At 60.6% G+C, this 57,671-nt stretch carries 48 protein-coding genes and 1 tRNA gene (2 of these 49 only partly in view); 25 read left to right on the top strand and 24 right to left on the bottom strand.

Features of this window, described 5'->3' with window-relative positions; genetic code table 11:
- Window positions 1–312 carry the final stretch of a hybrid sensor histidine kinase/response regulator gene (locus BOP93_RS12310; RefSeq protein WP_104502838.1) on the top strand. The gene continues 2,091 nt to the left of window position 1, outside the view, so only the last 312 of its 2,403 coding nucleotides appear in the window; its start codon lies beyond the left edge, outside the window; the stop codon is at window positions 310–312.
- Window position 313: 1 nt separating this feature from the next.
- The gene (locus tag BOP93_RS12305) at window positions 314–2,665 is read left to right on the top strand and encodes a TonB-dependent receptor (RefSeq protein ID WP_104502837.1); all 2,352 of its coding nucleotides are present in this window, start codon (window positions 314–316) and stop codon (window positions 2,663–2,665) included.
- Window positions 2,666–3,167: 502 nt separating this feature from the next.
- On the opposite strand, the gene BOP93_RS12295 is transcribed toward BOP93_RS12305, so the two are convergent.
- The 3 genes from BOP93_RS12295 to BOP93_RS12285 all read right to left on the bottom strand — a co-directional run bounded on the left by BOP93_RS12295 (window position 3,168) and on the right by BOP93_RS12285 (window position 6,577).
- The gene (locus BOP93_RS12295; RefSeq protein WP_104502836.1) at window positions 3,168–4,250 is read right to left on the bottom strand and encodes a sensor domain-containing diguanylate cyclase; all 1,083 of its coding nucleotides are present in this window, start codon (window positions 4,248–4,250) and stop codon (window positions 3,168–3,170) included.
- A 165-nt stretch (window positions 4,251–4,415) separates the two neighbouring features.
- Entirely contained in the window at window positions 4,416–4,778 is a 363-nt protein-coding gene (locus BOP93_RS12290; RefSeq protein WP_104502835.1) for a response regulator, read from the bottom strand.
- A complete protein-coding gene (locus BOP93_RS12285; RefSeq protein ID WP_104502834.1) occupies window positions 4,775–6,577 on the bottom strand; it encodes a sensor histidine kinase in 1,803 nt (600 codons plus the stop codon). Before BOP93_RS12285 ends, BOP93_RS12290 begins: the two co-directional genes overlap by 4 nt.
- Before the next feature lie 326 nt (window positions 6,578–6,903).
- Between BOP93_RS12285 and BOP93_RS12280 the strand changes: the two genes are divergently transcribed.
- Window positions 6,904–8,196: an MFS transporter gene (locus BOP93_RS12280; protein ID WP_104502833.1), complete on the top strand. Its 1,293-nt coding sequence runs from the start codon at window positions 6,904–6,906 to the stop codon at window positions 8,194–8,196.
- Between the two features lie 56 nt (window positions 8,197–8,252).
- On the opposite strand, the gene BOP93_RS12275 is transcribed toward BOP93_RS12280, so the two are convergent.
- From BOP93_RS12275 to BOP93_RS12245, 7 genes are all read right to left on the bottom strand, one after another.
- The gene (locus BOP93_RS12275; protein WP_104502832.1) at window positions 8,253–9,743 is read right to left on the bottom strand and encodes an aldehyde dehydrogenase; all 1,491 of its coding nucleotides are present in this window, start codon (window positions 9,741–9,743) and stop codon (window positions 8,253–8,255) included.
- A 1-nt stretch (window position 9,744) separates the two neighbouring features.
- Window positions 9,745–10,647 carry a dihydrodipicolinate synthase family protein gene (locus BOP93_RS12270; protein ID WP_104502831.1) on the bottom strand — a complete coding sequence of 301 codons (903 nt, stop codon included), beginning with the start codon at window positions 10,645–10,647 and terminating at the stop codon, window positions 9,745–9,747.
- Window positions 10,648–10,703: 56 nt separating this feature from the next.
- Window positions 10,704–12,020 (bottom strand): NAD(P)/FAD-dependent oxidoreductase, encoded by a 1,317-nt coding sequence (locus BOP93_RS12265; RefSeq protein WP_104502830.1) that lies wholly within the window; start codon window positions 12,018–12,020, stop codon window positions 10,704–10,706.
- Window positions 12,021–12,103: 83 nt separating this feature from the next.
- Window positions 12,104–13,174: a GlxA family transcriptional regulator gene (locus BOP93_RS12260; RefSeq protein WP_104502829.1), complete on the bottom strand. Its 1,071-nt coding sequence runs from the start codon at window positions 13,172–13,174 to the stop codon at window positions 12,104–12,106.
- A 99-nt stretch (window positions 13,175–13,273) separates the two neighbouring features.
- Window positions 13,274–14,299, bottom strand: coding sequence for a glycine betaine/L-proline ABC transporter substrate-binding protein ProX (gene proX / locus BOP93_RS12255; protein ID WP_162303214.1), 1,026 nt, complete (start codon window positions 14,297–14,299; stop codon window positions 13,274–13,276).
- A gap of 41 nt (window positions 14,300–14,340) precedes the next feature.
- Window positions 14,341–15,294, bottom strand: a complete 954-nt coding sequence (gene proW / locus BOP93_RS12250) for a glycine betaine/L-proline ABC transporter permease ProW (RefSeq protein ID WP_104502828.1) — start codon at window positions 15,292–15,294, stop codon at window positions 14,341–14,343.
- Window positions 15,295–15,340: 46 nt separating this feature from the next.
- Window positions 15,341–16,375, bottom strand: coding sequence for a quaternary amine ABC transporter ATP-binding protein (locus BOP93_RS12245; protein WP_104502827.1), 1,035 nt, complete (start codon window positions 16,373–16,375; stop codon window positions 15,341–15,343).
- Between the two features lie 356 nt (window positions 16,376–16,731).
- On the opposite strand from BOP93_RS12245, the gene BOP93_RS12240 reads away from it, so the two are divergent.
- From BOP93_RS12240 to BOP93_RS12210, 7 genes are all read left to right on the top strand, one after another.
- Window positions 16,732–17,688 (top strand): LysR substrate-binding domain-containing protein, encoded by a 957-nt coding sequence (locus tag BOP93_RS12240; RefSeq protein WP_104502826.1) that lies wholly within the window; start codon window positions 16,732–16,734, stop codon window positions 17,686–17,688.
- A 130-nt stretch (window positions 17,689–17,818) separates the two neighbouring features.
- The gene (locus tag BOP93_RS12235) at window positions 17,819–19,180 is read left to right on the top strand and encodes an MmgE/PrpD family protein (RefSeq protein ID WP_104502825.1); all 1,362 of its coding nucleotides are present in this window, start codon (window positions 17,819–17,821) and stop codon (window positions 19,178–19,180) included.
- Between the two features lie 191 nt (window positions 19,181–19,371).
- Window positions 19,372–20,604: an aromatic ring-hydroxylating oxygenase subunit alpha gene (locus tag BOP93_RS12230; protein ID WP_104502824.1), complete on the top strand. Its 1,233-nt coding sequence runs from the start codon at window positions 19,372–19,374 to the stop codon at window positions 20,602–20,604.
- 246 nt (window positions 20,605–20,850) lie between these two features.
- Window positions 20,851–22,092: a multidrug efflux RND transporter periplasmic adaptor subunit MexE gene (mexE, locus tag BOP93_RS12225; RefSeq protein ID WP_104505275.1), complete on the top strand. Its 1,242-nt coding sequence runs from the start codon at window positions 20,851–20,853 to the stop codon at window positions 22,090–22,092.
- A 15-nt stretch (window positions 22,093–22,107) separates the two neighbouring features.
- Window positions 22,108–25,287: an efflux RND transporter permease subunit gene (locus BOP93_RS12220; protein ID WP_104502823.1), complete on the top strand. Its 3,180-nt coding sequence runs from the start codon at window positions 22,108–22,110 to the stop codon at window positions 25,285–25,287.
- Window positions 25,284–26,699 carry an efflux transporter outer membrane subunit gene (locus BOP93_RS12215; RefSeq protein WP_104502822.1) on the top strand — a complete coding sequence of 472 codons (1,416 nt, stop codon included), beginning with the start codon at window positions 25,284–25,286 and terminating at the stop codon, window positions 26,697–26,699. Before BOP93_RS12220 ends, BOP93_RS12215 begins: the two co-directional genes overlap by 4 nt.
- A 219-nt stretch (window positions 26,700–26,918) precedes the next feature.
- Window positions 26,919–27,443: a hypothetical protein gene (locus BOP93_RS12210; RefSeq protein WP_104502821.1), complete on the top strand. Its 525-nt coding sequence runs from the start codon at window positions 26,919–26,921 to the stop codon at window positions 27,441–27,443.
- A 61-nt stretch (window positions 27,444–27,504) separates the two neighbouring features.
- Here BOP93_RS12210 and BOP93_RS27420 read toward each other — a convergent pair whose 3' ends face one another.
- Window positions 27,505–27,888: a hypothetical protein gene (locus BOP93_RS27420; protein WP_157943496.1), complete on the bottom strand. Its 384-nt coding sequence runs from the start codon at window positions 27,886–27,888 to the stop codon at window positions 27,505–27,507.
- Window positions 27,889–28,160: 272 nt separating this feature from the next.
- Complete coding sequence (locus tag BOP93_RS12205; protein WP_104502820.1) at window positions 28,161–29,183, bottom strand: AraC family transcriptional regulator; 1,023 nt, start codon at window positions 29,181–29,183, stop codon at window positions 28,161–28,163.
- A 168-nt stretch (window positions 29,184–29,351) separates the two neighbouring features.
- Here BOP93_RS12205 and efeU point away from each other — a divergent pair, with 168 nt between their 5' ends.
- From efeU to efeO (BOP93_RS12185), 4 genes are read left to right on the top strand one after another with little or no spacing between them, the layout of a single operon-like run.
- Entirely contained in the window at window positions 29,352–30,197 is an 846-nt protein-coding gene (efeU, locus tag BOP93_RS12200) for an iron uptake transporter permease EfeU (RefSeq protein WP_104502819.1), read from the top strand.
- A 10-nt stretch (window positions 30,198–30,207) separates the two neighbouring features.
- Entirely contained in the window at window positions 30,208–31,410 is a 1,203-nt protein-coding gene (gene efeO, locus BOP93_RS12195; RefSeq protein WP_104502818.1) for an iron uptake system protein EfeO, read from the top strand.
- 13 nt (window positions 31,411–31,423) lie between these two features.
- Window positions 31,424–32,728 (top strand): iron uptake transporter deferrochelatase/peroxidase subunit, encoded by a 1,305-nt coding sequence (gene efeB / locus BOP93_RS12190; RefSeq protein ID WP_104502817.1) that lies wholly within the window; start codon window positions 31,424–31,426, stop codon window positions 32,726–32,728.
- 26 nt (window positions 32,729–32,754) lie between these two features.
- Window positions 32,755–33,573, top strand: coding sequence for an iron uptake system protein EfeO (efeO, locus tag BOP93_RS12185; RefSeq protein WP_065884616.1), 819 nt, complete (start codon window positions 32,755–32,757; stop codon window positions 33,571–33,573).
- An 83-nt stretch (window positions 33,574–33,656) separates the two neighbouring features.
- On the opposite strand, the gene pssA is transcribed toward efeO (BOP93_RS12185), so the two are convergent.
- A complete protein-coding gene (pssA, locus tag BOP93_RS12180; protein ID WP_104502816.1) occupies window positions 33,657–35,000 on the bottom strand; it encodes a CDP-diacylglycerol--serine O-phosphatidyltransferase in 1,344 nt (447 codons plus the stop codon).
- Window positions 35,001–35,124: 124 nt separating this feature from the next.
- Here pssA and BOP93_RS12175 point away from each other — a divergent pair, with 124 nt between their 5' ends.
- Together BOP93_RS12175 and BOP93_RS12170 are read left to right on the top strand one after the other, a co-directional pair.
- Window positions 35,125–35,688: a TetR/AcrR family transcriptional regulator gene (locus tag BOP93_RS12175; protein ID WP_104502815.1), complete on the top strand. Its 564-nt coding sequence runs from the start codon at window positions 35,125–35,127 to the stop codon at window positions 35,686–35,688.
- A 52-nt stretch (window positions 35,689–35,740) separates the two neighbouring features.
- Complete coding sequence (locus BOP93_RS12170) at window positions 35,741–36,220, top strand: DUF1348 family protein (protein ID WP_104502814.1); 480 nt, start codon at window positions 35,741–35,743, stop codon at window positions 36,218–36,220.
- Here the strand turns inward: BOP93_RS12170 and BOP93_RS12165 are convergent.
- The gene (locus tag BOP93_RS12165; RefSeq protein WP_104502813.1) at window positions 36,190–37,017 is read right to left on the bottom strand and encodes an AraC family transcriptional regulator; all 828 of its coding nucleotides are present in this window, start codon (window positions 37,015–37,017) and stop codon (window positions 36,190–36,192) included. The two genes, BOP93_RS12170 and BOP93_RS12165, sit on opposite strands and share 31 nt — an antisense overlap.
- Before the next feature lie 186 nt (window positions 37,018–37,203).
- Here BOP93_RS12165 and BOP93_RS12160 point away from each other — a divergent pair, with 186 nt between their 5' ends.
- The 5 genes from BOP93_RS12160 to BOP93_RS12140 all read left to right on the top strand — a co-directional run bounded on the left by BOP93_RS12160 (window position 37,204) and on the right by BOP93_RS12140 (window position 43,637).
- On the top strand, window positions 37,204–38,829 hold the full coding sequence (locus tag BOP93_RS12160) for an APC family permease (protein ID WP_104502812.1): 1,626 nt from the start codon (window positions 37,204–37,206) through the stop codon (window positions 38,827–38,829).
- 11 nt (window positions 38,830–38,840) lie between these two features.
- Window positions 38,841–39,767 carry a 4-hydroxyproline epimerase gene (locus tag BOP93_RS12155; protein ID WP_104502811.1) on the top strand — a complete coding sequence of 309 codons (927 nt, stop codon included), beginning with the start codon at window positions 38,841–38,843 and terminating at the stop codon, window positions 39,765–39,767.
- A gap of 36 nt (window positions 39,768–39,803) precedes the next feature.
- Window positions 39,804–40,751, top strand: coding sequence for a dihydrodipicolinate synthase family protein (locus BOP93_RS12150; protein WP_104502810.1), 948 nt, complete (start codon window positions 39,804–39,806; stop codon window positions 40,749–40,751).
- 63 nt (window positions 40,752–40,814) lie between these two features.
- Window positions 40,815–42,386: an aldehyde dehydrogenase (NADP(+)) gene (locus tag BOP93_RS12145; protein WP_104502809.1), complete on the top strand. Its 1,572-nt coding sequence runs from the start codon at window positions 40,815–40,817 to the stop codon at window positions 42,384–42,386.
- A 3-nt stretch (window positions 42,387–42,389) separates the two neighbouring features.
- Window positions 42,390–43,637, top strand: a complete 1,248-nt coding sequence (locus BOP93_RS12140) for an NAD(P)/FAD-dependent oxidoreductase (protein ID WP_104502808.1) — start codon at window positions 42,390–42,392, stop codon at window positions 43,635–43,637.
- A gap of 8 nt (window positions 43,638–43,645) precedes the next feature.
- Here BOP93_RS12140 and BOP93_RS12135 read toward each other — a convergent pair whose 3' ends face one another.
- From BOP93_RS12135 to BOP93_RS12125, 3 genes are all read right to left on the bottom strand, one after another.
- Complete coding sequence (locus BOP93_RS12135; protein WP_104502807.1) at window positions 43,646–44,563, bottom strand: ADP-ribosylglycohydrolase family protein; 918 nt, start codon at window positions 44,561–44,563, stop codon at window positions 43,646–43,648.
- A 34-nt stretch (window positions 44,564–44,597) separates the two neighbouring features.
- Complete coding sequence (locus BOP93_RS12130) at window positions 44,598–45,581, bottom strand: GlxA family transcriptional regulator (protein ID WP_104505274.1); 984 nt, start codon at window positions 45,579–45,581, stop codon at window positions 44,598–44,600.
- 360 nt (window positions 45,582–45,941) lie between these two features.
- Window positions 45,942–46,550 carry a LysE family translocator gene (locus BOP93_RS12125; protein WP_065885584.1) on the bottom strand — a complete coding sequence of 203 codons (609 nt, stop codon included), beginning with the start codon at window positions 46,548–46,550 and terminating at the stop codon, window positions 45,942–45,944.
- 234 nt (window positions 46,551–46,784) lie between these two features.
- On the opposite strand from BOP93_RS12125, the gene BOP93_RS12120 reads away from it, so the two are divergent.
- The gene (locus BOP93_RS12120; protein WP_104502806.1) at window positions 46,785–47,033 is read left to right on the top strand and encodes a hypothetical protein; all 249 of its coding nucleotides are present in this window, start codon (window positions 46,785–46,787) and stop codon (window positions 47,031–47,033) included.
- Between the two features lie 28 nt (window positions 47,034–47,061).
- On the opposite strand, the gene BOP93_RS27610 is transcribed toward BOP93_RS12120, so the two are convergent.
- The 4 genes from BOP93_RS27610 to BOP93_RS12105 all read right to left on the bottom strand — a co-directional run bounded on the left by BOP93_RS27610 (window position 47,062) and on the right by BOP93_RS12105 (window position 50,645).
- The gene (locus BOP93_RS27610) at window positions 47,062–47,229 is read right to left on the bottom strand and encodes a hypothetical protein (protein ID WP_164484898.1); all 168 of its coding nucleotides are present in this window, start codon (window positions 47,227–47,229) and stop codon (window positions 47,062–47,064) included.
- A 246-nt stretch (window positions 47,230–47,475) separates the two neighbouring features.
- Entirely contained in the window at window positions 47,476–47,673 is a 198-nt protein-coding gene (locus tag BOP93_RS12115) for a hypothetical protein (RefSeq protein WP_104502805.1), read from the bottom strand.
- Window positions 47,674–48,058: 385 nt separating this feature from the next.
- A tRNA-Cys gene (locus tag BOP93_RS12110) sits at window positions 48,059–48,132 on the bottom strand.
- 233 nt (window positions 48,133–48,365) lie between these two features.
- A complete protein-coding gene (locus BOP93_RS12105) occupies window positions 48,366–50,645 on the bottom strand; it encodes an acylase (RefSeq protein WP_104502804.1) in 2,280 nt (759 codons plus the stop codon).
- Window positions 50,646–50,882: 237 nt separating this feature from the next.
- Here BOP93_RS12105 and BOP93_RS12100 point away from each other — a divergent pair, with 237 nt between their 5' ends.
- Window positions 50,883–51,263, top strand: coding sequence for a fe2+ zn2+ uptake regulation protein (locus tag BOP93_RS12100; protein ID WP_104502803.1), 381 nt, complete (start codon window positions 50,883–50,885; stop codon window positions 51,261–51,263).
- A 10-nt stretch (window positions 51,264–51,273) separates the two neighbouring features.
- Here BOP93_RS12100 and BOP93_RS12095 read toward each other — a convergent pair whose 3' ends face one another.
- A complete protein-coding gene (locus BOP93_RS12095; RefSeq protein ID WP_104502802.1) occupies window positions 51,274–51,468 on the bottom strand; it encodes a hypothetical protein in 195 nt (64 codons plus the stop codon).
- 173 nt (window positions 51,469–51,641) lie between these two features.
- On the opposite strand from BOP93_RS12095, the gene BOP93_RS27975 reads away from it, so the two are divergent.
- Together BOP93_RS27975 and BOP93_RS12090 are read left to right on the top strand one after the other, a co-directional pair.
- Complete coding sequence (locus tag BOP93_RS27975; protein ID WP_257791311.1) at window positions 51,642–51,776, top strand: hypothetical protein; 135 nt, start codon at window positions 51,642–51,644, stop codon at window positions 51,774–51,776.
- Between the two features lie 292 nt (window positions 51,777–52,068).
- The gene (locus BOP93_RS12090) at window positions 52,069–56,589 is read left to right on the top strand and encodes a membrane-targeted effector domain-containing toxin (protein ID WP_237140413.1); all 4,521 of its coding nucleotides are present in this window, start codon (window positions 52,069–52,071) and stop codon (window positions 56,587–56,589) included.
- A 52-nt stretch (window positions 56,590–56,641) separates the two neighbouring features.
- On the opposite strand, the gene BOP93_RS12085 is transcribed toward BOP93_RS12090, so the two are convergent.
- Together BOP93_RS12085 and BOP93_RS12080 are read right to left on the bottom strand one after the other, a co-directional pair.
- A complete protein-coding gene (locus tag BOP93_RS12085) occupies window positions 56,642–57,412 on the bottom strand; it encodes an ABC transporter permease (protein ID WP_104502800.1) in 771 nt (256 codons plus the stop codon).
- Window positions 57,409–57,671 carry the 3' portion of an ABC transporter substrate-binding protein gene (locus BOP93_RS12080; RefSeq protein ID WP_104502799.1) on the bottom strand. The gene runs 937 nt beyond the window's last position, so the window shows 263 of its 1,200 coding nt (coding positions 938–1,200); its start codon lies off the right edge, out of view — the gene reads right to left on this strand; the stop codon is at window positions 57,409–57,411. The genes BOP93_RS12085 and BOP93_RS12080 overlap by 4 nt, the downstream gene beginning before the upstream one ends.

The following is a 57,671-nucleotide window of genomic DNA, read 5'->3' as shown; positions in this document are numbered from 1 at the left end:
GTGAGCATGGCGTCGAACGCCGAGCACGCTTTGGCGTGCCTGGCCGGACAATCGGTCGACCTGCTGATCAGCGACCAGATGATGCCCGGCATGGACGGCTGGGAGCTGCTGCGGCAGGTGCGCAATCGCTGGAGCCACCTTCCCGTGTTGCTGTATTCGGCGGTCCCGCCACGCAGGCCGCTGGATTATCCGGACGCTCTGGCCTTTGACGGGGCACTGCTCAAGCCCGCCGACAGCCGAGAGTTGCTGGCCTGGGTCAAGACGCTGGCCTGCCCGGACACGGTGCGTCGCGAGATGGCCCGGGAGGTTTAGCATGCCGGGTCCAGGTTATCGGCTGCTCTGGCTCGGCTGCCTTGTGACATTGCCTTGGGCGCCGGCCAATGCCGGACAAGAGGCACCCGGCCCTCTCACGCTCGATGAATCAACCGTCACCGCCCGGCGCCGCGAGGAAGCGGTGCAAGACGTACCGATCCCGATCAGCGTTCTCTACGGCGATCAATTGGACGAGGCCGGCCTGCATCGGCTTCAGGACATCCAACAGCGGGTACCCGGCCTGGTGGTGTCCGGTCATGACGCGCGCTTCGCCGGGTTCGGACTGCGCGGCCTGGGCGCGACCCCCTACAATGATGGCCTGGAAGGCAGCGTCGGCACTTACGTCGATGGCGTTTACCAGGCGCGCCAGGGCATGGCCTTCACCGAGTTGATGGACATCGAGCGCATCGAAGTCCTGCGCGGGCCGCAAGGCACCTTGTTCGGCAAGAACACCACCGCCGGCGCGCTGAGCATCATCACCCGCCCGCCAACCTTTGCACCCGAAGCCAACCTCGAAGCCAGCCACGGCGAGCACGGTCTGCGCGACTATCGCGGCGTGATTTCCGGGCCGCTGCAGGATGACGTACTGGCCGGGCGCCTGAACGTTTTCAACCGTTCGGTCGATGGCGCCGTGCGCAACCTGCAAGATGGTACCCGCCTCGGTGACGCCGACAGCCAGGGCCTGCGCGGGCAATTGCTGTGGACGCCCGACCCGGATTTCAGCGCGCGCCTGATCGCTGACCATGCCGAGCACAACGAAGCCGGCAATGTACTGTTGGCCAATCACTACAGCGCCCAGACTCGCCAGCGCGCCAGGTTCCTTGGCTATCCGCTGGCGGAACCTTCGCCTTACCGGCGCGAGACACGCATCGACGCACCGGGCCGTCCGCAGACCCTGCAGAATGGGGTCTCATTGGAGTTGAACCGGGACCTGGACGCGACCACGCGCTTTACCAGCATCACCGCCTACCGCGACTGGGACTACCGCGCCACCCGCGACGGCGACAGCACGGCGCTGGCGGTGGCCGAGTCCGCAACCGCGCTGAGACACCGCCAGTTCAGCCAGGAATGGCGTCTGTCCGGCACCGCCGGCTCGTCCATCGACTATGTCGTCGGGCTCTATTACCTGCGTCAGCAGCTCGACCGCAAGATCGACGTCGAATTCGGCAAGGACGCCGCGCCATGGTTCGTCGGCGACCAGCTGGCATCGCTGAAAAAAAACTATGGCATTACCTTCACCGCGCCAAACCAAGTGCCGTCCATGCTGCTGGAGGGCGCCCGGCAACGCTACGACGGCGAGCAGAAAAGCGAAAGCCGCGCCCTTTTCGGCCAGGTTTCCTGGCGTCCGATCGATCCGCTTGAACTCACCGGCGGCCTGCGCTACAGCCAGGAGCTCAAGAACGGCTGGGTCTCCCGCGACGTCAGTAACCTCGCCCCGCTGAATGGGTTACCGCCGGCTTTCCAGGCGGGCGCGCAATTGCTGCGTGGGATCGCACTGGGCGGTGGTTATTACCGCGACGATTCGATTGAAGAAAACAGCCTGTCCAGCCTGCTCAGCACCAGCTACCGCTTCAACGATGCGGTGATGGGCTATGCCAGCGTGTCGCGGGGCTACAAGGCCGGCGGGATCAACTTCGACGTGGTCGGCCCGTTCACTGCTCCCACGTTCGAGCCGGAGCGCGCCACGTCCCTTGAACTGGGGGTGAAGACGCGCTTCTGGGAGGACCGCGCCATGCTCGACCTCGCCGTCTACCAGACCGATGTCGACAACTACCAGGCGCTCACCTACAGCCCGCCGACCTCGCTGTTTGCGCCACCGCTGCGGGACAACCTGATCAACGTCGGCAAGGTCCGCCTGCGCGGCATCGAACTGGACTCGGCCTGGCAACTCGGCCCCCCGCTCACCGCACGCCTGGGCCTGGCCTGGAGCGATGCGCGCTATCGCAGCTTCCCCAACGCCCCGTGTCCGCCGGCCTCGGGCCAATGGACCTGCGACCTCAGCGGCGAGCGCCTCTACAACGCGCCGCAATGGAGCTTGAGCGGCGGCCTCGACTACACCCATCCGCTGGCGTATGGGCTGCAGGCCTACAGCGGTATCGACTACAGCTTCAGGAGCGGCTACTACGGCACCCTCGAAGGCGGCGAAGGCAGCTATCAACCCAGCTACGGGCTCACCGACCTGCGTCTTGGGTTGCGCAGCCAGGACCGTGCCTGGGAAGTGGAAGGCTGGGTGCGCAACGTGTTCGACCGCCAGTACATCACCGCCGTGTACTCGTTGCTCGGCGCCGGTGACTACGGCGTCATGACGGGCAGCGAACGCACCCTGGGCACCACCGTCAGGCTCCGCTACTGACCCATAGGTATCTACATAACGCTGTAGCGCCCAACGCTAACCACGATGCGCAGCGAGCCGCTCTTGATCTGGCTTTTGATCTTGATCTCAGGCGGCCCGTTAAACCACGCTGGCCGAACGCAGGCTTGAATCCGTGGGCAACCCGGCAGGACGCCGGGTTAGCCGCACTGGGCCATGGATGGCCCATTGCGGCGGCCCACGGATTCAAGCCTGCGTTCGGACACACCGAGCCTAGGCGAGGTGCCGAGTGGTGGGGCAAGAGCGTTTTGCTTACTTTTGCGCTTTTCAAAAGTGAGCCGCTGTAAAAGCGGAGCCCATAGCAGCCGTGACCGCAGAAACGGATATGTACTCAACCCAATCCAACATCCCGGCCAGCCCGGAGGCCGCCATCGGGGGCAAGCCCCCTCCCACATTTGGATTTGTGGGGTATCAGTAAGATAGTCATAGGCGGCCAGGCCCAACGGGGAGCAAGCTCGGCGTCACGCCAACGTTGTGTAGATACCTATGTCCCGATAGCCGAAACACACCGCACCGGACAAAACGCCAGACGATTACCACCGGCCTTTTTCGACAGGTACATCGCCTGGTCCGCCTTGCTGATCAGGCCATCGACCTGCGCCCCATGCTCCGGGTAAAACGCCACGCCGATACTCGCGGCAATCTCCACCGTCTGCGTGCCAATCAAAATCGGCGCGTTGGCCGCCTGCAGCATTCGCTGGAGCAAAGGCTCGCTGTCTTCCACCGCCTGCAACCCCACCAGCCCTGCCACAAACTCATCGCCACCGAGCCGCGCCAAGGTATCGCCTTCACGCAACGTCGCGTTGATCCGCGCCGCGACAATCTGCAACACCCGATCGCCCCAATCGTGGCCGTAACTGTCGTTAAGCGCCTTGAACCCATCAAGGTCAATGAACGCGATCGCCACTTTCTGCCGGTCAATGCGCGCCTTGCCCAGCGCCTGGCGCATCCGCTCGGCCAACAGCAACCGATTGGGCAGTTGCGTGAGCGCGTCATACCGGGCATCACGTTCCAGCAACCGCAGGCGCTGCTTCATCTGCGTCATATCGCTGAACAGCGCCACATAGTGCTGAACATTGCCGTGACGGTCATGCACCGCACTGATGCTGATGCGCGAGGTCATCTGCCGTCCATCCTTGTGGCTGCTCTGGATCTCACCGGACCAATGCCCGTGGAAATCCAGCGCGTTCTTCATCGGCGCATAAAACGTCGCCAACCGACGCACCATGGGATGGGCATTCAACGCTCGCCCCAGCACTTCGTCCCGCCCATAGCCGGTGAGCCGGCTGAAGGCCTCGTTCACGGCGATGACGCGGCCGAACGGGTCGACCAGGATGATGCCGTCGCGGGCATGGCTGAACACAGTGGCGGCCAACTCAGGGCACAAAGTGCTGATGCGACGGTCGAGTGCGGCTTCGTCACTGGTGATCGGACAGGATGTGGAGTCGAAGCCTCGTCGGGCCAGATGCGTGGCCAGAAAAGAGAGCGACTTATGCAGTCGGGTCAGTGCCTTCGCAGCGAGCGCGCAGTTAAGGCAGTGGCTACGGATGAAGGTGCGCAGGTTCATGGCGGGACGCGGTGCTCGTTGCTGCGGTGGGGTTGAGTGCAGGGATTATCAAGACGCAGGCCTGCCGGGGCCTTTGCCCGACCGGACACAAGCTTTGCGGGAGGGGATGCAGTGAAAAAAATTCCCGGGTTTCAGCCGGGACAGGCCGCCACAGGTTTTTACTGCCTAACGTTTGAGCGTCAGTGCAACCTTCAGTCGAAGATCCCTCTCGGCAAAGGGCTTACGCAGAACCGGACAGTCGGCGAACTCTTCGGGCAGTCCGCTGACGCCGTAGCCCGTACTGAACAAAAAGGGGATATTGCGTGAGCGCAGAATCCTGGCGGCCGGAAAAACGCGCTCTCCCGCCAGGTTCACGTCCAGGATCGCCACGTCTACGTCCACCACATCGGCCACTTGCAGCGCCTTCGCAAGGTGGGCCACGGAGGCGACCACCGTGCACCCCAGGTCTTCGAGCATTTCCTCGATCAGCATCGCAATGGCGCCTTCGTCTTCAACCAGAAGCACCCTGATTCCTGTGAACGAGGTCATGGCTTGTTCTCGGCAACCATGAAGGAGAGATGACAGTGAACGCCTTCACGGGCGAAGTTGAGTTTAAAAGAGCCGTTCAAATCGCGCTCGATGCAGCGCTTCATCAACCGCGAGCCCAGCCCTTCGCGCGCAGGCGTTGACACCGTGGGGCCGCCCTGTTCGCGCCAGTCCAGGATCAGCAGCGCTCCGTTCGGCTGGGGTTGCACGCTCCAGTCCACGCACAGGGCCCCCGTCTCGGTGGACATCGCGCCATATTTAAGGGCATTGATTGCCAATTCATTGAGCGTCATGGTGAGGCTCAAGGCAACGCGGGTGTCAACCTCGATGGCATCACCGGTGATCCTGATGCGGCCGGGCTCGGCGCCCAATACCGGCATTAACACCTCTTGGGCCAGCACGCCCAGCGGAGTCAGGCCCCAATGCCGCTTCGTCAGCAGGTCGTGGGCACGCGACAACGCAAGCAGCCGGCCTTCGAAGCGGGTATACCCGTCCTTGGCATCCAGCGCATTGCGCGCCGTCTGCGCCGCCAGGGACTGGACCGTGGCCAGGGTGTTCTTGACCCGATGGTTAAGCTCGTCAATCAGGTTTTTCTGCCGGTCTTCCGCCTGCTTTCGCTCGGTGATATCCACGAGCATGTTGATGGCGCCGATCAGGTTTCCGTTTCCATCGTGCAGCGGGGTCGGGTAAGGCGCAAAGGGCACGCGGGTGCCATCCGGACGCTCCGCAATCGCCTCGACCCCGCGTATGGAACGGTTTTCCTTGAGCGCCACGGCCATCGGGCATTGGTCGTGAGGAAGGTAGGTGCCATCGGTGTTGAACAGTTTCCAGGTTACGCACCACTGGTCGCCCAATTGCGGCGTGCGCCCCGACAACTCGACTGCCGCGCGATTGTAGAAGGTGATGCACCCCTCGGCGTCGGTGGTGTAGACGGCCGCCGGCAGCGCCTCCAGCAGATTGCGCATGTGCCGCTCGCTTTCCTGGCGCTCGGTTTCGGCGGCATGCACGCGGGTCACATCAATAGTGAAGCAACGGGTGTTGAAGAATTTGCCGTCTTCAAATCGCCCATTGGAGGTGATCGCGACGTGTTTGATGCTACCGTCCCTGGCCCGCAGACGCGCCGGGTAACTGTTGAGGCAATCACCGCTGCCGAGCTTGTTGAGGATGTCGTCGATGACCGGCTCATCCACATGAAATTCGTTGATGGGGCGACCGATGTACTCGTCTGCGCAATAGCCCAGCAGCGCCAACTCCGCTTTGTTGGCCCGCAGGATAATGCCCTCGCCGCTGACGATATGCAGGCCCACGGCGCTGTTTTCGAAAAAGTCTTCGAGATCGGAACTCTTGCGTCGCAATTCTTCGGCGATGGCGTGGTGCAGCGAGACGTCCTGAAAGCAATTGATCGCGCCCTGGATTTCTCCATGCCGGTCTCTGAGCGTGCGGATATTCATCAGCGCCACGAACCGCGAGCCATCCGGGCGCTCAATCATGACTTCCTGGTTACGCGCACACAGGCCCGCATTGAGCGTCGAAGCCATCGGGCATTCGTCAACGGCTAACGGCGTGCCGCCTGGGGTGTAGAGCCGATAAGAGCCGCAAAAACGGTCGCCCTGCTCACCCAGGGCCGGTGTTCTTCCCCACAGATTGACCGCCTCGCTGTTGAACCTGACGAGCCACCCTTCGCGATCGCAGAGATAAATGGCCCCCGGAATGGCGTTGAGCGCGTGGGTCTCCATGGCGATCAGGCTCTCGTACTCACTGGGTACCCCTGTGTCTTTGGGGACCCCCTCCACGTTCAACATACTTCGTCCTCTGTGCACCTGTGCTGATACGCGTCTGCCATCGACGTCTTCGCTGCCCCCTGAGTGTATGCCTGAGACTGCATTCCATCCTGGAAAATTTCAATTGAATGATCAATCGGCAAATTTTCAGCCCGTTCCTGGCTATCGCCAGCAACACGCCCAGACAGCGCCATAGACGAGGACGTTTTGTTATGTGATCAACCCCGCCACGCCCGCGGCATAACGTCGCAGCAGACAGCGCTTGGAAAATCCCGCACACGCCGTAGAATCCCGCGCTCGCTTTCAGGCGAGCGCCTGTTTCGCTGTTCGATTTTCTTGAGGTCTTTATGTCTGCGCGTTTGCTGGCCATGGCGCTGGCGCCCCTGTTGGGGCTGTTCATTGTTGCGCTGGGCAACGGCTTTCTTTCATCCCTGACGACCCTCCGACTCGACGCGGCTGGCGCATCGGCCACGATGATCGGGATCGTGTCATCGGCCTATTTCATCGGCCTGACGCTGGGCGCCGTCTTCAATGACCGGCTGATTCTGCGCATCGGGCATATCCGCGCCTACGGCAGCTTTGCCTCGCTGATCGCGGTGACCATCCTGCTGCAGGGCCTGTTCTACGACACCTGGGGCTGGTTCGCGCTGCGCCTCGTCAACGGCTGGGCCACGGTCGGGGTGTTTCTGGTGATCGAAAGCTGGCTGCTGCTGGCCGGCGACGCCAAGATTCGCGGGCGCTTGCTCGCGCTGTACATGATCGTGCTGTATGGCGCAGGCGTGCTGGGCCAGGCGGCGCTGGGCAGAATCGCCGGCCTGAGCGAGAGCGCACCGTTCATGGTGGCCGGCATGCTCGCGTCGTTGTCGGTATTGCCGATTGTGATCCTGCCCCGGGTATCGCCCCTGCTGGATCAGGTTGAACCGCTCAAACCACGGCAATTGCTGGGCGTGACGCCGACCGGGCTGGTCGGCTGTTTCGGCTCGGGGGTCAGCATCGCGGCGATCTACACCTTGCTGCCGCTGTACCTGCAGCGCGCCGGACTCAATGTGGGCGAAGTCGGCAGCATGATGGCCTGGACGATCCTCGGCGCCATGCTCCTGCAATACCCGGTCGGACGCTGGTCCGACCACAAGGATCGCTTGCAGGTGCTGACCATTCTGGCGGTGGCATGCAGCGCATTGTCCTTGCTGATCGTACTGCTGCCCCTCTCGTCGATGCTGCTGGCGGCGCTGCTGTTCCTGCTCGGCGGCGCGGTATTTGCGCTGTACCCGGTCGCCGTCAGCCATGCCGCCGACCGCGCGCCTGCCGACGCCTTGGTGCCGATGATCCAGGGGCTGTTGCTGATCAACTCGCTGGGCTCGGCCATCAGCCCGATGATGATTTCGCCGGTGATGAATTCGTTCGGCGCCAACGGCCTGTTCTGGGTATTTGCGCTGGTGAACCTGTGCATGGTCACCTTCTTCCTGTGGCGACGCGGCAAACGCCCCGTCCCGGCCAACCCCGCGCCGTTTGCGGCAGCGGCAACGTTCTCGCCGACGGGCGCCGAACTGCGGGTCACCGAGGATCTGCGCCAGGCGGTGCAGGAACACCCACCCATGATGGATGCATTGAGCGGTGAGCCCGCTCAGCCCCAGTCCTGATGTCCTCCGGTTGTCCCGGCCCGCGCGACCGGGACAATCCACGGCTTAAGCAGTGTTCAGGAAGCATCGATCCAGATGGTTTTCAGCTCCGTGTACTGGTCGTGCGCCCAGATGGACTTGTCCCGCCCACCGAAGCCTGACTCCTTGTAACCGCCGAAGGGCGTGGACGCGTCCCCCTCGCCGAAGCAGTTCACCGTCACAATGCCGGCTCGAATGCCCCGTGACAGCTTGAGTGCATTGCGCAGGTTGCCGGTATACGCGGACGCCGCCAAGCCATACGCCGTATCGTTGGCCAGTTCGATGGCTTCATCGAGGGTGTTGAAGGTGGTGACACTCAGCACCGGACCGAAAATTTCCTCCTGGAACAAACGACTGTTGCGCCCTACCCCATCCAGGATGGTCGGTTCCACGAAGATATCGTCGCAGGTATTGCCCCCCGCCAGGACCGTCAGGTGTTCGTCCCTGGCGTGCTCGATGTAGGAGCGTACCTTGTCAAAATGCGCTTTGCTGATCATCGAGCCCAGGCGATTGTCCGGGTCGAGCGGGTCACCCATCTTCCACTCCTTCAGGTGCACCTGAATGCGCTCGAGCAGCGCGTCCTTGATGTCGGCCTGTACGATCAGGCGCGAGGAGGCCGAGCAGTTTTCGCCCATGTTCCAGAAGGCGCCGTTCACCACGTGCTGCGCGACCTGATCAATGTCCTCGGCATCGTTCATCACCACCGCCGGGTTTTTGCCGCCGCACTCCAGCACGATGCGCTTGAGGTTGGATTCGCTGGAGTACTTGAGGAAAATCCGCCCGGTGTCGGTCGAACCGGTAAAACTGACCATGGCCACATCGCCATGGCGTCCCAATGGCTCACCGGCCTCCTGGCCGCCGCCGGGCACCACATTGAACACGCCTGCGGGAATGCCGGCCTGGTACGCCAGCTCCGCCACGCGCAGCGCACTCAAGGTGGTTTCCTTGGCCGGCTTGACCACGATCGAGCAGCCAGCTGCCAACGACGGGCCGATTTTCCAGGCGAGCATCAACAGCGGGAAATTCCATGGCAGCACCAGGCCCACCACACCGATAGGCTCACGCACGACCATTGTCACGGCACCGGACCCCACCGGCGCGGTGGCGTCGTAGATCTTGTCGATCAGTTCAGCATGCCAGCGCAACGTGTGGATCGTCTCCGGCACATCCACATTCTGGCACTCGCGGACAGGTTTGCCGCTCTCCAGGCTTTCGAGTACCGCCAGTTCATGGGCGTTGTCTTCCAGCAGTTGGGCAAAACGCAGCAGGATGCTTTTGCGCGCGGCCGGTGAAAGGCCTTGCCAGCGTGCGTCCTCGAATGCTGCCTTGGCCGCGGCCACAGCCGCGTCTACATCCTGGCTGTCGCACGCGGCGATCTCGGCCAGTACGTCGCCAGTGGCCGGATTGAGGGTGGTGAACGTGCGACCGGATTTCGCAGCGCGGAACTGGCCGTTGATAAATGCCTGGGTGCGAAATTCAAGCTTGCCCGCCAGTTCACGGTAGGCCTCCTTACTCAGCAAGTCGGCCATTTCAGGCACCTCCCACGATATGCGCAACGTTTTGCTTGAGCGTGTGGATCACGCCCTTGAGCTCATGTTTTTCGGATTCTTCCAACGCCTGCAACGGCGCACGTACCCCACCGGCGCGCAGGCCGCTCAGCTCACTGCCGTGTTTGATCGATTGCACAAACTTGCCGCCTTCGAGGAAGTCCATCAGCGGCAGCAAGGCCGCCATGATGCGGCGACCCTTGTCGAAATCCTTTTCGATCACACAGGCTTCATACAGCGCGACATGTTCGCGGGGAATGAAGTTGGAACCGGCGCACACCCAACTGCGCGCGCCCCAGGCGAAGAATTCCAGGGCCTGGTCATCCCAGCCGCACGAGATCTGCACCGCAGGATGGGCGCAAGCCAGGCGATGCAGCCGGCTCATTTCCCCGGAGCTTTCCTTGATCGCTGCGATATTGCTGCACTGCGCAATCGCTGCAAAGAACTCGTCCCCCATGGACACGCCCATGCGCGCCGGGTAGTTGTAGAGCATGATGGGCAGGCCAGCAGCCTCATCCACCGCCAGCACATGGGCGGCGATTTCCTTCTGGGTGGGCAACGCGTAAGGCGGCGACCCCACCAGGATCGCATCTGCCTTGAGCGCCCTGGCGTGTTCGGCGAAGTACACCGAATCTTCGGTTCTGATACCTCCCGTACCGACCACCAGCGGCAAACGCCCTTGCAGCACACCCTTGGCACGCTCAGCCACCGCCAGGCGTTCGGCAGGTGTATGGGCGTAATACTCACCCGTCGAACCGCCGATAATAATGCCGTGTACCTTGGACTCGACCAGGTATTCAAGCACTTCATCAAAGGCCGAATAGTCAACCTGGCCATCCGAAGACAGCGGGGTAATCGCGGGGGTAAAAATGCCGTCAAAGTTCATGATTCGTCTCCAGTGGTTTCAATGGTTGATACGGGGGCACTCCCCTTCACCTCGTCTCAGCTCTCTCGACCGGCGCGGTACTGCCCCCATTTAAGGTTTGCGTTCACACCGAAAGAGAGAAACGGCTCGGGTGGATTGATGTTGGGTCCGGGCGCGCTCAACAGAAAGTCAATGCGCTCATCACGCTGGCCGGCCAGCCAGTCCGCCAGCAGTTGTCCCGTCACGGTGCCGCGGGTCACGCCCAAACCGTTGCATCCGAGTGCGCCGTACACGTTGGGCGCCAACTCACCAAAAAAACCGTTGTGGTTTCGCGTCATGGCCAGTGCGCCACCCCAGGTGTATTCAAAATTGACGGCGGGCAGCATGGGGAAACGTTTATCGAACGACGCTTTATGACGCCTGACGAATCGCTCGTTATAGCGACTGTCACTGCGACCGTCCGGATTGAAGCTGAAGCTGTTTCTGATCAGTAGGCGGTTATCCGGTGTACGTCTTACCGTTGTGCCAAACGGGTCAGCCGGAATCGCGCCCCAGAACGGTTTACCGCCCAGTTGCACTTGTTCTTCATGGGTCAGTGGGCGGGTGATACTGCCGTAGGTATAGATAGGCAGCATGCGACCCTGGAGAAAACCGAAACGCATGCCGAACGAATTATTCGCCAGGATCAACTTGTCCGCGGTGATGCTGCCATTGGCATGTTTCAACACCGTTTTAGCCGCGTACTCGACTTCCAGAATCGGGGCGTGCTCATACAAGGTCACGTTAGCCGGCAAATGCTCGGCCAGGCCCTTGACCAGCGCCGATGGCTGAAGCAGGACGGCGCCCGGTGTGTACAGGGCCTTGCGGTAGAAGCACGTGCCCAGATGATCGGGCAGTTCATTCTGCTCGATCATCTGATAGGGCTGGTCCAGCTTGTCCAGCCCACGCCGATAGGCTTCGAGTACCGCGATACCCCGGTCCTCCACCGCCGCCTGGTACTTGCCGCAGGCTTTCATCTGGCAGTCGATGCCATGCTGATCGACCAGGTCGCGCAGGATGGATTGCCCTGCCAGATTCAGCTTCAGGCTGGCCCTGGCCAGGGCGATATCACCGATATAATCCTCGGCGCCAATATCATGTGGCAGATCAATGGCAAAGCCTGCGTTCCTGCCGGAGGGCCCCAGTCCCACTTCCTGAGCTTCAACCAGCACCACTTCATCATTGGGAAAATTCAACGCAAGTTGTCGCGCGGCGGCCAGCCCGGTAAACCCCGCGCCGATAACGACCCAGCGGGCGTTACGGTGCCCTCGATGGGCAGGTTTGGGCTCACGTGGTCGGCTCAGATGAAACCAACCACAACTATTATCATCGGCGGGCAGCGAGGTAACTTTCATAAGAGCGAGACCATAAAGTTTAACTTCTAGCCCGACACAAACAGCGCGCAGAGCGGCGTTAATTTGAAACCTTCAATACAGACTTAAAAACCGGCCGCAATGGCGTAGCGTTCCGAGCTGCCGACATCGCTTGAGTAATAGTTCTCCCTGAATGTCATCGGCGGCAGTCCGAACAAATCCTTGAAGCGTTTATAGAAGTGCGGGTAGCTGACAAAGCCGGTGGCCAGTGCCACGTCCGTCATGGAGCGATTGCTTTGAATAATCAGTTGCCTGGCGCGGGTAAGACGCAGCTCCAGGTAGTAGCGGTTGGGCGCCGCGTTCAAGTAGCGCGCAAACCTTCTTTCCAACTGCCGGCGGGATACCCCGACGTGGCTGGCGATCTCGTCAATTTCCATGGGCTCTTCAATGTGGTTTTCCATCAGCGAGACCGCAATGTTCAGCGGGCGCGGAACGGCCCTTGCCTGGCTGACGGCGCTGAGCGGCCTGTCGCTGAACGTCTGCTGCCTGGGTTGATGCACACGCTTGATTTCATCCGCCACAGCCATATCCCGCGCGCAGCCGAGCGTTTGCATGATTGCCAGGATCATATCCAGCGCAGATGAGGCGCCCGCGCACGTCGCGCGGCGCTGGGCAAAGGTGTAGTGCGCGTCGACCGTATTCACTTGGGGGAAATACTCATTGATCAATGCACAGCTGTCGGCGTGGCAGGCACATTCCTGGCCGTCGAGCAGGCCCGCATCGGCCAGATAAAACGCGCTGTTCCATATGCCGGCGACGATGGCTCTCGCGCCTGCCGCCTTTCTTAAAGTACGGCGAACGGTGGCGTTGGTGGACAGCCGCACGCGTTGCCCACCGACGACAATCACAGCCTCGTGGTTGATTTTCTCAACGCTCAATCGCTGCGAGGACAGCCGTACACCGATATCGCTCTCCACCCATCCGCCCGCAACCGAATACATCGATACTGTGTAGAGGGTATGACTGTTGATTAGATTGCCGGTGGCCAGCGCGTCCATCGCTGTCGAGAGTGCGGTCAACGAAAAGTGGTCGAGCAGGATGAACGCCACGCGCACGACTTTTTCATGACCTGCCACGTCGCTCGTTTGCCGAAATCCGATGTTCTGGAACTTCAACGCGCTTTGAAAGTTATCCATTATCTTCGCCACCTGATCACTGTATGACCTGAAACAAACGCAGCCGGTCCCGCCTACGGCCAGCTTGAATCCAGCTGACCGCAGTTTTCCCTGGTTTGGTTATTGCTTGGCTGCAGCGCGCGCGTCACTCAACCAGGCATCGTATTGCGCCTGGTGAGCCTTGATCCATTCGGCGGCATGTCGCTTGATATCCGCCAGTGACTTTTCACCCTTCTGCATGCGCAGGTTCTGCGCACTTTCGTCATCCGTGGTGATACTGACTTCTGACAGAAACTTGCGCGCCACCGGATTTTTTTCGGCAAACTCCTTGTTCATGACCGCGTTAACGGTGTCCACCGGGAAGCCAAGATTTTTGCCTTGATAAAAGGTGTCTTTATTGTCCTTGCCGTCGGGCAACGCGGTGAAAGGCACTGGCAACCACACCACATCGCGCCCTTCCACCAGCACGCTGGAAATCCATTGCGGCACCCAGGTGAAATACAACACGGGCTTGCCTTGCTGGAATCTTGCGATGGTGTCTGCCATCAATGCAAAGTAGGAACCGCGGTTGTCCACCACCGTTGCCCCCAGGCCATAGGCTTTCATGTGGTATTCAACCATTACCTCGCAGCCCCAGCCGGGGTTGCAGCCGGTCATGTCCGCTTTGCCATCGCCATTGGCGTCGAACAGTTTTGCGATTTCCGGTTTCTTCAAATCCGAGAGGTCCTTGATGTTGTAGGCCTCGGCGGTTTTCTTATCGATCATGTAGCCCTGCAACACGCCCTTCATGACCTGCCCGACTTTCGCCATCGTGTCGTCGCCACCGGCTTTCTGATAGAACGCCGCGTGCAGGTTTTCCCACTCGTGCACAGTGAAATCGGCGTCGCCATACGACAGCGCCAGGAACATCGCCGGATAATCGACTTCCTTGGGCGCCTTCACGTCATAACCAAGGTCCTTGAGCCCTGCAACGGCCACCTCACCGCGAAAACGCTCTTCGGCAATCGTTGGGAAAATAGGCGTAATGGAAACACCCTCACCCGGTTTGTTGGCATCAGCGGCGTACGCTGCCGAACAGGCCGTCGCGCCCAGCAAAGCAGCCATAACCGTCGCGACTACCGTGTGCTTGAAGTTTGCAAGTTTCATATTTCACCACGCTTGAATTTATAGTAGGTGAGCAGAGGGGCTTAGTGAGTCACTGGGTGCACTACGCTTTTTTTCTTCTTGAGTTTCATCAGCAGGCCAACCGGGCCGGTTTCATACCAGCGCTGGCCTGTCGCCAGATCGCTGCTGCGTTCACCCATCGCCTGGGTCAAGCGATCAAGAAAGACTGCCAGCAGTACCAGGCCCGCCCCGCCGACGCTGGCCAGCCCCATGTCCAGGCGGCCAATGCCGCTCAACACCATCAAGCCCAGGCCCCCCACGGAGATCATCGACGCAACGACTACCATGGACAGGGACAGCATCAACGTCTGGTTCAGCCCCGCCATCATGGTCGGTGCTGCGAGGGGCAACTGGACCTTCAGAAGCATCTGTGTGGCGGTGCAACCGAATGCGCGGGCGGCTTCGACCTTGTCGGCGGGAACCTGGCGAATGCCCAGGTTGGTCAGGCGCACCAAGGGCGCAACAGAGAAGATAATGGTGACAATGACCCCCGGCACGTTACCGATCCCGAACAACATCACCACCGGCACCAGATACACAAAGGCGGGCAATGTCTGCATCGCATCCAGCACCGGGCGAACGATGACTTCCATTCGGTCGCTACGGGCACAGAGGATGCCAAGGGGAATACCGATCACGGCGCAGAACAGCAGGGATGTCAGCACCAGGGCCAGAGTGACCATCGCATCGGCCCATACGCCGATCAGACCCAAACCGGTCAGCGTGGCGATACTGAAGATAGCGATTCGCTTGCCGCCAATCTGCCAGCTGATCAGGCCAGCGATAATAATGAATATTGTGGGCGGCACCGAAAGCAGGCCCCACTGAATACCGTCGAGTACCTGATCGACCGGCCATCTGATCGACCTGAACACTTCCCGAAAGTTATGCACCAGGTAAGTAAGTGCGGCTTCCACCCACGTGCCCAATGGAACAGTGAAACGTTGGAACGGATCCAGATAGTTAAAGTCCGACATGATGTTTCCTCACCCTCAGAACTTGAATCTGCTCTGATTATTCAAGTTAACTGTTATTCAGGCAGCTCAGCAGATGGCCTTGGGAAATCGAGCCTTTGTACAGGCCAATCTCATCCACCACCGGCATAGGCGTCGCCGACGCGGCGACGATATGCAGAATGTCTCGCAGCGACGCTTCGGCTTTCAGAGGGGTATGCCGACCGGGCTCGTAGACGATGCTGGCGTCCTGTTGAGCAATATCGCCGGCCTTGAGGATTCGACTGGTATCGAAGCCGTTGAAGAAATCACGCACGTACTGATTGATCGGATTGCACAGCAGCTCACGCGGAGTACCGATCTGTACCACGCGGCCGCCTTCCATGATTGCGATGCGATGCCCGATACGTACCGCTTCTTCGATGTCGTGGGAAATAAAGATGATGGTGCGGTTTTGCTCGGCCTGCAGCTTGATCAGCTCACCCTGCATCTCACTGCGGATCATCGGGTCGAGCGCGGAAAACGCCTCGTCCATCAGCAGGATCGCGGGGTCGTTGGCCAACGCCCTGGCGAGGCCGACACGTTGCTGCATGCCGCCGGACAGCTGATGGGGAAAGCTGAATTCCTGGCCCTCGAGACCGACCTGCGCCAACGCGCCCATGGCCCGGCAGTAGCGTTCCTTCTCGCTGACGCCGCTGATTTCCAGGCCGAAACTGACGTTATCAATGACGCTCATGTGCGGCATCAGTGCAAAGGATTGAAAGACCATACCCATGTCTTTCCTGCGCACTTGCAGAAGATCCTTGTCCGCCAGGCCGGTAATTTCCTTGCCGTTCAGAAAGATCGAACCACTGGTGGGTTCAATCAAGCGGTTGAACAAACGGACCATGGTTGATTTGCCGGAACCCGACAGACCCATAATCACAAAGATCTCGCCGCGGCGGACGGAGAAGTTCGCATCAAAGACGCCAATGGCTTGCCCGGTTCTCTTGAACACCTCCTCTTTGGAGGCGCCCTCGGCCAGCATCTTCATTGCCAGGTCCGGTTGAGTGCCAAAAACCTTATAAACATTTTTGACGCAAATAATTTCGTCGGAATCAGTCATACCTGCCCCCTTCGTGTTCAGCACTATTCGCATTAAGCGATGTACAAACGATCGAAAATAGTTTTAAACGGCAGCGGTAATGAAGAGAGAGTTTCACGACGGGTTTCCTTTTATTATTTTTGGCCCCTAAGGAAAGAGGGATGTTTCAAATCTAGTGGCAACCCCCCTTCAATTCCAACTACATTTACAGGGACGATTGGATAACGTCGGGTTATGGATCCCTCTCAGGGTCCGTTCGGATGGCGGGGCACGACGCGTTATGTCTCAAAAACGACCCGTAGCGCTCTGTTACGGTCTGGCTTCAGTTACTCTCGCGTCGCTTCGCCGGGGAGCGACTGCGTGAGGAGAGCGTAAAGATGTCAAAGCATGTCGAACCTGACAGCATTCTGCTGAAAATGCCGTCCTTGAGGGCTGTGAAAGCGTTTGTGGCGGCGGCCAAATACGAAAGTTTCACCCTCGGCGCTGAGGCGCTCTGTGTATCGCAGGCCGCTATCAGCCGGCAGATTCGGGAACTGGAAGACTACCTGGGCGCACAGTTGTTCACTCGGGTAGGACGCGCTGTCGAACTGACGTCCGCCGGCGCGTTGTTTTTTGATGCCGCCCAGCTGTCGTTCGTGAACATCGCGCAGGCGGCAGAGCGCATCCGCAGCAGCCAGTCCTGCAAGAAAATGCTTACGGTCTGCTGTTCCCCTGCCTTTTCCGCCCTGTGGTTGTCGGCCCATCTGCCGGAGTTCATCGAGAAGAACCCCGGCATCGAGCTGAACCTGATCACCACGCAAAACTTCCTGACCATGGAGCCAGGGGTCCAACCCGACGTTTTCATCACCAAGATGGCGCGCATCAGGGACGACTATAAAAGCTACCCGTTGTGCCATGACGTTATCTACCCCGTGTGCAGCCCACAGTTTCTCGAGCAACACCCGCAAATCGCCAGTATCGAAGGCCTGAGAAACTCGACCTTGCTGAACCTGAGCCCTTACGGCCGGTCCCAGGTGGCCGAGCACGTGGACTGGGGCGTCTGGTTTGCGTTCCAGTCGATTGACCTCGATGAGCGCCCGCCAGGCAGCCCGCAAATCTTCAATGCCAACGACTACAACCTGCTGATCAGCATGGTGCTGACCCACCAGGGCGTCGCCCTGGGGTGGAACCATCTGGTCGAGCGGCTGGTGGAGCGCGGCGTGCTGGTGCGACCGATCCCGCAGCAGGTTCAACTGCGCAACAGTTCGCACTACCTGAGCTGCGGGGAGAACGCCGACAACGAAGCTGAACTGCGCCTGTTTCGTGAGTGGATCCTGTCCAAGTTTCCCCGCTGACACTGCCTGCCCGGGCGGCCTGTGCGCCGTTTTTGTTATCGATTGCCCTGCGAAAATGTGACTGGAACGCCGAGCCCTTGGTGGGTCATCGTGCAGCACACGATCATAGTTTTTGTAAGGAATGCCGCGGATGCCACTGTTCGAATTTTGCCGTGATTTCGAGTTCCTGCAAGCGCCCGCCAACACCCAGACCATCCTGAAAAACAGTTTGCTGGATATCGTCGGGGTCATGGCCGGTGCAGCCTCCAATGACACCAGCAAGATGATGCGCGGCTATGCGTGCCTTCACTACCCGGGTGGCCCCTACACCAGTCGGCTGCTGTTCGATGGCCGGCGTATCAGTATGCTCGGCGCGGCCTGGGCTGGCGGTTTTTCCGCGGACAGCCTGGACGCCCACGAAGGCCATTTCAAATCCAAAGGGCACGCCGGCGCAACCGTGGTACCGGCATTACTGGCCCTGGCCGATGCGTTGCACCACAACGGCCAGCCCATCGATGGATACAAATTTTTGTCGGCGCTTTGCATTGGCTATGAAACCGCGCTGCGTGCCGGCACCGCATTGATGGCGACCTCCCCTACCTACCACGCCTCCGGCGGCTTTTCGGCCATCGGGGTAGTGTGTGCCGGTGCCCGGTTGCTGGGGCTTGATGAGCAGACCTTTCGGCATGCACTGGGCATTGCCGAATATTTCAGCGCACGCTGTCCAATGATGCGGGTGGTGCTGTCGCCTACGATGTTGCGTGATGCCCATGGTGCAGGCGCCTACGTCGGCTTGAATGCATTATTGTTGGCCCAGGCGGGAATGACCGGCGCCCCCGCTGAAACGGTGGAAGACCCAAGCGTCGCCGCGCACTGGGCCGACATAGGGCAACGCTGGGAAATCGATAGCCAGTACTTCAAGCCCTGGCCTGTGTGCCGATGGGCGCAACCGGCCTTGACGGCCATGCTTGAAATACAGCGCCAGCATCCAGGCTTGAGCGCCGGGGCCATTCAGAGGATGCGTGTGGAGACCTTCTACGAGTCAATGTGTTTGCAGGGGCATACCCCAGGCAACGCGGATCAAGCCCAGTACGCACTGGCGTTTCCACTCGCAGCACTGATTGTCAGAGGCAGGCTGGGGCCTGATGAAGTCACGGGCGACTCAATCACCGCACCCGATATTCTGTCACTGAGTTCGCGCATCGAAATCGTGGAAGCAGCAGATATCTCGGCACGATTCCCGGATGAAATTCTCTCCAGAATTACTCTTTCTCTAAACGATGGCACTGTTATCGTCAGCCCTGTGACAGCAGCAAAAGGTGATCCGCATACGGCAATGACAAGCGTGGAACTGGAGCAGAAATTCAGTTTATTCAGCCAGCATCTAGGCCTTGAAAAAAGTCATGCGGTGAAGAAGGCTATTCATTCACTTGACCAGTCGCCCTCAGCCATCGTCACGTTGGAACCGCTCTTTTCCAGCGTTGCGCATTCCGACGAAGCCTGTGATCGATAACCTGAAATTATTGATTGCCCCCACCAAATGTCGTTTGCGAGCGCTGCAATGGGCCCTATAGGCTGTCCTCTATCTAACAACAATATAAGGTTGCTGCAGCCCTTAAGTTGCAACCGATGCCGAACTTCCAGAGTGCTGTAACAGTCGCCATAAAAGGTGAGCGCTCACGTTATTTATCCCGGGAGGATAAGATGGATAAACAGACCGTTTTTGACCTGATTGCTCAACGTAAACCATGGCACTCACTCCCAGGGGCGCTCTATAGCAACGAAGACGTGTACCGCCAGGACTTGGAACAGATCTGGCACAAGGACTGGATCTTCGCCGGGCATACCTTTGAACTGGAAAAACCAGGTCAGTACTTCACCCTCCAAGTGGGTGATTACCCCGTGGCCGTGGTGCGTAGCAAAGATGGCCAGGTTCGCGCCTTTCACAATGCCTGCCGCCACCGGGGCGCAAAGATCTGCGAAGCCGATCACGGCAAAGTTGCCAAGATGGTGTGCCCTTACCACAAGTGGACCTATGAACTGGACGGCAACCTGCTGTTCGCCGGCAACATGGGGCAGGACTTCGACAAGTCCGAATACAGCCTCAAAAGTGTGCACTGCGAAATCGTCAACACCTTTATCTATGTGTGTGTCGCCAGCAAAGCCCCGGACTTCGACGCCTTCCGAAGCGCCGTAACGCCCTTTGTCGCACCGCACAACCTCGATGACTGCAAAGTGGCTTTCGAGTCCACGATCATTGAGAACGGCAACTGGAAACTGGTCTTCGAAAACAACCGTGAGTGCTATCACTGTGACGGTTCCCACCCGGAACTGCTGCAGTCGTTCGTGGACAACCTATCCGTGGGCGGCACCAGCGGCGAAGACGACCCGGAACTCTGCGCCTACTGGAACAAATGCGAAACAGCCGGTTTGCCGAGCCGCCTGGTCATGGACATCAAGGGCCAGTTCCGCATGACCCGCATTCCGTTATCCAAGGGCGCGGTCAGCTACACCATGGACGGCAAGCCAGCGGTCAGCAGCCGCCTGGATAACACCGGCGAAGCGGATATCGGCGCGCTTTTGTACTTCAACTACCCATCTACGTGGAACCACTTCCTGGGCGACCACGCCCTGAGCTTCCGGGTGCTGCCGATCAGCGCGACGCAAACTCAGGTCACCACCAAATGGCTGGTGCTCAAGACGGCCGTGGAAGGCGTGGACTACGACATCGACCGCCTGACCAAGGTCTGGATCGCCACCAACGATCAGGATCGCACCCTGGTGGAAGGCACCCAGCGCGGCGTGACCTCGCCATCTTATGAACCCGGCCCGTATTCCGAAACCGCCGAGACCGGCGTATGTCAGTTTGATGACTGGTACTGCGCTACCATGATGGAAAGGATCAAAGGGCCGATTCCGTTAAAGTCTGTTGGTTAGGCACTCGGCCTCATGTGTAGGGCGGTCAATCTGCTTACCTGAGGCTGAGAGCTTCATTGCACAGACCACAACAGTGCTTTGCCATCAACCAAGTTGATAGCTCCCTAACTAAAGTCGCACACTAGGGGGTTGTCCCCGGCGCTTATATCATTCCGAATGATAGTTACCTTTGCTTCATTCGATTCGTGACATACCGTCTCCCCGCGCATGATCCGCCCATCTCAAATACATTGGCGGATGCACCTCATGGAACAGTCACTCAAACATTTGCGCTTCCCCCTGGCGATATTGGCCGTGGTGGTGATGAGCGCGTGCGGTAAAACCCCGGAACAAGCGGCCGCCATGCCTGCTGCCAAAGTCAGCGTGGCCAAGGTGCTGGAACAACCGGTCAACGAGTGGGATGAATTCACCGGGCGCCTGGAAGCTCCGGAAACCGTACAGATTCGTCCGCGGGTTTCTGGCCAGATTGACCAAGTCGCTTTCACCGAAGGCGCTTTGGTCAAGAAAGGCGACCTGCTGTTCCAGATCGACCCGCGCCCGTTCCAGGCCGAAGTGCGCCGCCTTGAAGCCCAGCTTGCTCAGACCAAGGCCGCCGCCACCCGCAGCGAAAACGAAGCACAGCGCGGCGAACGCCTGCGCCAGAGCAATGCGATCTCGGCGGAACTGGCCGACTCGCGCGCCACCGCCGCCCAGGAAGCCCGCGCCGCCATGGCCGGGATCCAGGCGCAGTTGGACCTGGCCAAGTTGAACCTGAGCTTTACCCGCGTGACATCGCCCATCAGCGGTCGCGTCAGCCGTGCCGAGATCACCGCCGGTAACCTGGTCACCGCCGATACCACCGCGCTGACCAGCGTGGTCTCCACCGACAAGGTCTACGCCTACTTCGATGCCGATGAGCGTGTGTTCCTCAAGTACACCGAGCTGGCCCGCCAAGGCCGTCGTGGCGCGACCACGCCGGTGTACCTGGGCCTGTCAAATGAAACCGGCAACCCGCACCTGGGCCAGATGAACTTCGTCGACAACCAGGTCAACCCGGCCACCGGCACCATTCGTGGGCGTGCGGTGTTCGACAACAGCAAGGGCGAATACACCCCTGGCCTGTATGCGCGCCTGAAGCTGGTGGGCAGCGGCACCTACTCCGCCGTGCTGATCAACGACGAAGCCGTGGGCACCGACCTGGGCAAGAAGTTCGTGCTGGTGATGGAAGGTGACAAGCCGGCCTATCGCGCCGTGGAGCTGGGTCCGAAGATCGAAGGCTTGCGCATCGTGCGCAGCGGCTTGAACAAGGACGACACCATCATCGTCAAGGGCCTGCAGCGCGTGCGCCCGGGCTCGCCGGTGGCGCCGGAAACCATTCCGATGGCCAGCCAGGAAACCCTCGCCGCCTTGGCCCAACAACGACAAGCGCTTGAAGCCAGCAACCTGGAGCAAGTGGCGCCGGAAAAACCCGCGCCCAAGCTCGCAAGCGTCGCGACTCCACGCGGTTAAGGGATACGACTCAAGATGAATTTTTCCAAGTTCTTCATTTCGCGGCCGATCTTCGCAGCGGTGCTGTCGCTGTTGATCCTGATCGCTGGCGCAATCTCGCTGTTCCAACTGCCGATCAGTGAATACCCGGAAGTGGTGCCGCCGACCGTGGTGGTACGCGCCAACTTCCCCGGCGCCAACCCCAAAGTCATCGGCGAAACCGTGGCCGCGCCGCTGGAGCAGGCCATCACCGGCGTCGAGAACATGCTGTACATGTCCTCGCAATCCACTGCCGACGGCAAGCTGACCCTGACCATCACCTTCGCCCTGGGCACCGACCTGGACAACGCGCAGGTGCAAGTGCAGAACCGGGTGACGCGCACCCAGCCAAAACTGCCCGAGGAAGTGACCCGCATCGGTATCACCGTGGACAAGGCCTCTCCCGACCTGACCATGGTGGTGCACTTGACCTCACCGGATCAGCGTTACGACATGCTGTACCTGTCCAACTACGCGATCCTCAATATCAAGGATGAGCTGGCCCGCCTGGGCGGCGTCGGCGACGTGCAGTTGTTCGGCATGGGCGACTATTCCCTGCGCGTGTGGCTCGACCCGAACAAGACCGCTTCGCGCAACCTGACCGCGACCGATGTGGTCACAGCGATCCGCGAGCAGAACCGTCAGGTAGCCGCCGGTGCCCTGGGCGCGCAGCCTGCGCCGAGTGACACCAGCTTCCAGTTGTCGGTCAATACCCAAGGCCGCCTGGTCACCGAGGAAGAGTTCGAGAACATTGTGATTCGCGCCGGCGCCAACGGTGAAATCACGCGGCTCAAGGACATCGCCCGCGTCGAGCTGGGTTCCAGCCAATACGCACTGCGTTCGCTGATCGATAACCAACCGGCCGTGGCGATTCCTATTTTCCAGCGCCCCGGTTCCAATGCCATCGACATCTCCAACGATGTGCGCGCCAAAATGGCCGAGCTGAAAAAGAGCTTTCCGGCGGGGATGGATTACCGCATCGCCTATGACCCGACGATCTTCGTGCGCGGCTCCATCGAAGCGGTGGTGCACACCCTGTTCGAAGCGCTGATCCTGGTCGTGCTGGTGGTGATCCTGTTCCTGCAGACCTGGCGCGCCTCGATCATTCCGCTGGTGGCGGTGCCGGTCTCCCTGATCGGTACGTTTGCGGTGATGCACCTGTTCGGCTTCTCGCTCAACGCGCTGTCCCTGTTCGGCCTGGTACTGGCCATCGGGATCGTGGTGGACGATGCCATCGTGGTGGTGGAGAACGTCGAGCGTAATATCGAGCTGGGCCTGGAGCCGTTCCCGGCCACTGAAAAGGCCATGAGCGAAGTGACCGGCCCGATCATCGCCACGGCGCTGGTGCTGTGCGCGGTGTTCATCCCGGCCGCCTTTATCAGCGGCTTGACCGGACAGTTCTACAAACAGTTCGCCTTGACCATTGCGATCTCGACGGTGATCTCGGCGTTCAACTCCCTGACGCTGTCCCCTGCCCTGGCCGCTGTGCTGCTGCGTGCCCACGATGCGCCGAAGGATCGTTTCTCCAGGTTCCTCGACAAGATCTTCGGTGGCTGGTTGTTCCGTCCGTTCAACCGCTTCTTCGAAAAGGCCAGCCATGGCTACGTGGGGACCGTCCGCCGGGTGATTCGCGGCAGCGGCATTGCCCTGTTCGTGTATGCCGGCCTGATGGTGCTGACGTTCTTCGGCTTTGCCCACACCCCGACCGGTTTCGTACCGGCCCAGGACAAGCAGTACCTGGTGGCCTTCGCCCAACTGCCCGACGCCGCGAGCCTTGATCGCACCGAAAGCGTGATGAAGCGCATGTCGGAGATCGCCCTGAAACAACCTGGTGTGGAAGCCGCGATTGCCTTCCCAGGCCTGTCGATCAACGGTTTCACCAACAGCCCAAACAGCGGCATCGTGTTCGTGACCTTGAAACCCTTCGACGAGCGTAAGGACGCGAGCATGTCCGCCGGTGCGATTGCCGGTGCACTGAACGGTCAATACGCCAATATCGAAGAAGCCTACATGGCGATCTTCCCGCCGCCGCCGGTACAAGGCCTGGGCACCATCGGCGGGTTCCGCCTGCAGATCGAAGACCGTGGCAACCTCGGCTATGACGAGCTGTACAAAGAAGTGCAGAACGTCATCGCCAAGAGCCACAACGTGCCCGAGCTGTTCGGCCTGTTCACCAGCTACACGGTGAACGTGCCGCAAGTCGACGCGGCCATCGACCGTGAAAAGGCCAAGACCCATGGCGTGGCGATCAGCGACATCTTCGACACGCTGCAGGTCTACCTGGGCTCGTTGTATGCCAACGACTTCAACCGCTTCGGACGCACCTATCAGGTCAACGTGCAGGCCGAGCAGCAGTTCCGCCAGGACGCCGACCAGATCGGCCAGTTGAAAGTGCGCAACAACAAGGGCGAGATGATCCCGCTGGCGACCTTTATCAAGGTCAGCGACACCTCGGGCCCCGACCGCGTGATGCACTACAACGGCTTTATCACCGCTGAAATCAACGGCAACGCCGCACCGGGCTACAGCTCCGGCCAGGCCCAGATAGCCATTGAAAAGCTGTTGAAAGATGAACTGCCCAACGGCATGACCTATGAGTGGACCGACCTGACCTATCAGCAAATCCTCTCGGGCAATACCGCGCTGTTCGTGTTCCCGCTCTGCGTACTGCTGGCGTTCCTGGTACTGGCCGCCCAATACGAAAGCTGGAGCCTGCCGCTGGCGGTGATCCTGATCGTACCGATGACGCTGCTGTCGGCCATCACCGGGGTGATTCTGTCGGGCAGCGACAACAACATCTTCACCCAGATCGGCCTGATCGTACTGGTGGGCCTGGCCTGCAAGAACGCGATCCTGATCGTCGAGTTTGCCAAGGATAAACAGCAGGAAGGCCTCGACCCGCTGGCGGCGGTACTGGAAGCCTGCCGCCTGCGTCTGCGGCCGATCCTGATGACTTCCTTCGCCTTCATCATGGGTGTGGTGCCGCTGGTGCTGTCCAGCGGTGCCGGTGCCGAGATGCGCCATGCCATGGGTGTGGCGGTGTTCTCCGGGATGATCGGGGTGACCTTCTTCGGTCTGTTGCTGACGCCCGTGTTCTACGTACTGATCCGGCGTTATGTGGAGCGCCAGGAAGCGCGCAAAGCGGCCAAGGCCTTGAAGCTGGAGACACAGCAATGAGTGTGAAAATATTCCTGCCGAGCTTGCTGGTACTGGCGCTCGCCGCCTGTGCCGTAGGCCCGGACTACAAGACCCAACAGCTGGAGGCGGCCAATATCACGGCCGCCGCCGACAGCAAAAGCTACGACCATGGCAAATACGAAGGCATCTGGTGGCAGCAGTTCGAAGACCCGACGCTTAACCAGCTGGTGACCCAGTCGTTGAGCGGCAACCGTGATTTACGCGTAGCGTTTGCCCGCCTGCGGGCGGCACGTGCGATTCGCGATGACGCGGCCAACGACATCATGCCGGTGGTCACCTCCCGCGCCAGCAGTGAAGTGGGCAAAGGCCAGATTCCGGGCCAGACCACCAAACGTGTCAACAGCGAGCGCTATGACCTGGGCCTGGACATGGCCTGGGAAGTCGACCTGTTCGGGCGCATCCGCCGCAACCTGGAAGCCAGCGACGCCGACCAGCAAGTGGCCGAAGCCGACCTGTACCAACTGCAAGTCACCATGATTGCCGAACTGGTGGACGCCTACGGCCAACTGCGCGGTGCGCAACTGCGAGAACGCATCGCCCTGGACAACCTGAAGAACCAGCAGGACTCGCGCTCCATCACCGTGAGCCTGCGCGATGCCGGTGTGGGTGATCAGCTTGACGTGGAACGCGCCGATGCGCGCCTGGCGGCGGTGGAAGCCAGCGTGCCGCAACTGCAGGCCGAGCAAGTGCGCGAGCGTAACCGCATCGCCACCCTCCTCGGCCAGCGCCCGGACAAACTGAGCGTGGACCTGAGCCCCAAAGACCTGCCGGCGATTGCCAAGGCATTACCGATCGGCGATCCGGGGCAACTGCTGCAACGACGCCCGGACATCCTCAGCGCCGAACGCAAACTGGCCGCCGCCACCGCGCGGATCGGCGTAGCCAAGGCCGACCTGTTTCCACGGGTCAGCCTCAGCGGCTTCCTCGGCTTCACCGCCGGGCGCGGCTCGCAGATCGGTTCGGCCGCCGCGAATGCCTGGTCCCTGGGCCCGAGCATCACCTGGGCCGCATTCGACCTGGGCAGCGTGCGCGCCCGCTTGCGCGGTGCGAATGCCGAAGCCGACGGCGCCCTGGCAACCTATGAGCAGCAAGTGCTGCTGGCCCTGGAAGAATCCGAAAACGCCTTCAGCGACTACGGCAAGCGCCAGCAACGCCTGGTCTCGCTGATCCGCCAAAGCGAATCCAGCCGCGCCGCCGCCGACCTCGCGGCGATCCGCTACCGCGAAGGCACCGTGGACTTCCTGGTCCTGCTCGACGCCCAACGCGAACGCCTGGCCGCCGAAGACGCCCAGGCCCAGGCCGAAGTGGACCTGTATCGCGGCATAGTGGCGATCTACAAGGCGTTGGGTGGCGGCTGGCAGCCGGACACGGTGGTCGCCGGCAACAAGTGATGTAAAGAGCTCCTTTGGTTGGTCGCATCCAGCCAATTTTTAGCCCTGCGATCCATTCGGTCGCGGGGCTTTTTTTTGCCCGGTTATCAGTGAGTCAAACAGTTTTCGCCTGTTGGTAATCCTTATCCGTCAGACACTTCCCAAAGTTCCAAATGACTTAAATATCATTCAAAAGAGGTCGATAACCGGACGTACCCTTCATCCTATAAGGAGACGAACATGGACATGAGAGTGACAATACCTAATGTACTTTCCAAACAGACGGATGCGGTCGTCATCAAGAACCCGGAAAAGGTCACGAATGCGTTCACCATTACGGAGGAGTCAAACGCCGTTGACGAACTGCGAATGTGGCAGCAAGACGAACTGGCGGATTTGAAAGCGTTTTTGAAGAAGTATGATATGACGTCTATCAGCACCGATGAGCTTAAGCAGGTGGGGCGGCGGTTGTTCGATAGTAAAGTAATCGATGAGCAGGCTTTCCTGATTTTCATATCCGGAGATGGCGCCTCTGACGCCACCGGCCGACAAACGAACACGCATGTGAAATTCAATGCAATTGCGCTGTTTGACGAAAAGCTGGAGGACTACCTTGCATTTGTAAAAAGCAACCCGGACGTAGGGCGCTCACAGGGCATTCCGGAATATATACAGGGCATGTTTGACGCCAATCGTGCCATTAATGCCCTGGCGTATTTCGCAAACTCGTCAAAACATGATTTGTCGGTGGAGGAGCGGGCCTGATGATGAAGCATCAGGAAGGTAGCAGCGTGCCAGCGCTCTGACACACTGCTATCACTGCCGCCTAGCGTCCGTATCTGACAGTTCCTGAAAAGACCTTCGAGCCGGTATCAGGATTGTGCGCCCTGACTCGATATGTACCCAGAGGCCCCAGCCAAGACACACTAGGAGACAAAGGATTGGCCGCAACCTTCGTCCAAGAGGAGCCGACTTCACGCTCGATGGATATCTGGGGAGCTCTCCCCGCACCCGCCGCTGAAATCATTGCCTCAATATTCGCATTAGAACATCCATTATTGCCCGTTATTGCGAACGGCCCATGTACGGTAACTTCAGTTTCCGGCTCTACTGTTCCGCTAAAACTCTCCGAGATATTCAAGCACAGTGCCGACGCCTGAACCGAGGCCAGCATCAACGCGGCAAAGGGTAACGCAACGAAACGATTCATAAGTTCACCATCAAGTTATTGATTGGAGACGTAACATATGAAGGTCATCACACCACGCTTTAATGGGTATCCAGCAAAACCCTCACAGTTAATAACGCGACCCGTACGGCCTGAATCGTCCGACTTCATCCATCTACCGAGTAGGATCACGGTTAAAACTGTGCACGATTTTTTATTCCGGATATGCCAGCCGCTTCCTAAAAACAATAAGGAAGGCTCTGTCATACCCAAGTGAAAGAAACTGTAAGTTGCTTCCTAGTCCCGCACCGGCGCTACATTCCAGGCGTTATCTCATTCAGAATCAAACTCCGATAATGCCCCGGATTCGACCCCGACCATTTACGGAACGCCTTATAGAAAGAACTGGCATCGGCAAACCCCAGTCGCTCGGCAATCTGGGCGAAGCTGATCTGCGGCTCAGCCAGCCACACAATCGCCAACTCCTTGCGCACGCTGTCCTTGAGGCCCTGATAGGTCTGCCCTTCTTCTGCCAAGCGGCGGCGCAGGGTGGACGCGGAGATGCACAGGGTGGCGGCAAGGCCGTCCGTCTCCGGCCAGGTGTGCGGGGGCATATGGCGCAGGTCATGCTTGATGCGGCTGGCCAAGCTTTGCGGGTCGCGGTATTTGACCAGGATATTGGCTGGCGCCTGGCCGAGAAAGCGTTGCAGTTCCTGCGGCGTACGCTTGATCGACAAGTCCAGGCACTCGGCCGAAAAGATCATACGGGTGCGTGGGCGATCAAAACGCAGGTTGTCGGAAAACATCACCTGGTAATCATCACAAAAATCCGGGCGGGCGCAGCGCAGTTCGATGGCCAGGATCGGAATGCGCCGTCCGGCCAGCCAGCAGGCAACGCCGTGCACGATCATCCAATAGGTGAAATAGGTGAACGCGCGCTTGGACTCATCGGGTTCGAGCAGGACGATCTCCGCCAGGCTCTGTTGACGCACCAACTGGGCAGGCATGCGCTCGAGCATCAGCGACAGAAAACCCAAACCGGTTTCCAGGCCGGCCATCAGGCTCGGTTGTGCCATGGCGGCGCGGCACAGAAACGCCAGGCTGCCGCTTTTGAGCTTGCGCGGGTCCATGCCAAAAAACTCGTCATCCCTGCGCCGCGCCAGCAAACGCCACAGGCGCGCATAGGCCGTGGCCGGGACACGGGCATTGGGCTGCTCAAGCAACGCAGGATCAATCCCGACTTTGCTCAATGCCTCGACAGTGGCCGCACCAGGCGCACAGCTTTGCAGCAAGGCTTCGCGCACAAGGTGGATGGAGATGGTGTCTTTTTCCGACATGGGATGTTGAGTTATCCGACTGCAAACCAGGTGGCCTGCATCATAAGGGCGGTTGCGCTTCGCCACCACCGTTCAGCCGAGGTTCAGCAAAGGTCAATATTTCTTGTTTAGCAATGAGTATCATTATGTTACAACTTAGCTTCCTATCTAGTTACGCCGTGGTGCCCGATGCTCGTTCCTTTTTTAATCATGCTGCGCGAAGGCATTGAGGCGGCGTTGATCGTTGGCATCATCGCCAGTTACCTGCAACAGACCGGGCGCGGCCAGTGGATGCCCGCCGTGTGGATCGGTGTATTTCTCGCCGCTGCCCTGTCCTTGCTGGTGGGCGGTGGGCTGGAACTGGTCAGCGCCGAATTCCCGCAGAAACAGCAGGAATTGTTCGAAGGCATCGTCGGACTGGTCGCGGTGGGCATCCTCAGTTCCATGGTGTTCTGGATGCGCAAGGTGGCGCGCTCCATCAAGCACTCGCTGCATGAGTCCCTTGACCATGCCTTGGCCGGCTCCCGGCATCAAGTGTTTGCGCTGATCGCCATGGTGTTTTTCGCGGTGGCGCGCGAAGGCCTGGAGACGGTGTTCTTTCTGCTCGCCGTGTTCCAGCAGAGCGAAGGCCCCGGCGCGCCGATGGGCGCCCTGCTCGGCCTGATCCTCGCGATTGTCGTGGGCTTTTTGATCTATTCCGGCAGCATGCGCCTGAACCTCGGCGCGTTTTTCCGCTGGACCGGGCTGTTCATTCTCGTGGTGGCGGCCGGCATTCTCGCCAACTCGGTGCAGGCCCTTCATGAAGCGGGCGTGTGGAATCACCTGCAAACCGTGCTGTTCGATTTCAGCGCCTCGCTGCCGATGGACAGCCCGCTCGGCTCAGTGCTCGCCGGTATGTTCGGCTATCAGGAAGCACCGACCGTCAGCACGCTCGGCGCTTATCTGATCTACCTGGTGGTGGCGCTGGTGATGTTCTTCCTGCCCGCGCCGTCCGCCAAGCCTGTCACGCCCACTTCTTCCGTCTCCAGCCAGTAAGGACCGTCCCTTGTCCAGCCCAACTCCTCAACCGGCCCCGCCGTCCCGCGCGCTGCGCTGGGCCCTGGCCGGCTCAGTGGTGGTGATGATCGCCGCCGCCGGCCTGTTCTATTACGCCTCGCAGTTGGCTGCCGGCAAGCGCCAGGCCAACCACAATGAAATCGCGGTGACCATCCACGGCCACGCCTGCGAGCCCAACGCTCTGACGGTGCCGGCCGGGCGCGCGAGCTTTCGCATCATCAACCGCTCCGATCGCGCAGTGGAATGGGAAATTCTCGACGGCGTGCTGGTCGTCGAAGAGCGGGAGAATATTGCCCCAGGCTTGAGCCAGGTGATCAACGCCAACCTGCTGCCCGGCGACTACGCCATCACGTGCGGCCTGCTGAGTAACCCGCGCGGCACCTTGCATGTGACGCCCACGGCTGAATCCGACGCCCAGGCCAAGGCCAAGCCGTCGATGGTGGCGTTTATAGGGCCGCTGTCGGAGTTCCGCGTGTACCTGAGCGGCCAAGGCAGTGCACTGGTCAAGGCTGTGACGGCGTTGCAGCAGGCAATCGATGCCGGCGACCTCGCCCAGGCCCAGGCCTTGTATGTACCCGCCCGCGAAGCCTACCAACGCCTGGCACCAGCCTCGCAACGTTTGGCCGAGCTGGACAACGCGATCAACGCCCGCGCCGACTACTTCGAAAAACGCGAGCAGGACCCGGCCTTCAGCGGCTTCCACCGCCTGGAATACAGCCTGTTCCAGCAGCGCAGCCTCGATGGCCTGGCGCCCGTTGCGCAGCGTTTGGTCGACGACGTCACCACGCTCAAGCAACAGCTGCTCGCGCAATCGCTGCCGCCGGAGCAACTGGTGAACATTGTGGTGCGCAACCTCAATAGCCTCGCCGATGTCCGTGCCGCCAGCGGTGAAGAAGAACGCTACAGCCATATCGACCTCAACGGTTTCGCCGCCAACCTGCAGGTGGCGCACAAAGTGGTCGACCTGATGCGCCCACTGTTGACCCAGTCGGCGGCCGACCTGCTGCCGACCATCGACAGCGCACTGGCGCAAATGGATGCCGAACTGGCCGGCTTCAAGGTCGGCAGCCGCTACAGCACGTACGACAGCGTCACGGCGGATCAGCGCAAGCAGATCGCCGACAAGGCCAAGGCACTGGCCGCCGCACTCGATGGAATCGACCCCGCCCTCGGCCTTTCCGGCCTGCAGTGAGACGAACGCACACATGAGTGATCCACAGCAATTCAACCTTCAGCGTCGCCGTGTCCTGCTCGGCATGGCGGCCACCGGCGCGGCCATTGCCGGCAGCACCCTGACCTGCCCGGCCATGGCTGCGGCCGCCGAACAAGTCACCACCGCGCCGCGCAGCGACAAGACCCAGGACCACCACGCGTTCTTCGGCCGGCACCAGAGCGGTATCGTCACCCCGCGCCCGGCCTGCGGCATGGTGGTGGCATTCGATGTGCTGGCCGGCGACCGCGAAGACCTGGAACGTCTGTTTCGTACCTTGAACGAGCGCATCGCGTTCCTGATGAGCGGCGGCACCGTGCCGCAGGTCGACCCGAAACTGCCGCCCACCGACTCCGGCATCCTCGGCCCGGTGGTCACCCCGGATAACCTGACCATCACGGTGTCCGTCGGCGAGTCATTGTTCGATGAGCGCTTCGGCCTCGCTGCAGCCAAACCCAAGCGCCTGATTCGCATGGTCGGCTTTCCCAACGATGCTCTGGAACCGGCACAGTGTCACGGCGACCTCAGCCTGCAGTTCAGCTCCAATACACCGGACACCAATATCCACGCCCTGCGCGACATCGTGAAGAACCTGCCGGACCTGTTGCTGGTGCGCTGGAAACAGGAAGGCAGCGTACCGCCCCAGGCGCCGGCCAAACCCGGCGAGCCTGCGCAAAGTGCGCGCAATTTCCTGGGTTTTCGTGACGGCTCGGCCAACCCCGACTCCAACGACGCCAAGGCCATGGACCGCATCGTCTGGGTCCAGCCCGGCAGCGACGAACCGGCCTGGGCCGCCCATGGCAGCTACCAGGCGGTGCGCATCATCCGCAACTTCGTCGAACGCTGGGACCGTACCCCGCTGCAGGAACAGGAAAGCATCATTGGCCGCGTCAAAACCACCGGCGCGCCGATGGGAGGCGACAAAGAGTCCCAAGTGCCCGATTACAGCAAGGACCCGGAAGGCAAGTTGACCAAGCTCGATGCCCACATCCGCCTGGCCAACCCGCGCACGCCCCAGACCCAGGCCAACCTGATCCTGCGCCGGCCGTTCAACTACTCCAACGGCGTGAATAAAAACGGTCAACTGGACATGGGGCTGCTGTTCATCTGCTACCAGGCTGACCTGGAGAAAGGCTTTATCAGCGTGCAGACCCGGCTCAATGGCGAGCCCCTGGAGGAATACCTCAAGCCGGTCGGCGGCGGTTATTTCTTCACCCTGCCGGGCGTCACGGGCGCTGAGGACTTCATCGGGCGCTCGCTGCTCGCGGCAACGCCCCTTCAAACTACTGCCAAAACCTAAAACAAACTCAGAGCGGATACCGTCCCATGAAAAAGTCGACCCTCGCGTTGTCGTTGCTGATCACCCTTTCGCCACTGGCCGCGTTCGCCGCCACGGCACCACTTGACCTGGTAGGGCCGGTGTCCGACTACAAGATCTACGTCACCGAAGAGATCGGTGAACTGGTCACCCAGACCCAGGCCTTCACCGCCGCCGTGAAAAAAGGCGACCTGGCCACCGCGAAAAAACTCTACGCGCCGACGCGGGTGCACTATGAGTCCATCGAACCGATTGCCGAGCTGTTCAGCGACCTCGACGCCTCCATCGACTCACGGGTCGACGACCACGAAAAAGGCGTAAAGGCCGAAGACTTCACCGGCTTTCACCGCATCGAATACAGCCTGTTTTCCGAGAACACCACCCAGGGCCTCGACGCCCTCACCGACAAGCTCAACAGCGACGTGCTGGACCTCAAGACCCGCGTGGACGGCCTGACCTTCCCACCGGAAAAAGTCGTCGGCGGTGCCGCAGCGCTGCTTGAAGAAGTGGCCGCCACCAAGATCTCCGGCGAAGAAGACCGCTACAGCCACACCGACCTGTATGACTTCCAGGGCAATATCGACGGCGCGAAGAAAATCGTTGACCTGTTCCGTGGCCAGATCGAAAAGCAAGACAAGGCATTCCTGGCCAAGGTTGACAAGAACTTTGCCACCGTGGACAAGATCCTCGCCAAGTACAAGACCCCGGACGGCGGGTTTCAGACCTACGACAAGGTCAAGGATAACGACCGCAAGGCCCTGGTGGGTCCGGTCAACACCCTGGCCGAAGACCTGTCGATGCTGCGCGGCAAGTTGGGCCTGAACTAATCGGGCCTGAGCCAGGCCGCCCGCGCAAAAAAAACACCCAGGCCCCGTCGGGAGCCTGGGTGTTTTTTATGGGCCGGGTGAGTTTACAGAATCCGGTACAGCAACCGCTCGATACGCACCCTGCTCACCCGCCGCAGGAACTTGCCCACCGCCGCCGGATAATCCACCAGCGTCTGCAATTGCTGGTAACCGGCAATGCGCGTGGCGTGCTGGAAAATATGCGCCAGCTCCTGCGCTCGCGGCGCCAACCATTCGCCCTTGGGATCGTCGATCAGCAAGGCGTTTTCCAGGTCGAGCCGAAAAGCCCTGGGGTTGAGGTTGTTGCCGGTCAGCAAGGTGTAACGCTCGTCGACCCACATGCCCTTGAGGTGGTAGCTGTGGTCACCGTCACGCCACAGGTGCAGGTTCAACTGGCCGCTGTCGATCATCGGCTGGTGGCGCTTGGCAAAGCGACGCAGGCTGATCTCATACAGATAAGGCAAGGCTGCGATCACCTTGAAAGGTTCGCTGGGCGGAATGTAGAAGTCGTTGGCGGTCTTGTCGCCGACGATGATGTCGATCTTCACGCCGCGCGCCAGAGCCCGGTTGATCTCTCGAGTCACCGGCAGCGGCAGGTTGAAATACGGCGTGCAGATCGTCAGTTGCTGCTGGGCACTGGCGATCAGTTCCAGGATCACCCGGCTGAGCGGGTTGTTCTTGCCCACACCGAGCAGCGGGCTGACCTGCAAGTGCCCGTTGGGCAACTGCCCGGCGCTGGTGTCATACGTCGCATGCTTGAGGCGGCTGCGCAGGTCACCGATGTCGTTGCGCAGGCTGCGGGTGGTGGGCGGGTTGGGCAGGTCGAGGCGATGCACCGCCTTGGACGCCACCAGGCCATGCTCCACCAGGTGCTGCATGGAATCGGCCAGCGGCTGGCTATGGATCAGGTGATAACGGTCGAAGCGGTACTTGTCGAACTTGTGCAGGTACACATTGTTCAGGCTGGCGCCGCTGTACAACACCGTGTCGTCGATCACAAAGCCCTTGAGGTGCAATACGCCGAACAACTCGCGGGTTTGCACCGGCACGCCGTACACCGGCACTTCAGTGGCATGGCTCTGGGTCATGGCCTGGTACCAGGCGCTGTTGCCCGGCTGCTTGCCCGCGCCAATCAGCCCACGCTGGGCGCGCAGCCAGTCGACCATCACCACGATGTCCAACTCCGGCCGTGCGGCCTTGGCGGCGTGCAGTGCGTCGTAGATCTCCTGTCCCGCTTCATCCTGCTGCAAGTACAACGCAACAATGTAGATGCGCCGCGTGGCCTGGGGGATTTTCTCCAGCAGGCAGCGCCGATAGGCATCGGCGCCGGACAGCACCTCGATGGCATCGGTGGACAGTGGGAAACCGCGCAGTTTAGGCAACAGGGAGCGTTTGAAGAACGACGGCATAAGGCTCGCAAAGGGTCGAATCCGAAGAGGCCCAAAGCTTACACCATGAGGATGCTCAGGTCTCGTCAGGGCGAACCGAAAAAGCCCCTTGACCAAGAAGAACGATCGTTCTACTGTCCAGGACATGAACCATCTGACCTCTAACGAAACACGCGATGTTATTCTCGACGTTACCGAGAAGCTGATTTATCGCCATGGCATCGCGGCCACCGGTATGGACTTGTTGGTGAAAACCGCCGGCGTCTCGAGGAAAAGCATCTACCGTTATTTCGCCAACAAGGATGAACTGGTGATTGCCGCCCTGCAGCGCCGCGATGAACGCTGGATGCACTGGCTGCGCACGCAAGTGGAGCGCAGCGACGACAGCGGTGAGCGTCTGCTGACGCTGTTCAGCGCGTTGAACAGCTGGTTCGGCTCGGCGGATTTCCGCGGCTGCGCCTTTATCAATACCAGTGGTGAGACCGGCAACGCGCAGGCCCCGGTACGCCTGCTGGCCAAGGCACACAAGCAAAGACTGTTCGAGTACGTACTCGAACTGTGTCACGCACATGGCACCCCCGACCCGGAGCGGCAAGCCGCACGACTGCTGATCCTGATCGATGGCGCTATTACCGTCGCCCTGGTGATGGGTGATTCAACCGCTGCCGATAATGCGCAGGATATGGCGCGAATATTATTGGCACTTTGAACCCCACCCTTGGCAACTTTCGATCCGCTCTACTGTTTTCAGGAGTTGCTCTATGTCCACTGACGCAGCAGTACGCCCGCCCCTGCCGCCCTTTAACCGCGAATCGGCCATCGAAAAAGTGCGCCTGGCCGAAGACGGCTGGAATTCCCGCGACCCGCACCGGGTTTCACTGGCGTATACGCTGGACACCCAATGGCGCAATCGCGCCGAGTTTGTCCACAACCGCGAACAAGCCAAGGGTTTTCTCACGCGTAAATGGGCCAGGGAACTGGACTATCGACTGATCAAGGAGTTATGGGCGTTCACCGACAATCGCATTGCCGTGCGCTATGCCTATGAATGGCACGATGACTCCGGCAACTGGTTTCGCTCGTACGGTAATGAGAATTGGGAGTTCGATGGGTACGGCCTGATGGCCCGCCGGTTTGCGTGCATCAACGATCTGCCGATCAAGGAAAGCGAGCGCAAGTTCCACTGGCCATTGGGGCGGCGTCCGGATGATCACCCGGGGTTATCCGAGCTGGGCCTGTAAGCCTGTGTTCGGGCGCACCGAGCCTGAGCGAGGTGCCGTTGCGTAGCCTGCCGGTATTGCCTGGGCGTGAAACCTGTCGACGCCTTGAACTGGCGGGTGAACGCGCTGTGGTCGGTGTAGCCGCACTGCAATGCCACATCGGTAATCGGCAGTTCGGTATGCAGCAATCGATGGGCATGTTCCAGCCGCACCTTCTGAATCATTTGTCGGGGCGTGAGGTGGAATACGCGCTTGCAGTAACGTTCCAACTGCGCCACGGAGATGCCGGCAATGCGCGTCAGCTCCCCGAGGGTGACACGGCGGTTGAAGTGGGCGCGGATATGCTCGTCCACTGCCGCCAGGCGCTGGTAGGCGGGGTGGGTCTGGCTGGCCGATTGCAAGTCTAGCGAGATGCCGGCCAGGCCGATGATCGCACCGCCGTCATTATACAGCGGCCATTTGTGCGTGAGGCACCAGCCCGGTTCGCGGCTGCCGTAAAGGTGAAGCTCAAGCTGGTCTTCCAGCACCAGACCCTGTTGCAGCACCCGCCGGTCCTGCTCGGTATAGCCCGGTCCCAGTTGCGCCGGGAACACTTCGGCGCTGGTCTTGCCCAGCAGTGGTTGCAGGTGCCGCAGGCCGCAGCGCTGTACCAAAGTGCGGTTGGCGAGCACGTAGCGGGCCTCGATGTCCTTGATGAAAATCGCGGCGTTGGGGATCACGTCCAGCAACGGCAAGAGCTGCGCCGCGCCTGTCAGCAACTGCTCGATGCTGTGGGGACGACTGCCCTGCAAGAGACTTGCAAACACGTGCTGCACCATGACTTCATCGCCCGTTTCTGACCTCGACGCCGAGCAGATTGCCCCAGGCCCGACACACTGTCGAGCGCTGAAAACTGTGCTCAATTCGTCATCTATCCCGACGCAAACCATCAATCGCCGCCCGCTCATGGGGTTCACGATAGCGCCACTGCATGCCTATCCAATAACTCACAAGAAGGCGCCGCTATGTCAGGCCAAGGTAAGTTCAAGAAACAGCTGTCACTGATGGACCTCACCTTTATCGGGCTGGGCGCCATCTTCGGTTCGGGTTGGTTGTTCGCCGCCAGTCATGTCTCTGCAATCGCCGGTCCCGCCGGGATAATCTCCTGGCTGATCGGCGGGTTCGCGGTGCTGCTGTTGGGCATCGTCTACTGTGAACTCGGCGCCGCCCTGCCCCGCGCCGGTGGCGTGGTGCGTTACCCGGTGTATTCCCATGGCCCGCTGCTGGGCTACCTGATGGGCTTTATCACACTGATCGCGTTTTCCAGCCTGGTGGCGATCGAGGTGGTCGCCTCGCGCCAATACGCTGCGGCGTGGTTTCCCGAATTGACCAAGGCCGGCTCCAGCAACCCCACGCCCCTGGGCTGGCTGGTGCAGTTCGCGCTGTTGTGCCTGTTCTTTGTCCTCAACTACCGCAGCGTGAAGACCTTCGCCATCGCCAATAACTTGGTGAGCGTGTTCAAGTTCATCGTGCCGCTGCTGGTGATCGGTGTGCTGTTCACCTTCTTCAAACCGGCCAACTTGCAGATGCATGGTTTTGCGCCATTCGGGCTGTCGGGGATCGAGATGGCGGTGTCAGCCGGCGGGGTGATCTTTGCCTATCTGGGGCTGACGCCGATCATTTCGGTGGCCAGCGAAGTGAAGAACCCGCAACGTACCATCCCGATTGCGTTGATTCTTTCGGTACTGCTGTCGACCACGATCTACGTGCTGCTGCAAACCGCCTTCCTGGGTGGCGTGCCCACGGACATGCTCGCCGATGGCTGGACGGGGATCAGCAAGGAATTGGCGTTGCCCTATCGCGATATCGCCCTGGCACTCGGCGTGGGCTGGCTGGCCTACCTGGTAGTGGCCGATGCGGTGATCTCCCCGAGCGGCTGCGGCAATATTTATATGAACGCCACCCCGCGCGTGGTGTATGGCTGGGCGCAGACTGGCACCTTTTTCAAGATCTTCACCCATATCGATGAAAAGTCCGGCATCCCACGCCCGGCCTTGTGGCTGACCTTTGGCCTGTCGGTATTCTGGACCCTGCCGTTCCCGTCCTGGGAAGCGCTGATCAACGTGGTCTCGGCCGCACTCATCCTGAGTTACGCGGTGGCCCCGGTCACCGTCGCCGCGCTGCGCCGCACGGCCCCACAGTTGGCGCGCCCGTTCCGGGTCAAGGGCATGGCGGTACTTGGCCCACTGTCGTTCATCATCGCCGCGCTGATTGTGTACTGGTCGGGCTGGAGCACGGTGTCCTGGTTGCTCGGCCTGCAGATCCTGATGTTCGCGGTGTACCTGCTGTGCGCACGCTGGGTGCCCACCGCGCACGTGAATCTCAAGCAACAAGTGCGCTCGTCGGCCTGGCTGATCGGGTTCTATGCGCTGACCATCCTGCTCTCCAAGCTCGGCAGTTTCGGCGGCATCGGCCTTATCAGCCATCCATTCGACACCGTCGTCGTGGCGGTCTGCGCCCTGGGCATCTACTACTGGGGCGCCGCCACCGGCGTACCGGCCCATCTGGTGCGCCTGGAAAGCGAAGACGATGAAAGTGAAGTCGTCCGTGACGATCACTACAACTCCCCATTGTCTCCGGCCACCCACTGATGGAGCCTTGCATGAAACGCCTGCACGTTATCGACTCCCACACCGGCGGCGAACCCACGCGCCTGATCATGAATGGCTTCCCCACACTGGCCGGCGCCACCATCGGCGATCAGCTTGACGACCTGCGCAGCCACCACGATCAATGGCGCCGCGCCTGCCTGCTGGAACCCCGCGGCAACGACGTGCTGGTGGGGGCGCTGTACTGCGCGCCGGTCACCCCGGGCGCGACCTGTGGCGTGATCTTCTTCAACAACGCCGGCTACCTCGGCATGTGCGGCCACGGCACGATCGGCCTGGTTGCTTCGCTGCACTACCTGGGGCTGATCGAACCGGGCGTGCATACCCTCGACACACCGGTCGGCCCGGTGGCGGCCACGCTGCACGCCGACGGCGCGGTGACCCTGCGCAACGTCCCCGCCTATCGCTATCGCCGGCACGTCACGGTGCAGGTGCCCGACCATGGCGCGGTGGCGGGTGATATTGCCTGGGGCGGCAACTGGTTTTTCCTGGTGTCCGATCACGGCCAGGCGCTGCAGATGAACAATGTCGACGCCCTCACCGACTACACCTGGGCCATGCTCAAGGCGCTTGAAGCCCAAGGCATCCACGGCGAAGACGGGGCGCTGATCGACCACATCGAACTGTTCGCCGATGACGCCAAGGCCGACAGCCGCAACTTCGTGATGTGCCCCGGCAAGGCCTATGACCGCTCGCCCTGCGGCACCGGCACCAGCGCCAAGCTCGCCTGCCTGGCGGCCGACGGCAAACTCGGCCCCGGTGAGCCCTGGGTCCAGGCCAGCATCACCGGCAGCCAATTCCAGGCCCGCTACGAATGGGACGGCGAGCGCGTACGCCCGTTCATCACCGGCCGCGCCCACATGACCGCCGACAGCATCTTGCTGATCGACGAGCAGGACCCGTTTGCCTGGGGCATCTGAGCCCTTCCCCCTATTCAATACCAAGGAGTCAGCACCATGAGCGACAACATCTTCTCCGGCTGCATGCCCGCCCTGATGACGCCGTGCACCCCCGCGCGCAAACCGGACTTCGACGCCCTGGTGGCCAAGGGTCGCGAACTGATCGATATCGGCATGAGCGCCGTGGTGTATTGCGGTTCCATGGGCGACTGGCCGCTGCTCACCGAAGCCGAGCGCCAGGAAGGCGTGGCGCGCCTGGTGGCCGCTGGTGTACCGACCATCGTGGGCACCGGCGCGGTCAACAGCCGTGAGGCCGTGGCCCATGCCGCGCATGCGGCCAAGGTCGGCGCGCATGGCTTGATGGTGATTCCGCGTGTGCTGTCCCGTGGCGCCTCGGCCACCGCACAAAAGGCCCACTTCGCAGCGATCCTCAAGGCGGCGCCCGACCTGCCGGCGGTGATCTACAACAGCCCGTACTACGGTTTCGCCACCCGCGCCGAGCTGTTCTTCGAACTGCGCCGCGAGCATCCGAACCTGATCGGCTTCAAGGAGTTCGGCGGCGCCGCCGACCTGCGTTATGCGGCGGAAAACATTACCGCCCAGGACGACGATGTGACCTTGATGGTGGGTGTGGATACCCAGGTGGTGCACGGCTTCGTCAATTGCAATGCCACCGGCGCCATCACCGGGATTGGCAACGCGCTGCCACGGGAAGTGCTGCAACTGGTGGCGCTGAGCAAGCAAGCCGCCAGGGGCGATGCCAAGGCCCGGCGCCAGGCCCGCGAGCTGGAAGCCGCGCTGGCGGTGCTGTCCTCGTTCGACGAAGGCTGCGACCTGGTGCTGTATTACAAGCACTTGATGGTGCTAAACGGTGACCAGGGCTATGCCCTGCACTTCAACGAAACCGATGTGCTCAGCGACGCTCAACGCCGCTACGCCGAGCAGCAGTACGCACTGTTCCGCCAGTGGTACGCCAACTGGTCGGCCGAGCAGAACGTCGCTTGATCCCTGTGGCGCGAGAGAGCTTGCTCCCCCGTGCCACGCTAACTCCGTTTCCAGGATGATCCCATGACTCTGACGGGCAAGATGCTGATCGATCAGCAATCCGTTTCCGGTACTCGCGAGGCGATCCGGGCCATCAATCCCGCTACCGGCACGCCGCTGGAACCTGCCTATGCCGGCGGTGATCGCCAACAGGTCGAGCTGGCCTGCGCACTGGCATGGTCCGCATTTGATACTTACCGCGAAACGTCCTTGGCCACTCGCGCTACGTTTCTCGAGACCATCGCCGACAACATAGAAGCCCTGGGTGACGCGGTGATCGAACGCGCTGTCGCCGAAACCGGCCTGCCCCGTGCGCGTATCCAGGGCGAACGCGGCCGCACCTGCGGGCAGTTGCGTGCCTTCGCCCGCACCGTGCGCCTGGGCGAATGGCTGGACGTGCGGGTGGACCCCGCGCAACCCGAGCGCCAGCCCATGCCCCGTGCAGACCTGCGCCAGCGCCACATTGCCCTGGGTCCGGTGGCGGTGTTTGGCGCCAGCAACTTTCCCCTGGCCTTCTCGGTGGCCGGCGGCGATAGCGCGTCAGCACTTGCTGCCGGTTGCCCGGTGATCGTCAAGGCCCACCCGGCCCACCCCGGCACCAGTGAGCTGGTGGGCCGCGCCATCACCCAGGCGGTGCAACACTGCGGCTTGCCACACGGGGTGTTTTCGTTGCTCTACGACGCCGGGCATGAGGTGGGTACCGCGCTGGTGACAGACCCGCGTATCAAGGCGGTGGGCTTTACCGGTTCGCGCAGCGGCGGCATCGCCTTGTGCCGTGCGGCCCAGGCACGTCCCGAGCCGATCCCGGTGTATGCGGAAATGAGTTCGATCAATCCGGTGTACCTGTTTCCAGCCGCGCTGCAAGCCCGGGGCGCAGCGCTGGCCGAGGCTTTTGTCGCCTCACTGATCCAGGGTGCCGGCCAGTTCTGCACCAACCCAGGCCTGGTGATCGCGGTGCAAGGCGATGCCCTGGAGCGCTTTATCGACAGCGCCAGTGACGCGCTGCAGCGTTGCCCGGCCCAGACCATGCTCACTCCCGGCATCTTCAAGGCCTACGAAAACGGCGTCGGGAGCTTGGCCAAGCATGCGCGCGTCGTCGCAAAGGGCTTATTGCCAACCGGACCGAACCAGGGCCAGGCCCATCTGTTCGTGACCCAGGCCCAGGCCTTTCTGAGCAACCCACACTTGCAAGCCGAAGTCTTCGGCGCGGCCGCGCTGGTAGTGCAATGCAACGATGCCGAACAGGTGCGTCAAGTGTCCGAACACCTTGAAGGCCAACTCACCGCCACCCTGCAGTTGGATGACGCTGACCTGCCGCAGGCACAGGCCTTGTTGCCGGTGCTGGAGCGTAAGGCCGGTCGCCTGCTGGTCAACGGCTGGCCGACCGGCGTGGAAGTGTGCGACGCCATGGTGCATGGCGGACCGTTCCCGGCCACCTCGGATGCGCGCAGCACCTCGGTGGGTATGGCGGCGATCCGGCGCTTCCTGCGCCCGGTGTGCTACCAGAATTGCCCGGACGCGTTGCTGCCCAGCGCCTTGCAGCAGGGCAACCCATTGCTGCTGCGCCGCTTGCTCGACGGCCGCAGAGAGGCATAAGCGATGACCACCCCCCATTCAGCCGACATTGTCGTGGTCGGCGCCGGCATCATCGGCGTTGCCTGTGCCTTGCAACTGGCGCGACAAGGCCGGCGGGTGCTGGTGATCGATGCGCAGCCGCCCGGCATGGGCGCCTCCTACGGCAACGCCGGGCACCTGGCCACCGAGCAGGTGTTTCCCATCGCCGACCTGTCGATCCTCAAGCGCCTGCCGGCCATGCTGCTCGATCCCATGGGCCCGCTGCGCCTGGACTGGACCTACCTGCACCGCGCCCTGCCCTGGTTTATCCGCCTCCTGCTGAACCTGCGGCCGGCACGCTACCGGCGCACCGTCGCCGGCATTCGCGCGTTGAATGAAGCCAGCCTGGCCGCGTGGCAGCAGTTGTTGCGATCTATAGGGCAACCGCAGTTGCTGCGCGAAGACGGTTCGCTGCTGGTGTTTGAGCGCGCCGAGTCCCGCGCAGCACTGGATGCCTTGCAGCAACGCATGATGGCGCAAGGCGTGCCGGTTGCGTTCTGGTCAGCTGAAGCGGTGCACGCGGCGGCGCCGCAGTTGAGCGAGGCGATACGGGGCGGTCTGTTTTTTCCCGCTACGGGGCATTTTCTCGACCCGTACCGCGCAGTTGGCGAGTTGGTGAACGCCGCCAAGACCCTGGGAGTGACATTCCTGCAACAGCGCGTCGTGGATGGCCGCGTTGAAGGTAACGGCGTTTCATTGATGACCGATAAAGGCCCAGTAACAGCGCGCCAGGTCCTGATCACCTGCGGCGCACACTCGGCGGCGCTGACTGCCGCCCTCACCGGCAAACGCGTGCCGCTGGACACCGAGCGTGGCTATCATCTGATGCTGCCCCACGAACACCAGCGCCTGCCCTTCGCCGTCACCTCGCTGGAGCGCAAATTCATCATGACGCCCCTGGCCAATGGCTTGCGCCTGGCCGGCACCGTGGAATTCGCCGGCCTGGAGCGCCCGGCGAACATGCAGCGGGCGTGGCAGTTGCATCGCTTGGCCAACGGGCTGTTCCACCAGCCCTTGAATGCTGACGAAGCCACGCCATGGATGGGGTTCCGGCCGTCGCTGCCCGACTCATTGCCGATCATTGATCGGGTGTGCGATGGCAAGGTGTTGCTTGCGTTCGGTCATCAGCATTTGGGGTTGACCCAGGCGGCGGTGACGGCGGAAAAAATCGCCGCGCTGGCAGGCGGCGCGCAAGTGCCTGGATTGCAGGCGTATCGATTGGAACGGTTTTGATAAAGCCCCTAACAGGACTGATTCGAGGAGGCCGCGAATAATGCATCGGCGGTCTCCTGGATATCGTCGTGCAGGCATAGCTTGCCCAGCCAACCGATGGGAATATCATGGACGCCATAATGTGCACCCGCCAACTGCCCCACGATAGCGGCGGTCGTGTCGGCGTCGTCACCCAGGTTGGCCGCGGCGAGTACCGCTTCGGCAAAACTGGTGGTGTGCTCGAAACACCAGAACGCGGCTTCCAGCGAGGCGACCGCATAACCTGAACCTTTAATGTCTGCCCGAGCCTTGTCGCGATACTCACCACGGGCGATGGCCATGACCTTGGGCGCCGAGAACGCGCTATCTTTCAAGCGCAGCACTTCGTTCTTCGACACACCGCTCAAGGCCCTGCTCATGGCCTCGGCCAGCACCAGGCAGCATTCGATAGCCTCTTGGGCGGCGTGCGTGGTACGCGAACTGAGCGCGCTGAATCGGCGGACGTTTGCAAGGTCTGGAAAGTAAAACAGCACCACAGGCGCGAGTCGCATCATCGAACCATTACCGGCCGAATAGGGGTCCGTAGAGCCGGAAAACGCCTCGCCATTATTTTCAAATGACGCCAGTGCCTCACGAACCGTCATGCCGATATCGAAGCATTCGCCGGTTGAGCTCAAGTAGCCCCACTTCCACCAGTTCAGATAACGTCCCATCTGATCGGCTGCGTCAAAACCCTCCTTGCGCAGCAGGCTCTCGGCCAGGCACAGCGCCATGGAAGTGTCATCAGTCCACTGGCCGGGCTGAAGGTTGAACGGACCGCCGCCGACCATATCGGTGACGGGCGAAAAGGTGCCCCGAGGCATGAACTCGACGGTGGTGCCGACCGCATCGCCACAGGCAAGCCCGAGCAAGCTGCCGCGATAACGGTCCAGAAGCGTAATGTCCATTGGTCCTCCCTGAGAAAACGTTGCAATGCGCAGATTATTTGACCAACCTTTTTTCTTTCGATGGCCGATAGCCGAAATACGCGCTGTAACATTTGCTGAAATGACTCGGCGACACGAACCCGCACGCCACCAGCACGTCGACTTGCGATAGCTCGGTGTGCTGCAACAGGCGCCGCGCTTCGGTGACGCGCAATTCCATGTAATAGCGTTGCGGCGTGGTGCCCAATTGTTCCTTGAACAGGCGCTCCAGCTGGCGGCGCGAGCGGCCGGCGTAAACGGCGAGCTGGTCGAGCTCAAGCGGCTCTTCCAGGTTGGCGTCCATCAACTTGACCACTTCGCGCAGCGGTGCGCTGACGCAGACGTTTTCGGTCGGTTTGATACGCCGGTAGCGCGACTCTTCGAAGGCGAGGATGTCTTCGATGCCTTCGACCAGCGCCTTGCCGTGCAGGCTCTTGATCCAGTCCAGGGCCATATGGAAGGCACCCGAGGGGCTTGAAGCAGTGAGGCGGTCGCGGTCTATCACATAGGGCTCGCTGGTCACCTGCGCGGCCTTGCACACCTCCGCCAGCGCCGGACGATGCTCCGGGTGGATGGCGCAACGATAGCCCTGCAACAACCCGGCGCGGCCGAGAAACCATGAGCCGTTCCACAGGCCGGCAAGCCCGACACCCTGTTCGGCAGCGGCGCGCAGGATATGGATGAAGTCTTCACTGGCCTTGAGTTCGGTGCGAAATCCACCGCAGATCACCAGCAGGTCCAGGTCCGGCAACACCACCGGCTCCAGGCGCGCATCGGGACGGATGACCAAGCCCAGGTCGCTGATGATCTCATGCTCGTCCCAACCGAACGTGCGTGTGGCGAACAGCTCGGGGCGCAGCAGGTTGGCGGTGACCAGCGTATCGAGGGTCTGGGTGAAGGCCGGCAACGAGAAGTGTTCGAGCAGCAGGAAGCCGATGCGGGTGGCCGCGACCGTTTGCTGGGGATTGTCATTGAGGTAGCGCAGGTTCTTACCCTTCATGCCACCGCTGAACTGGCGTCTTTCCATCGAGGGTTGGCCCACTCTTATTGTTGATGCAGTGGGCGCTATCTTAGGGGCAAACGCGGTGGCTGTCTCACTCCCGGCGGCTGATCAGCAAAAACCTATAGCGCCTGAAACCTGCGATCCAGGCGCTGGCGCGCCATCTGATACGGTTTTTTCCGCGCCATCTGCCTCTGTATCGAAAACCGCCCGAAGCGGACAATGGCGCCATCCGACATTCCTGTCGTCCCCCTTCCCTTTGGAGGCCTTATGACCAAGATGGCTATTTTCCTGTTCGGTTTTCTGGTGTTGACCATCGGCATCGGCTTGCTGGCGACCATATCCCCGGTCTAGTGGGCGTCACCCCACAAAAAGCATCGGATACAGCGACAGCACCAGCAAACCCGCCATGGTCCAGTTGAACGCCCGCAACCAGCGCGGCTCGCGCAATACACTGCGCAAGCCACTGCCGCAGCCGACCCACACGCACACACTCGGCAGGTTGACCACGGCAAACACCAGCGCAATCACCAGCACGTTGGTCACGTAGCCCTCAGCCGGCGTATAGGTCGTGATCGCACCCAGTGCCATGATCCACGCCTTGGGGTTGACCCACTGGAACGCCGCGGCGCCGAGGAAGGTCATCGGCTTGCCCTGTTCGTCATCGCTGTCCGCCATGCCGCCGGCGTTGGCGATCTTCCAGGCCAGGTACAGCAGATAGGCAGCGCCGACATAGCGCAACAGCGTGTAAGCCCAGGGAAACAGCTTGAACACTTCGCCCAGGCCCAGCCCCACACAAATCACCAGCACCATGAAGCCGATACTGATCCCCAGCGCATGGGGCATCGAACGGCGAAAGCCGAAATTCACGCCAGAGGCCAGCAACATGGTGTTGTTGGGTCCCGGGGTGATTGAAGACACGAAAGCGAACAGCACAAAGGCCGACAAAAGACTGGTGGACATGAACATGGCGTGGCATCCAAGCGGGGTTGATGTCCTGCGACAGTAGAGGGTTGCGCGGCCTATCGCCCCATACAGCTGGCACTGGATCGAGGAATACACTTTGACGACATGGGTTTCACGAAGCTTTCACAGATGGACGCCTAAAGTTATCCCAGCTCCTACATGAACACCTTTTAGCCCGCTCCCCCATCGCGGGCTTTTCTTTGCCTGTGATTTTCTCCCCGTAACCAGGATGGACGCTTGATAGACGATCTCGGCGGTCCCAGGACTGCGCAACAGGAACTGTTCTACGACCTTGAGGATGCCAGCGCCGTGATCGGCTGGTCGGTGGTTGAACTGAAGGCCATGGCGGCCACCGGCAATGCGGGCAAGCAAGCGGCGCTGCTGGTGAAAATAGGCGCCCTGCTGGCCGTCCAGCAGAAACGTCTTGAAGCCTATGCGCATGAAGTCAAAGAACAGCGAATCAGTCGATCTGAAGCGGCTGGGTGAGACCAGCCGCAGCGCTGCATTGGGCCAATCAGCGGTGTTGCGTTGAATGCTGACCGCCATCAGCATGTTGTTTTTTTACACGCTTTCGCGCCCTGAGTTCGTATTGGTGGTGGACAAACCAGATCACCAGAAGTAAAGCCGTCACGCCAAAAACCAGGGTTAAAAGCTCTAGCGCGGTACCTTCGTGTGAAAACATTTTTCGTTCCTCATCCTGAAGCCGTGTGACCGGAAAACAGTCACACCGAAATTGTTTGTAACAATACAAACAATTTCAGGGTAGTCGGCTGAAGCGTTCGTGACAACCGTTTAAAGGCTGGAACCCTTGATCCAGACACGTCATTCGTCGAAAACCACGGACTCTGGATTTGAAAAAACGATGGCAGGCTCGTTCTGCACCGCAAAAAAACCCGGCCAGGCCGGGTTCATTAGCTTGAATCAATCACTAGTTATCCGGATGCTCACTCGCCACCGAATCGGCCGCGTCCACATCCGACATATCCTCCTCCAGCGGCGCTTCGTCGTCCGGCGGTAGCGGAATGTTGTCCTCATCACGCTTAGGGTCGTGACCGGTTTCGTTATCGGTGCTACGAGTCACGTCCTGCTGAGACAGGTTCCCCGGGGCATTCTCGTTGATATGCATGCTGGTTCTCCGTTCCTACGCTCGGGATATCCGCGCTTGATATTCAGAGACGGCATGGCAGGCAGAGTGCCGGGTGGCAGACGAATGGTGATCCCATGTGGGAGGGGGCTTGCCCCCGATGGCGGCGTGTCAGTCAATATAGGTATTTCTGACCCACCGCTATCGAGGCCAAACCCTAAATGTAGGAGCGAGCTTGCTCGCGAAAAACTCACAGGCACCGCGCTCATTCAGGAAGCACGCATTATCGTTGACGTTTTTCGCGAGCAAGCTCGCTCCTACAGACGGCGGTGATTTTCTCAGTCCTGATCCTTGAGCGGATAAGATTTCCACTTTTTCACAGACAATAAAAAACCCCGTAGACGTTAATCTACGGGGTTTTCAAGAGTGGAGGCCGAGGTCGGAATCGAACCGGCGTAGGCGGATTTGCAATCCGCTGCATAACCATTTTGCTACTCGGCCTCAAACGATCAATGCCTGTGTTGCCGGCACTTATCGCATACAAACTTGAGTGGGCTCTGTGAAGCGCGCCTCTACTCTGCAACTTATCCAACACACCTAACTCATTGAATACATTAAAGTTTTTAATGATTCATTGCGTTCGATGGGCGCCATTATGTACTTATTTGCTTTTGCCCGCAACCCCTTGATTTCAAAAATATTTCGCATTGGCATCAAGGGGTTGCGTGCCCGCCCTACTCCTTCACCCGTTGCGTCTGGTACTGCGGGTCGGCATTGATCTGGGCTTCGGTGAAGGGCAGTGGACGCAGCTGTTTCTCGGAGAACGCCTGGGTCTGATCCTTGGCGTGATCTGAATCCGGGTTGCTGGACTCGGAGAACGCCAGTACGCCTACAGCCTGGGGGCCCTTGTCGTCGAAGGTGACGATTTGCAAATAGCTGGTGCCGCTGACGACTTCGCGTTTGCCGTCGGCGCGGGGCACGGTTTGCATGGCGTTGTAGATGCCCAGTTCCTGCGGGCCGCCATGGATAGGGGTTTGGCCGGAGACCTGGATGTCGCCCCAGCGCTTCACGCCGAGTTTGTCGACAGCGGCGCTGGAAGCGAGCATGGCTTCGCGCAGGGCTTTGGCCACGGGCGCGCGGTCGATGGCCAGGCCCTTGGGGGTGATCAGCGGGTGGGCCGGGTCGAAGGCGACGCGCCAGGCATCGGGAATCTGCTGCAGGTGCTCCACCAGGTTGATGAAATGCACCAGGCCCAGGCCGCTGTCGAGATTGGCGCGCTGGTCCCAGGTTTTCAGGCGGGTGCACAGGGGCTGCAGCGCGGCGGCATCGTTGCCCAGGTGCTTGGCGCAGAACGCCAACAGGTCCGGCATGACTTGGCTTGCCAGGTACACCTCGTTGTCCATGACCATGTTTTGCAGGGCGCTGACGGTGATCGGTTGTTTCTCCAGGGATTGCAGGCGTTGCAGGGCAAAACGCGCACGGGGCCCGAGGCCGATGTTGTCCTGGCTGATCACCGGGGAGAAGCCGGTAAGCGGCGCCTTGGGGTTGGCCATCCAGGCCGAATCGTTGGAGTGCTGCACATAGTCGCTGCGTTGCAGTTGCGGCAACTGGGCGGCCGGGAAGATCCCCGCTTGCGCAGCCTGGGGGTCGATATCCCAGGCGCAGGCGCTGCGGCTGCCGTCGAGCATGATCATTTGCAGGCCTGCACGCGGGTCGCTGCACAGCGCGAGCTTGGCGGCACTGACGTTGGGCACCACCGACAGGTTCATGTACAGGCTCTGGCCCTGGTCATCGGCGGCCAGGGTGTTGACCCACGGGATGCCTTGCAGGGTATGCACCGAGGTTTGCAGCGCCTGGAGGCTGTCGGCGCGGTTCATCGCGTACCACTGTTGCAGCACGCGGTCGTTGCCGAGGTTGGCATCGCGCAGGCTGTAGGCGTAGTGATTGTCCCAGTCCAGCTTGCCGGGCCATTGCACCACGGGGCCGAACTGCGAACTGTAGACCGTATGGGTGACATCCTTGAGGCTGCCATCGGCCTGTTTGGCCTGCACGATCAGCGTGGTTTTATCCAGGGGCAAGGACTTGCCATCGAGCAGGTAGCGGGTGGAATCCTTGGGGTCGAGGGTCAGGCGGTACAGGGTGAAATGCTTGGAAGTGTCCACCGTGTGCGTCCACGCCACATGCTGGTTGAAGCCGATATTCACCACCGGCAGGCCGGGCAGGGCCGCGCCCATTACATCCAGCTGGCCGGGAATGGTCAGGTGCATCTGGTAAAAACGCATGCCGCCCACCCAGGGGAAATGCGGGTTGGCCAGCAACATGCCACGCCCATTGAAGGAGCGATCCCGGCCGACGGCCACGGCGTTGCTGCCCCGGTCTAGGGTAAAACGCTGTTGATGGGCAGCGGCCAGTTCGAATGCCCTTACGCTTGGCTGTACAGAGGCAACGGCTTGCGGAGGTGTCGCCCCAACCAAGGCTTCGGCGAACTGCCCGACGCCACCTTCCACCAGCAGCCTGCGGGTCAGCTTGACCAGGTCTTCCTTGACCAGTGGACGCACCCACGCCGCCTGACACTGCGCCGGTGCGCCCTGCTCTTTCAGATAACGATTGAAGCCTGCCACATAGCCTTCGATGCGCTGGCGCATCTGCGGCGTTTGCGCGCTCCAGAATGCCTCGACCGCGCTCGGCGTGTTCAGCCAGGTAAAGAACACATCGCTGGCAAGGTTGTTGCGCTCTTCCAGGGTGGCCTGCTCGGGACCGAAGAACTTCGAGCGCTGGCCGTTCACCGTAACGATTTCATTGGCCAGCAGGCACAGGTTGTCCTGGGCATAGGCGTAACCGATGCCGAAACCCAGGCCGCGTTCGTCGTTGGCACGGATATGCGGCACGCCATAAGTGGTACGCCGAATCTCCGCCGACGCCTGCGCCACCTGCTCGCGCGCCGATGCCGCCAGGCTCAAACCCAGTAACATCCCTGCCACGCATACCCTGGACAACCCATTGGAAATAATCACGCCGACTCCACCGTCAATTGAACATCCCTCGATAGGGACAACTGCCCCACCGTTAGGACGCAACCCACCGGGAATAATTTAGCCGCGCGATGGGTTTATTCCGGGTGAGCGCAGTGTGACAAACCCGATACCGACACATTTTCTACATCCTGCACTTCATGATTTTGCCCGTTCGTTCGTCTTATTGAATAAGAGCACCATCATTTTCCTGATCAGGCTCTGATAAGGAGTTTTTGCATGTACAACCCACAAGCGCCCACGGATGGACACTCATCAACCGCCGAGGCCACGTTCGGTAACGGTCCACAAGGGTTCGGCAAGACGCCGGAACAGCAGGGCAACCAGCGCATACGCCATTTGCTCAAGTGTTTCGGCCTGCGTACCAGCCTGATTCGGCTGAAGGTCATCGACGCCCTGCTCACTGCTGCCGGCAACCAGCGCACCCTGGGCGTGCGCGGTGTGCACAGCCATTTATTGGAGCTGGGCATCCCGTTGTCGTTTCTCAGCGTGCGCGAGGTGCTCAAGCGCCTGTGCAGCGAGGGCGTGATCACCCTCAATGCCGACAAGAGCTACAGCCTCCATGAAGAGGCTGCCAAAGTGCTTGAAGGACGCGTCTGAATCAGGCTCATCAGAAGTGGGGCTTGACCTTGCGACGCATGATGCCGTTGATCACGACCACCACCACGGCAATCGCAATCGCCAGGTACTGGAAGGTTTTTTCGCTGATCACGCCCATGTTCTGCAGGTAGGACAGACCGAACATCGAGGCCAGAACGGCCAGGGCAATCAGGATCGAATATTTCAGACGTTGCTTTTGGGTCATGACGAGTTCCTGCACCTTTAAGAATGTATCCACTGTGTATCGCCGCGCATGCCAAGCACATACCCGGAAACGGGGATGGACCGGGGACTGCGAGGTCTCATGTTACAGGCGATGAAAAGCTTTGGCTCGTTCCGCGCCCGTTCGATCTTGTGAATACCCCGGAGGATGTAGAAATGCTGCGCCGAATCGCCCTGCTGATCCCCTTGCTGATCATGTTGACCCTGAGCGGCTGCTTCTTTTTCCCGCGTGGGGGTGGCGGCTGGCATGACCATCATTATGGCGGCGGCCCAGGATACGAGCGCCGCTGACTGCGTCGGCCGCGCGCTTGCCTTACCGGCAAACGAGCGGCACATTTTTATAAATTTCTTTCCCCGCATCTGTCGGAACCATCCAAGGTCCGCATCTCACATACTGCGAGCCCACCAAGGAAAGATTCCCCCCAATTGTCGTCAGGAAGCATGGGCCAACGCTGTTGGAGTACACCCCTTGCCTATAGGTATCGCCCACCCCCGCCTGCGCCGGGACGTTGCTGCTCGCGACATACACACGCCTGATACAAGACCTGTCAGCGCATCGTCGCAAACGCCAACGCCTGCTCACGTGGCGGGCATCAGCCCCGTCAGCGCGATTCGTACAGCCCTGCTGAACGGCGTGCACATCACCGATCAGCGCCTGCTGCTCAACCAATATCAGGTACTGAGTGAGAAGATCCAGGCGCTGATAGATCGGCAACCGAGCATCGACCAGCAGGGGCCTTCGAGCATTGCGCGATTCTGGACCGAACCCCGTGCTGACGCAGACAACCTCGCGTCCGCGCAGGATGAACTGCTGGGCACCCATCGGGAAATGCTGTCCACGCTGGCGGCCTTGCGGGTGGAAGACGGCACGCTGAAACCGGCTGCCAAGACGCTGATTGACACGGCCATTGAGCACCCTACCCTGGCAGCGCGCGAACGAGCCATGAAAGAGGGCGAGCGGCCGGGGGTGTATCCGCTCAGGCTCGATACGCCGCAGCCCACCGGCACCCTGCTGGCAGGCGCCTTTATCATCACCAGCAGCGACGGCTCATCCGCGCTGCGTCGCTTCGACACGGCCGATGCGGACAGGACATTACCGCCCAGCGAACAACAAGGCCTGGCAGTGCTGTATACCCCCCGCGATGGTTTTGAGGCGTTCGACAGCCCAGGCAAGGCGTTTGAAACCCTGCGCCAACGCATCAGCGATGAACCCGACAGCGCCCGACAGTTGATGCAGAGCCTGCCACTGACAGTCGAAGAGAGCTTGGCATGCGACTGGAAAAATCAGCTCAGCCAAACCCTGGTTCCGGTCGCCGACGATGTCATTGCAACAGGCCTGCCGCAGCTGCTGGAACGCCAACAGCAGCAGGCCCAAAACCTTTTGCACACGCAAAACCAGGCGCAAGGCGTCAGGACGATTGCCGAGCCCCTGCGCCTTCCGCAAACCCTGGACAACCTTGCGCAAACCGCCGAACTGGCGGCGCATTTCGACGGCACCCATGCGCTGTGGGCGCGCACCGACCTGCTGCTCGATCACCTGGACCAGGCAAGTGGCAGCGAGGTCTTCGCTCGGAAGCTGGAGAATCGGAAAAACTGGAAGTACCTGGCACAAAAACTCAACGACGCCGTTGAACAACTGCCGGAAAACCCATCGGCGCGGGAAGTATCAGCGTACTTGAAACAAACGCCGATGAATGTTTCCCCAAGCTCCGCTCACTACTTACCCTACATACTGGAACCCGGTAAATCCGTCAGTCTTGAAACATTCATCGGCGAAAATGGCCTTGCAATACCAACGAGCCGCGATGCCTTGCTGTCATTGGCGCAAACCGCCTCAGCACGAGCCCGGCAACACCCGTTCGGTAACTTCGCTGGCGCTTTGTCCTGGCCGGTACCCTTGCGTCTTGAAGACCAGCCAGCGCTGCGCGCCGCCGCCATCGAACACTTCAGCCGCACCAACGACGAACAGGAAAGCCCCCGGCTCGGCGTGCTGGACTGCCTGCTGAGGCGCCAGCCACTGTCTGTCGAAACGCTGGAAGACCCGGTCAAAACCCTGGAAACCCTTGTGAATTCCACGGCTGGTCAAGCGCTGGGGCTGGCCATGCAAACCGAGATGAATGGCATTGCCACCGAAAACAGCGTTAACGATTACACCTTGGCGGTCATCCATCTGGGACTCGATCCGGAGTCCATCACCACCCCCCATCGCAACCGCCCGGCCGACTTCGATCTGGCGCAAAGAGGCCACTGGTTCCAGCCGCCTTCCACCCTCGTTGCGGCGCTGCGCCAGCACTTGATCGACAACGAAAGAACATCGCCTGCCCTGGCCAAAACCGCCGCGCATGTGCTGCTGATGCGCACAGCGCCGCAATTTCTGGTTAAAGATATTCCCGAGCATGTACTTTACGGCAGCCAGGCCTGGGCGAATCTGTGCATCGCCACTGCCGCGATCGAGGCCCAGGCACCTGGAAGGGTAGCCAACATGACCTTCGCCGAAGTGATGATCATGGCAAGCACTCTCAGTCCGGCTCCCGCATCCGCACAAAAAGCAGCATTGCTGGACTGGGGGGTGGCCAATAATATCCTCGAAGCCAAAGACGACGCGCTGTACAGCCAGGATGAAGTCAGCCAGGCACAAGCGGCCTTCACCCATCAGCAAGCGAAACTGCAAGAAGCCTGCGCGTTATCGGACACGCCGATGCCCGACCGCGAACAGATGGCGCGGGCGCTACTGGAAAAGACATTCGGGCAAAGCACATCGATCGATGAAAAACTTTACTCCAGACTTTCCAACAGCCTGCCCCCCAAACCCGGCAAGCCTTATTCGCTGCTTGAGATCGTCATGGAAGGGGTGGTCATGGATGGGCGCTGGGGTATCAAAAAAGGCGCCAGCGGGGTTGATATCGATACGCTTATCGCCTTCACCAAAAGCCCGGACTTCAACGTTCCACGGGCCTTCAACGAAGCCTTTGCAAAGGCCACCGCTCAGCATAAAACCGTCAAAAAACTTTCTGTTCTCAATGCGCTCAGTCAACTTGCGCCCGAGGATAAAAAAAACCTCAGCACGGGGAAACTCAAGTATTACCAGGAGAAAAGCTACAGAGTCAGTCTCCTTCCGTTCACCGATCCCATGTTGTTTCATACCAGCCCGAAAATACTGGTGACGGCGGAGAAAGACGGCAAGGTGTCCAAGTATGAGTTCGATACTGAGAAAGGCGTCATTCACAACATCAACCACCGAACCGTGCCGCGTGCTCCGGAATATGTCTCGGATGAAGTCAGTAAGGTGGAGGAGTTTTTCCCGGATATCGACAAAAGCAAGGTGGTCGATGGCATGCGGACGTTCGTCAGTTACCTGCCGACCAATCCCTTGCTCACCTGGGTCGACACGGACAACTACAAGCGCGACAGCCTCGACGAGGAGCAGTCCGGCATGGCCTCTGCGCCTTATATGTTTACCAGCCCGCGCAGCCATCACATCGCCGAGTCGATTCTTGGGGCACTGGACCTCGACAACCCTGCACGGGGTAAAGCCGCCGCCGGGACCACGTCTGCAGAGCGCCGAGCTGAACAGACCAGAACGTTGAGAAATGCCTTTCTGGACTTGATTCCCTTGCGTTCAGCCATCGTCAATTTCAACGACGGCAACTACAGTGAAGGCATCAACGATGTCGCCTTCGATATGTTCGGCTTCATCACCGCAGGCGTTGGTGCCGCCGCCAAAGCAGGAAAAGTGCTGGGAACGACTGCTTCCACCCTGAGCAAGGCGCTCAAAGTCACCAAAATCATGATTCCCCCCTTGCTCAAGGAGCTCAATCCGTTCAACGGCGCGGGCGAATTGTTCCTGGGGGCCGGCAAATTGGCCTATGAGGGCGCAAGCGCTACGCGAGATGGCCTGCGCACCCTCAGGGGAACGGCTGGTCAACCGGCGCTGGTCGCCGCCAGCGCACGCTATGACGCTGCCGCCACAGGGGCGGCCAACGTGGCGGGCACCACGGTGAACGCCAGCGCCGTCAAACACAATGAGCAGTGGTATGCGTTCGACGCCACCCACATGCAGCCCTACGGCCCGCCTTTGGAGGACTTCAAACCATCCCATACGCTGATGCCCCCGTCTCCCGACGCGCGCCGCTCTTCCAAAGCACGCGCCGACGTCCATCGACACCATCGGGTGAATCCGTACAAAAATCCCGGCCAGGTTTCACTCTCGCAAGGGCGGCGAAATGGGGTTGCCCCACAAACGGGCGCTATCGTTCATAAAACCGATCATTTACCGCCCACCACGCAGGAGTACGTCGACGCCATCAGGGGCGCCCCCAACGAAGCGCATTTCACCCCGAGCCGCAGGCAACCCACGCAGGACCGCTTCGAACTGGAGATGAATCGAAGCCATGCAGCGCTGCAGACACACCTTGCGCTGCCCCGCCCTACCCTCCCTCAAACCAAACCCTACGAGGCCGTGTCCGACCTGATCGAAAAAGCCCTGGACAGCTCGGATATCGTGATATTTGGCGAAAACCACCGACACCTGGCCACGTTCCGCACACTGGATGAGCACATCGCCCTGTTCAAGCGCAAAAACGTCAAGGTCATCGGTATCGAGGGCGTCGTTTACGATAGCAAGATGCGACTCAAGGACGATGGCATGGGCCATACGGGACCAGGACACCGGCCTGACGACCCGGCGCTGAATTTGCAGACGCTGATCAAGAAATTTCAGGACAACGGCATCGAGGTAGTGCCACTCGACCACTTTTACCTGACTCGCCATCGGCATGATCGAAGTGCCTTCACCGCCTTGAGCGAAACGGAGCGCAACACACGCCGGCTCAAGGAAATGAACTATTACGCCTCCCGCGAACTGCTACGGCACAAGCATAAAGGCAAAGTCATTGCCTTGGTCGGGCGTCAGCACATCAATACCACCCAGGGCATTACGGGTCTGGCAGAAGCTACCGGAGGGCTGGGCATCGGGGTGTATGAACGAGCGGGCCTGAAGGTCGGCTACGGCACCCACTCCACGGACGCGCGGCCGGGTCCGCAGGGCACGATGACTTCCCGTAACGACATAACCGGAGACCTGCAAATCTTCGCGCCTGAGTGAACCGGCTCATGCGTCTAACGAGGGCCTGCGTAGCACGCAGGCCCTCAAGGTTTCAACCGGCGTGCACCCAGCGCTGGTGCAACCACCGTGCAAACCCGTCCAGCGCAAAGCCCAACAGCCCGATCAGCAGCACCATCGCCATCAGTTCCGAGTACGCCAGCCGATCACGGGTATCGAGGATGTAATAGCCCAGCCCCGCACTGACCCCAAGCATTTCGCACGGCACCAGCACAATCCATAGAATGCCGATGGCCAGGCGCACGCCCGTCAGCACATGCCCCACCACGCCGGGAATGATCACCCGCCGCAACGTCTCCCACCGCGTGGCGCTCAGACTCCTGCTCAACTGCAGCCAGCGCGGGTCGAGATGACGCACACCGGCCGCCGTGTTGAGCATGATCGGCCACACGGCGGCAAACGCCAGCAGGAAGTAAATCGGCTGGTCGCCCACCCCCATCAGCATCACCACAATGGGCATCCAGGACAGCGGCGAGATCATGCGCAAAAACTGGAACGCCGGGGTGGTCGCCGCCTCCAGGTTACGCGAACTGCCCACCAGCAGCCCCAGCGGCACGCCCACCAGCAGGGCCAGAAACAAGCCGATAAAAATGCGTTTGAGGCTCACGGCAATATGCAGGTACAGCTCGCCGCGCCCCAGCAGTTCCCACAGGCTGCTGAACGTGGCCGCCAAGGAAAAGCGCGAGGACAATCCATCCACATCGCCAAATACCTTGACGCCCAGCCACCAGAGCACCAGCAAACCCGCCAAGCCACCCAAGCCGAGCAACCAGCCCGGCCACGCTACGGTTTTGCCGCTGCTCACACGCCAATCTCCTCGTTGCGCGCATAACCGTCGGGCAAGCCGAAGGTCTTCATGCCGCCGACGGCTTCGATAGCGTTGCGGACAAAACGGTCATCCACCAGGTCGCTGGCGACGAAGGCCGGGTCCAGCTCGGCGAGGAATTGTTTGTCGCCCTCGATCAAGGTGTCTTTCAGACGGCGTACCAGTTCCTCGGTGTAGCTGGGGAACGGGTAAGGTTGGAAGTCGATACGGTGCTCGTCCCAGTTGGCGTGGCGGATCG

Source organism: Pseudomonas orientalis (assembly GCF_002934065.1).
GTDB lineage: Bacteria > Pseudomonadota > Gammaproteobacteria > Pseudomonadales > Pseudomonadaceae > Aquipseudomonas > Aquipseudomonas orientalis_A.
This window is presented reverse-complemented; position numbering and strand designations above follow the sequence as displayed.

Bases quoted from the DNA above. Each gene is read 5' to 3' on its own strand.
- BOP93_RS12235 (WP_104502825.1), top strand. From the start codon at position 17,819: ATGCCACTGTTCGAATTTTGCCGTGATTTCGAGTTCCTGCAAGCGCCC.
- BOP93_RS27975 (WP_257791311.1), top strand. From the start codon at position 51,642: ATGCTGCGCCGAATCGCCCTGCTGATCCCCTTGCTGATCATGTTGACC.
- BOP93_RS12285 (WP_104502834.1), bottom strand. From the start codon at position 6,577: ATGTTGAACGTGGAGGGGGTCCCCAAAGACACAGGGGTACCCAGTGAG.
- BOP93_RS12290 (WP_104502835.1), bottom strand. From the start codon at position 4,778: ATGACCTCGTTCACAGGAATCAGGGTGCTTCTGGTTGAAGACGAAGGC.
- BOP93_RS12270 (WP_104502831.1), bottom strand. From the start codon at position 10,647: ATGAACTTTGACGGCATTTTTACCCCCGCGATTACCCCGCTGTCTTCG.
- BOP93_RS12140 (WP_104502808.1), top strand. From the start codon at position 42,390: ATGACCACCCCCCATTCAGCCGACATTGTCGTGGTCGGCGCCGGCATC.
- BOP93_RS12175 (WP_104502815.1), top strand. From the start codon at position 35,125: ATGAACCATCTGACCTCTAACGAAACACGCGATGTTATTCTCGACGTT.
- BOP93_RS12125 (WP_065885584.1), bottom strand. From the start codon at position 46,550: ATGTTCATGTCCACCAGTCTTTTGTCGGCCTTTGTGCTGTTCGCTTTC.
- BOP93_RS12130 (WP_104505274.1), bottom strand. From the start codon at position 45,581: ATGAAGGGTAAGAACCTGCGCTACCTCAATGACAATCCCCAGCAAACG.
- BOP93_RS12170 (WP_104502814.1), top strand. From the start codon at position 35,741: ATGTCCACTGACGCAGCAGTACGCCCGCCCCTGCCGCCCTTTAACCGC.
- BOP93_RS12165 (WP_104502813.1), bottom strand. From the start codon at position 37,017: ATGGTGCAGCACGTGTTTGCAAGTCTCTTGCAGGGCAGTCGTCCCCAC.
- BOP93_RS12160 (WP_104502812.1), top strand. From the start codon at position 37,204: ATGTCAGGCCAAGGTAAGTTCAAGAAACAGCTGTCACTGATGGACCTC.
- proW (WP_104502828.1), bottom strand. From the start codon at position 15,294: ATGTCGGACTTTAACTATCTGGATCCGTTCCAACGTTTCACTGTTCCA.
- efeB (WP_104502817.1), top strand. From the start codon at position 31,424: ATGAGTGATCCACAGCAATTCAACCTTCAGCGTCGCCGTGTCCTGCTC.
- BOP93_RS12205 (WP_104502820.1), bottom strand. From the start codon at position 29,183: ATGTCGGAAAAAGACACCATCTCCATCCACCTTGTGCGCGAAGCCTTG.
- BOP93_RS12095 (WP_104502802.1), bottom strand. From the start codon at position 51,468: ATGACCCAAAAGCAACGTCTGAAATATTCGATCCTGATTGCCCTGGCC.
- BOP93_RS12210 (WP_104502821.1), top strand. From the start codon at position 26,919: ATGGACATGAGAGTGACAATACCTAATGTACTTTCCAAACAGACGGAT.
- BOP93_RS12100 (WP_104502803.1), top strand. From the start codon at position 50,883: ATGTACAACCCACAAGCGCCCACGGATGGACACTCATCAACCGCCGAG.
- BOP93_RS12240 (WP_104502826.1), top strand. From the start codon at position 16,732: ATGTCAAAGCATGTCGAACCTGACAGCATTCTGCTGAAAATGCCGTCC.
- BOP93_RS12265 (WP_104502830.1), bottom strand. From the start codon at position 12,020: ATGAAAGTTACCTCGCTGCCCGCCGATGATAATAGTTGTGGTTGGTTT.
- BOP93_RS12215 (WP_104502822.1), top strand. From the start codon at position 25,284: ATGAGTGTGAAAATATTCCTGCCGAGCTTGCTGGTACTGGCGCTCGCC.
- proX (WP_162303214.1), bottom strand. From the start codon at position 14,299: ATGAAACTTGCAAACTTCAAGCACACGGTAGTCGCGACGGTTATGGCT.
- BOP93_RS12275 (WP_104502832.1), bottom strand. From the start codon at position 9,743: ATGGCCGACTTGCTGAGTAAGGAGGCCTACCGTGAACTGGCGGGCAAG.
- BOP93_RS12220 (WP_104502823.1), top strand. From the start codon at position 22,108: ATGAATTTTTCCAAGTTCTTCATTTCGCGGCCGATCTTCGCAGCGGTG.
- BOP93_RS12305 (WP_104502837.1), top strand. From the start codon at position 314: ATGCCGGGTCCAGGTTATCGGCTGCTCTGGCTCGGCTGCCTTGTGACA.
- BOP93_RS12260 (WP_104502829.1), bottom strand. From the start codon at position 13,174: ATGGATAACTTTCAAAGCGCGTTGAAGTTCCAGAACATCGGATTTCGG.
- mexE (WP_104505275.1), top strand. From the start codon at position 20,851: ATGGAACAGTCACTCAAACATTTGCGCTTCCCCCTGGCGATATTGGCC.
- pssA (WP_104502816.1), bottom strand. From the start codon at position 35,000: ATGCCGTCGTTCTTCAAACGCTCCCTGTTGCCTAAACTGCGCGGTTTC.
- BOP93_RS12245 (WP_104502827.1), bottom strand. From the start codon at position 16,375: ATGACTGATTCCGACGAAATTATTTGCGTCAAAAATGTTTATAAGGTT.
- BOP93_RS27420 (WP_157943496.1), bottom strand. From the start codon at position 27,888: ATGAATCGTTTCGTTGCGTTACCCTTTGCCGCGTTGATGCTGGCCTCG.
- efeU (WP_104502819.1), top strand. From the start codon at position 29,352: ATGCTCGTTCCTTTTTTAATCATGCTGCGCGAAGGCATTGAGGCGGCG.
- BOP93_RS27610 (WP_164484898.1), bottom strand. From the start codon at position 47,229: ATGTTTTCACACGAAGGTACCGCGCTAGAGCTTTTAACCCTGGTTTTT.
- BOP93_RS12135 (WP_104502807.1), bottom strand. From the start codon at position 44,563: ATGGACATTACGCTTCTGGACCGTTATCGCGGCAGCTTGCTCGGGCTT.
- BOP93_RS12150 (WP_104502810.1), top strand. From the start codon at position 39,804: ATGAGCGACAACATCTTCTCCGGCTGCATGCCCGCCCTGATGACGCCG.
- BOP93_RS12115 (WP_104502805.1), bottom strand. From the start codon at position 47,673: ATGCATATCAACGAGAATGCCCCGGGGAACCTGTCTCAGCAGGACGTG.
- BOP93_RS12145 (WP_104502809.1), top strand. From the start codon at position 40,815: ATGACTCTGACGGGCAAGATGCTGATCGATCAGCAATCCGTTTCCGGT.
- efeO (WP_065884616.1), top strand. From the start codon at position 32,755: ATGAAAAAGTCGACCCTCGCGTTGTCGTTGCTGATCACCCTTTCGCCA.
- BOP93_RS12155 (WP_104502811.1), top strand. From the start codon at position 38,841: ATGAAACGCCTGCACGTTATCGACTCCCACACCGGCGGCGAACCCACG.
- BOP93_RS12230 (WP_104502824.1), top strand. From the start codon at position 19,372: ATGGATAAACAGACCGTTTTTGACCTGATTGCTCAACGTAAACCATGG.
- BOP93_RS12295 (WP_104502836.1), bottom strand. From the start codon at position 4,250: ATGAACCTGCGCACCTTCATCCGTAGCCACTGCCTTAACTGCGCGCTC.
- BOP93_RS12280 (WP_104502833.1), top strand. From the start codon at position 6,904: ATGTCTGCGCGTTTGCTGGCCATGGCGCTGGCGCCCCTGTTGGGGCTG.